The organism is Desulfotomaculum defluvii (assembly GCF_054657375.1).
Genome location: NZ_BAAHYV010000008.1, coordinates 1 through 56,579 on the forward strand (window position 1 = coordinate 1; position 56,579 = coordinate 56,579).

The 56,579-nt window shown below is 39.2% G+C and carries 65 protein-coding genes, 1 tRNA gene and 1 rRNA gene (1 of these 67 running past the window's edge); 36 read left to right on the forward strand and 31 right to left on the reverse strand.

Features of this window, described 5'->3' with window-relative positions; genetic code table 11:
* Positions 1–60: 60 nt before the first annotated feature.
* A 5S ribosomal RNA gene (gene rrf, locus ACYQ03_RS15220) occupies positions 61–177 on the forward strand.
* 189 nt (positions 178–366) lie between these two features.
* Positions 367–951, forward strand: coding sequence for a redoxin domain-containing protein (locus ACYQ03_RS15225; RefSeq protein WP_459910824.1), 585 nt, complete (start codon positions 367–369; stop codon positions 949–951).
* Positions 952–1,079: 128 nt separating this feature from the next.
* Here ACYQ03_RS15225 and ACYQ03_RS15230 read toward each other — a convergent pair whose 3' ends face one another.
* The 3 genes from ACYQ03_RS15230 to hcp all read right to left on the reverse strand — a co-directional run bounded on the left by ACYQ03_RS15230 (position 1,080) and on the right by hcp (position 3,948).
* Entirely contained in the window at positions 1,080–1,691 is a 612-nt protein-coding gene (locus ACYQ03_RS15230) for a DUF3298 and DUF4163 domain-containing protein (protein ID WP_459910825.1), read from the reverse strand.
* Positions 1,692–1,813: 122 nt separating this feature from the next.
* Positions 1,814–2,464, reverse strand: a complete 651-nt coding sequence (gene trhA / locus ACYQ03_RS15235; RefSeq protein WP_459910826.1) for a PAQR family membrane homeostasis protein TrhA — start codon at positions 2,462–2,464, stop codon at positions 1,814–1,816.
* A 176-nt stretch (positions 2,465–2,640) separates the two neighbouring features.
* Positions 2,641–3,948: a hydroxylamine reductase gene (hcp, locus tag ACYQ03_RS15240; RefSeq protein ID WP_459910827.1), complete on the reverse strand. Its 1,308-nt coding sequence runs from the start codon at positions 3,946–3,948 to the stop codon at positions 2,641–2,643.
* 544 nt (positions 3,949–4,492) lie between these two features.
* Here hcp and ACYQ03_RS15245 point away from each other — a divergent pair.
* Positions 4,493–5,926: an NAD(P)/FAD-dependent oxidoreductase gene (locus ACYQ03_RS15245; RefSeq protein WP_459910828.1), complete on the forward strand. Its 1,434-nt coding sequence runs from the start codon at positions 4,493–4,495 to the stop codon at positions 5,924–5,926.
* Between the two features lie 113 nt (positions 5,927–6,039).
* Positions 6,040–6,630, forward strand: a complete 591-nt coding sequence (locus ACYQ03_RS15250) for a YueI family protein (RefSeq protein ID WP_459910829.1) — start codon at positions 6,040–6,042, stop codon at positions 6,628–6,630.
* Positions 6,631–6,678: 48 nt separating this feature from the next.
* On the opposite strand, the gene ACYQ03_RS15255 is transcribed toward ACYQ03_RS15250, so the two are convergent.
* A complete protein-coding gene (locus tag ACYQ03_RS15255) occupies positions 6,679–8,082 on the reverse strand; it encodes an amino acid permease (RefSeq protein WP_459910830.1) in 1,404 nt (467 codons plus the stop codon).
* A 291-nt stretch (positions 8,083–8,373) separates the two neighbouring features.
* Between ACYQ03_RS15255 and ACYQ03_RS15260 the strand changes: the two genes are divergently transcribed.
* Complete coding sequence (locus tag ACYQ03_RS15260; RefSeq protein ID WP_459910831.1) at positions 8,374–9,156, forward strand: DUF169 domain-containing protein; 783 nt, start codon at positions 8,374–8,376, stop codon at positions 9,154–9,156.
* A gap of 37 nt (positions 9,157–9,193) precedes the next feature.
* On the opposite strand, the gene ACYQ03_RS15265 is transcribed toward ACYQ03_RS15260, so the two are convergent.
* The 3 genes from ACYQ03_RS15265 to ACYQ03_RS15275 form a co-directional block, all read right to left on the reverse strand.
* The gene (locus ACYQ03_RS15265) at positions 9,194–9,979 is read right to left on the reverse strand and encodes an undecaprenyl-diphosphate phosphatase (protein ID WP_459910832.1); all 786 of its coding nucleotides are present in this window, start codon (positions 9,977–9,979) and stop codon (positions 9,194–9,196) included.
* Positions 9,980–10,170: 191 nt separating this feature from the next.
* Positions 10,171–10,851, reverse strand: a complete 681-nt coding sequence (locus ACYQ03_RS15270) for a TerC family protein (protein WP_459910833.1) — start codon at positions 10,849–10,851, stop codon at positions 10,171–10,173.
* 235 nt (positions 10,852–11,086) lie between these two features.
* The gene (locus tag ACYQ03_RS15275) at positions 11,087–11,779 is read right to left on the reverse strand and encodes a heparan-alpha-glucosaminide N-acetyltransferase (RefSeq protein ID WP_459910834.1); all 693 of its coding nucleotides are present in this window, start codon (positions 11,777–11,779) and stop codon (positions 11,087–11,089) included.
* Positions 11,780–11,979: 200 nt separating this feature from the next.
* On the opposite strand from ACYQ03_RS15275, the gene ACYQ03_RS15280 reads away from it, so the two are divergent.
* Positions 11,980–12,135 carry a DUF1540 domain-containing protein gene (locus tag ACYQ03_RS15280; RefSeq protein ID WP_459910835.1) on the forward strand — a complete coding sequence of 52 codons (156 nt, stop codon included), beginning with the start codon at positions 11,980–11,982 and terminating at the stop codon, positions 12,133–12,135.
* 190 nt (positions 12,136–12,325) lie between these two features.
* Positions 12,326–13,522: an NAD(P)/FAD-dependent oxidoreductase gene (locus tag ACYQ03_RS15285; RefSeq protein WP_459910836.1), complete on the forward strand. Its 1,197-nt coding sequence runs from the start codon at positions 12,326–12,328 to the stop codon at positions 13,520–13,522.
* Between the two features lie 106 nt (positions 13,523–13,628).
* Here ACYQ03_RS15285 and ACYQ03_RS15290 read toward each other — a convergent pair whose 3' ends face one another.
* Together ACYQ03_RS15290 and ACYQ03_RS15295 are read right to left on the reverse strand one after the other, a co-directional pair.
* On the reverse strand, positions 13,629–13,958 hold the full coding sequence (locus ACYQ03_RS15290; RefSeq protein ID WP_459910837.1) for a PilZ domain-containing protein: 330 nt from the start codon (positions 13,956–13,958) through the stop codon (positions 13,629–13,631).
* A gap of 139 nt (positions 13,959–14,097) precedes the next feature.
* A complete protein-coding gene (locus ACYQ03_RS15295; RefSeq protein ID WP_459910838.1) occupies positions 14,098–15,060 on the reverse strand; it encodes a sigma-54 interaction domain-containing protein in 963 nt (320 codons plus the stop codon).
* Positions 15,061–15,330: 270 nt separating this feature from the next.
* On the opposite strand from ACYQ03_RS15295, the gene ACYQ03_RS15300 reads away from it, so the two are divergent.
* The 6 genes from ACYQ03_RS15300 (at position 15,331) to ACYQ03_RS15325 (ending at position 21,746) form a co-directional block, all read left to right on the forward strand.
* Entirely contained in the window at positions 15,331–16,671 is a 1,341-nt protein-coding gene (locus ACYQ03_RS15300; protein ID WP_459910839.1) for a glutamine synthetase family protein, read from the forward strand.
* 84 nt (positions 16,672–16,755) lie between these two features.
* Positions 16,756–17,655: an acetamidase/formamidase family protein gene (locus tag ACYQ03_RS15305; protein ID WP_459910840.1), complete on the forward strand. Its 900-nt coding sequence runs from the start codon at positions 16,756–16,758 to the stop codon at positions 17,653–17,655.
* 20 nt (positions 17,656–17,675) lie between these two features.
* On the forward strand, positions 17,676–19,058 hold the full coding sequence (locus ACYQ03_RS15310; protein WP_459910841.1) for an APC family permease: 1,383 nt from the start codon (positions 17,676–17,678) through the stop codon (positions 19,056–19,058).
* 269 nt (positions 19,059–19,327) lie between these two features.
* Positions 19,328–20,308, forward strand: a complete 981-nt coding sequence (locus ACYQ03_RS15315) for an ABC transporter substrate-binding protein (RefSeq protein WP_459910842.1) — start codon at positions 19,328–19,330, stop codon at positions 20,306–20,308.
* Positions 20,283–21,032, forward strand: a complete 750-nt coding sequence (locus ACYQ03_RS15320) for an ABC transporter permease (RefSeq protein WP_459910843.1) — start codon at positions 20,283–20,285, stop codon at positions 21,030–21,032. Before ACYQ03_RS15315 ends, ACYQ03_RS15320 begins: the two co-directional genes overlap by 26 nt.
* Complete coding sequence (locus ACYQ03_RS15325) at positions 21,033–21,746, forward strand: ABC transporter ATP-binding protein (RefSeq protein ID WP_459910844.1); 714 nt, start codon at positions 21,033–21,035, stop codon at positions 21,744–21,746. It abuts the gene before it with no gap.
* A gap of 8 nt (positions 21,747–21,754) precedes the next feature.
* Here the strand turns inward: ACYQ03_RS15325 and ACYQ03_RS15330 are convergent, their stop codons facing one another.
* Positions 21,755–21,940 carry an LAS seventeen-binding protein 3 gene (locus ACYQ03_RS15330; protein WP_459910845.1) on the reverse strand — a complete coding sequence of 62 codons (186 nt, stop codon included), beginning with the start codon at positions 21,938–21,940 and terminating at the stop codon, positions 21,755–21,757.
* Between the two features lie 195 nt (positions 21,941–22,135).
* Entirely contained in the window at positions 22,136–22,594 is a 459-nt protein-coding gene (locus ACYQ03_RS15335; RefSeq protein ID WP_459910846.1) for a hypothetical protein, read from the reverse strand.
* A gap of 178 nt (positions 22,595–22,772) precedes the next feature.
* Here ACYQ03_RS15335 and ACYQ03_RS15340 point away from each other — a divergent pair, with 178 nt between their 5' ends.
* The 3 genes from ACYQ03_RS15340 (at position 22,773) to ACYQ03_RS15350 (ending at position 26,953) form a co-directional block, all read left to right on the forward strand.
* On the forward strand, positions 22,773–23,687 hold the full coding sequence (locus tag ACYQ03_RS15340; protein ID WP_459910847.1) for a DMT family transporter: 915 nt from the start codon (positions 22,773–22,775) through the stop codon (positions 23,685–23,687).
* Positions 23,688–23,911: 224 nt separating this feature from the next.
* Positions 23,912–26,455, forward strand: a complete 2,544-nt coding sequence (glgP, locus tag ACYQ03_RS15345; RefSeq protein ID WP_459910848.1) for an alpha-glucan family phosphorylase — start codon at positions 23,912–23,914, stop codon at positions 26,453–26,455.
* A gap of 156 nt (positions 26,456–26,611) precedes the next feature.
* Entirely contained in the window at positions 26,612–26,953 is a 342-nt protein-coding gene (locus ACYQ03_RS15350) for a hypothetical protein (RefSeq protein WP_459910849.1), read from the forward strand.
* A gap of 45 nt (positions 26,954–26,998) precedes the next feature.
* Here ACYQ03_RS15350 and asd read toward each other — a convergent pair whose 3' ends face one another.
* Positions 26,999–27,781: an archaetidylserine decarboxylase gene (gene asd, locus ACYQ03_RS15355; protein ID WP_459910850.1), complete on the reverse strand. Its 783-nt coding sequence runs from the start codon at positions 27,779–27,781 to the stop codon at positions 26,999–27,001.
* Positions 27,782–27,938: 157 nt separating this feature from the next.
* Between asd and ACYQ03_RS15360 the strand changes: the two genes are divergently transcribed.
* Positions 27,939–28,403 (forward strand): MgtC/SapB family protein, encoded by a 465-nt coding sequence (locus ACYQ03_RS15360; protein ID WP_459910851.1) that lies wholly within the window; start codon positions 27,939–27,941, stop codon positions 28,401–28,403.
* A gap of 37 nt (positions 28,404–28,440) precedes the next feature.
* Here ACYQ03_RS15360 and ACYQ03_RS15365 read toward each other — a convergent pair whose 3' ends face one another.
* Together ACYQ03_RS15365 and ACYQ03_RS15370 are read right to left on the reverse strand one after the other, a co-directional pair.
* Complete coding sequence (locus ACYQ03_RS15365; protein WP_459910852.1) at positions 28,441–28,878, reverse strand: CBS domain-containing protein; 438 nt, start codon at positions 28,876–28,878, stop codon at positions 28,441–28,443.
* A 139-nt stretch (positions 28,879–29,017) separates the two neighbouring features.
* Positions 29,018–29,602: a carbonic anhydrase gene (locus ACYQ03_RS15370; RefSeq protein ID WP_459910853.1), complete on the reverse strand. Its 585-nt coding sequence runs from the start codon at positions 29,600–29,602 to the stop codon at positions 29,018–29,020.
* A 258-nt stretch (positions 29,603–29,860) separates the two neighbouring features.
* Here ACYQ03_RS15370 and ACYQ03_RS15375 point away from each other — a divergent pair, with 258 nt between their 5' ends.
* Positions 29,861–30,301: a YaaR family protein gene (locus ACYQ03_RS15375; RefSeq protein ID WP_459910854.1), complete on the forward strand. Its 441-nt coding sequence runs from the start codon at positions 29,861–29,863 to the stop codon at positions 30,299–30,301.
* 46 nt (positions 30,302–30,347) lie between these two features.
* Here the strand turns inward: ACYQ03_RS15375 and ACYQ03_RS15380 are convergent, their stop codons facing one another.
* Entirely contained in the window at positions 30,348–30,803 is a 456-nt protein-coding gene (locus tag ACYQ03_RS15380; RefSeq protein ID WP_459910855.1) for an RDD family protein, read from the reverse strand.
* Between the two features lie 373 nt (positions 30,804–31,176).
* Here ACYQ03_RS15380 and ACYQ03_RS15385 point away from each other — a divergent pair, with 373 nt between their 5' ends.
* The 4 genes from ACYQ03_RS15385 to ACYQ03_RS15400 all read left to right on the forward strand — a co-directional run bounded on the left by ACYQ03_RS15385 (position 31,177) and on the right by ACYQ03_RS15400 (position 33,241).
* On the forward strand, positions 31,177–31,539 hold the full coding sequence (locus ACYQ03_RS15385) for a hypothetical protein (protein WP_459910856.1): 363 nt from the start codon (positions 31,177–31,179) through the stop codon (positions 31,537–31,539).
* A 172-nt stretch (positions 31,540–31,711) separates the two neighbouring features.
* The gene (gene spoIIR / locus ACYQ03_RS15390) at positions 31,712–32,239 is read left to right on the forward strand and encodes a stage II sporulation protein R (RefSeq protein WP_459911417.1); all 528 of its coding nucleotides are present in this window, start codon (positions 31,712–31,714) and stop codon (positions 32,237–32,239) included.
* 186 nt (positions 32,240–32,425) lie between these two features.
* The gene (locus tag ACYQ03_RS15395) at positions 32,426–32,695 is read left to right on the forward strand and encodes a hypothetical protein (protein ID WP_459910857.1); all 270 of its coding nucleotides are present in this window, start codon (positions 32,426–32,428) and stop codon (positions 32,693–32,695) included.
* Positions 32,696–32,803: 108 nt separating this feature from the next.
* Positions 32,804–33,241 (forward strand): hypothetical protein, encoded by a 438-nt coding sequence (locus ACYQ03_RS15400; protein WP_459910858.1) that lies wholly within the window; start codon positions 32,804–32,806, stop codon positions 33,239–33,241.
* 43 nt (positions 33,242–33,284) lie between these two features.
* Here the strand turns inward: ACYQ03_RS15400 and ACYQ03_RS15405 are convergent, their stop codons facing one another.
* The 5 genes from ACYQ03_RS15405 to ACYQ03_RS15425 form a co-directional block, all read right to left on the reverse strand.
* A complete protein-coding gene (locus ACYQ03_RS15405) occupies positions 33,285–33,848 on the reverse strand; it encodes a ferritin-like domain-containing protein (protein ID WP_459910859.1) in 564 nt (187 codons plus the stop codon).
* 109 nt (positions 33,849–33,957) lie between these two features.
* Positions 33,958–34,033, reverse strand: a tRNA-Met gene (locus ACYQ03_RS15410).
* Positions 34,034–34,406: 373 nt separating this feature from the next.
* Entirely contained in the window at positions 34,407–35,552 is a 1,146-nt protein-coding gene (locus ACYQ03_RS15415) for a polysulfide reductase NrfD family protein (protein ID WP_459910860.1), read from the reverse strand.
* A gap of 27 nt (positions 35,553–35,579) precedes the next feature.
* Positions 35,580–36,365, reverse strand: coding sequence for a 4Fe-4S dicluster domain-containing protein (locus tag ACYQ03_RS15420; RefSeq protein WP_459910861.1), 786 nt, complete (start codon positions 36,363–36,365; stop codon positions 35,580–35,582).
* A 28-nt stretch (positions 36,366–36,393) separates the two neighbouring features.
* Positions 36,394–37,956 (reverse strand): [FeFe] hydrogenase, group A, encoded by a 1,563-nt coding sequence (locus ACYQ03_RS15425; protein ID WP_459910862.1) that lies wholly within the window; start codon positions 37,954–37,956, stop codon positions 36,394–36,396.
* 568 nt (positions 37,957–38,524) lie between these two features.
* Between ACYQ03_RS15425 and ACYQ03_RS15430 the strand changes: the two genes are divergently transcribed.
* The gene (locus tag ACYQ03_RS15430; protein WP_459910863.1) at positions 38,525–39,124 is read left to right on the forward strand and encodes a hypothetical protein; all 600 of its coding nucleotides are present in this window, start codon (positions 38,525–38,527) and stop codon (positions 39,122–39,124) included.
* Between the two features lie 36 nt (positions 39,125–39,160).
* A complete protein-coding gene (locus ACYQ03_RS15435; RefSeq protein WP_459910864.1) occupies positions 39,161–39,382 on the forward strand; it encodes a hypothetical protein in 222 nt (73 codons plus the stop codon).
* 17 nt (positions 39,383–39,399) lie between these two features.
* Here the strand turns inward: ACYQ03_RS15435 and ACYQ03_RS15440 are convergent, their stop codons facing one another.
* On the reverse strand, positions 39,400–39,648 hold the full coding sequence (locus ACYQ03_RS15440) for a YkvA family protein (RefSeq protein ID WP_459910865.1): 249 nt from the start codon (positions 39,646–39,648) through the stop codon (positions 39,400–39,402).
* A gap of 130 nt (positions 39,649–39,778) precedes the next feature.
* On the opposite strand from ACYQ03_RS15440, the gene ACYQ03_RS15445 reads away from it, so the two are divergent.
* Positions 39,779–40,045 carry a DUF2619 domain-containing protein gene (locus tag ACYQ03_RS15445; protein WP_459910866.1) on the forward strand — a complete coding sequence of 89 codons (267 nt, stop codon included), beginning with the start codon at positions 39,779–39,781 and terminating at the stop codon, positions 40,043–40,045.
* A gap of 49 nt (positions 40,046–40,094) precedes the next feature.
* Here ACYQ03_RS15445 and ACYQ03_RS15450 read toward each other — a convergent pair whose 3' ends face one another.
* Entirely contained in the window at positions 40,095–40,283 is a 189-nt protein-coding gene (locus ACYQ03_RS15450; protein WP_459910867.1) for a 4Fe-4S dicluster domain-containing protein, read from the reverse strand.
* A gap of 289 nt (positions 40,284–40,572) precedes the next feature.
* On the opposite strand from ACYQ03_RS15450, the gene ACYQ03_RS15455 reads away from it, so the two are divergent.
* Positions 40,573–42,066 carry a S1C family serine protease gene (locus ACYQ03_RS15455; RefSeq protein WP_459910868.1) on the forward strand — a complete coding sequence of 498 codons (1,494 nt, stop codon included), beginning with the start codon at positions 40,573–40,575 and terminating at the stop codon, positions 42,064–42,066.
* A gap of 192 nt (positions 42,067–42,258) precedes the next feature.
* Here ACYQ03_RS15455 and ACYQ03_RS15460 read toward each other — a convergent pair whose 3' ends face one another.
* The gene (locus tag ACYQ03_RS15460; RefSeq protein WP_459910869.1) at positions 42,259–42,513 is read right to left on the reverse strand and encodes an alpha/beta-type small acid-soluble spore protein; all 255 of its coding nucleotides are present in this window, start codon (positions 42,511–42,513) and stop codon (positions 42,259–42,261) included.
* 192 nt (positions 42,514–42,705) lie between these two features.
* Complete coding sequence (locus tag ACYQ03_RS15465) at positions 42,706–43,047, reverse strand: phage holin family protein (RefSeq protein ID WP_459910870.1); 342 nt, start codon at positions 43,045–43,047, stop codon at positions 42,706–42,708.
* 137 nt (positions 43,048–43,184) lie between these two features.
* On the opposite strand from ACYQ03_RS15465, the gene ACYQ03_RS15470 reads away from it, so the two are divergent.
* From ACYQ03_RS15470 to typA, 5 genes are all read left to right on the forward strand, one after another.
* Positions 43,185–43,379: a cap-binding protein gene (locus tag ACYQ03_RS15470; RefSeq protein ID WP_459910871.1), complete on the forward strand. Its 195-nt coding sequence runs from the start codon at positions 43,185–43,187 to the stop codon at positions 43,377–43,379.
* Positions 43,379–43,591, forward strand: a complete 213-nt coding sequence (locus ACYQ03_RS15475) for a hypothetical protein (RefSeq protein ID WP_459910872.1) — start codon at positions 43,379–43,381, stop codon at positions 43,589–43,591. The genes ACYQ03_RS15470 and ACYQ03_RS15475 overlap by 1 nt, the downstream gene beginning before the upstream one ends.
* Positions 43,592–43,611: 20 nt before the next feature.
* Positions 43,612–43,956: a hypothetical protein gene (locus ACYQ03_RS15480; protein WP_459910873.1), complete on the forward strand. Its 345-nt coding sequence runs from the start codon at positions 43,612–43,614 to the stop codon at positions 43,954–43,956.
* 86 nt (positions 43,957–44,042) lie between these two features.
* Positions 44,043–44,219 (forward strand): hypothetical protein, encoded by a 177-nt coding sequence (locus ACYQ03_RS15485; protein WP_459910874.1) that lies wholly within the window; start codon positions 44,043–44,045, stop codon positions 44,217–44,219.
* A 243-nt stretch (positions 44,220–44,462) separates the two neighbouring features.
* Complete coding sequence (typA, locus tag ACYQ03_RS15490) at positions 44,463–46,289, forward strand: translational GTPase TypA (RefSeq protein WP_459910875.1); 1,827 nt, start codon at positions 44,463–44,465, stop codon at positions 46,287–46,289.
* A 65-nt stretch (positions 46,290–46,354) separates the two neighbouring features.
* Here typA and ACYQ03_RS15495 read toward each other — a convergent pair whose 3' ends face one another.
* Positions 46,355–47,317, reverse strand: a complete 963-nt coding sequence (locus ACYQ03_RS15495; RefSeq protein ID WP_459910876.1) for a metal-dependent hydrolase — start codon at positions 47,315–47,317, stop codon at positions 46,355–46,357.
* Positions 47,318–47,582: 265 nt separating this feature from the next.
* Between ACYQ03_RS15495 and fni the strand changes: the two genes are divergently transcribed.
* From fni to ACYQ03_RS15510, 3 genes are all read left to right on the forward strand, one after another.
* Positions 47,583–48,638: a type 2 isopentenyl-diphosphate Delta-isomerase gene (fni, locus tag ACYQ03_RS15500; RefSeq protein WP_459910877.1), complete on the forward strand. Its 1,056-nt coding sequence runs from the start codon at positions 47,583–47,585 to the stop codon at positions 48,636–48,638.
* A 77-nt stretch (positions 48,639–48,715) separates the two neighbouring features.
* On the forward strand, positions 48,716–49,663 hold the full coding sequence (locus ACYQ03_RS15505) for a hypothetical protein (protein ID WP_459910878.1): 948 nt from the start codon (positions 48,716–48,718) through the stop codon (positions 49,661–49,663).
* Between the two features lie 268 nt (positions 49,664–49,931).
* Positions 49,932–50,231: a hypothetical protein gene (locus tag ACYQ03_RS15510; RefSeq protein WP_459910879.1), complete on the forward strand. Its 300-nt coding sequence runs from the start codon at positions 49,932–49,934 to the stop codon at positions 50,229–50,231.
* A 48-nt stretch (positions 50,232–50,279) separates the two neighbouring features.
* Here the strand turns inward: ACYQ03_RS15510 and ACYQ03_RS15515 are convergent, their stop codons facing one another.
* From ACYQ03_RS15515 to ACYQ03_RS15540, 6 genes are all read right to left on the reverse strand, one after another.
* The gene (locus tag ACYQ03_RS15515) at positions 50,280–50,756 is read right to left on the reverse strand and encodes a gamma carbonic anhydrase family protein (RefSeq protein WP_459910880.1); all 477 of its coding nucleotides are present in this window, start codon (positions 50,754–50,756) and stop codon (positions 50,280–50,282) included.
* A gap of 70 nt (positions 50,757–50,826) precedes the next feature.
* Positions 50,827–51,120 carry a hypothetical protein gene (locus ACYQ03_RS15520; protein ID WP_459910881.1) on the reverse strand — a complete coding sequence of 98 codons (294 nt, stop codon included), beginning with the start codon at positions 51,118–51,120 and terminating at the stop codon, positions 50,827–50,829.
* Positions 51,121–51,379: 259 nt separating this feature from the next.
* On the reverse strand, positions 51,380–51,622 hold the full coding sequence (locus ACYQ03_RS15525; protein ID WP_459910882.1) for a hypothetical protein: 243 nt from the start codon (positions 51,620–51,622) through the stop codon (positions 51,380–51,382).
* Positions 51,623–51,790: 168 nt separating this feature from the next.
* Positions 51,791–52,606 (reverse strand): hypothetical protein, encoded by an 816-nt coding sequence (locus ACYQ03_RS15530; RefSeq protein ID WP_459910883.1) that lies wholly within the window; start codon positions 52,604–52,606, stop codon positions 51,791–51,793.
* A gap of 77 nt (positions 52,607–52,683) precedes the next feature.
* On the reverse strand, positions 52,684–53,070 hold the full coding sequence (locus ACYQ03_RS15535) for a DUF1540 domain-containing protein (protein ID WP_459910884.1): 387 nt from the start codon (positions 53,068–53,070) through the stop codon (positions 52,684–52,686).
* 38 nt (positions 53,071–53,108) lie between these two features.
* The gene (locus ACYQ03_RS15540) at positions 53,109–54,689 is read right to left on the reverse strand and encodes an ABC transporter substrate-binding protein (RefSeq protein ID WP_459910885.1); all 1,581 of its coding nucleotides are present in this window, start codon (positions 54,687–54,689) and stop codon (positions 53,109–53,111) included.
* A gap of 108 nt (positions 54,690–54,797) precedes the next feature.
* Between ACYQ03_RS15540 and ACYQ03_RS15545 the strand changes: the two genes are divergently transcribed.
* Both ACYQ03_RS15545 and ACYQ03_RS15550 read left to right on the forward strand, forming a co-directional pair.
* Positions 54,798–55,655, forward strand: coding sequence for a TIM barrel protein (locus ACYQ03_RS15545; RefSeq protein WP_459910886.1), 858 nt, complete (start codon positions 54,798–54,800; stop codon positions 55,653–55,655).
* Between the two features lie 154 nt (positions 55,656–55,809).
* Positions 55,810–56,579, forward strand: partial view of a metallophosphoesterase family protein gene (locus tag ACYQ03_RS15550; RefSeq protein ID WP_459910887.1) — the 5' portion only. It continues 703 nt past the right edge of the window; only the first 770 of its 1,473 coding nucleotides appear in the window; its start codon is at positions 55,810–55,812; its stop codon lies beyond the right edge, outside the window.

Genomic DNA, 56,579 nt, shown 5'->3' on the forward strand with positions numbered 1-56,579 from the left:
CCATGGCGCAAGGCCCAAGGCTCATGGCCGACCTGAAGAATTACCCAATAGCATAAAGTTTCTGGTGACGATACCGGAGGAGGTACACCTGTTCCCATCCCGAACACAGCAGTTAAGCCCTCCAGGGCCAATGGTACTTGGGTCTCACGACCCTGGGAGAGTAGGTCGCCGCCAGAGTAATTTTTAAGAAACCACAGTGAGAAACCACTGTGGTTTTATTTTATTTAGATATTTTATGCGACAGCGGGGACGGTTCTCGCTGTCGCATAATTTGATGATAGTTTAAACCGATAAGCTAATAAGAATACATACAAAGCTAAAAACATGTAAATTATAAATTTATAAGAAAATGCTGGAGGTGTTGTCTTGATAGTTGGTAGTAGGGCTCCTAATTTTACCGTAAATGCTTACATCAAGGGAGAAGTTAAAAGTATCACTTTATCTGACTATCTGGGAAAATGGGTGGTATTAATTTTTTATTCTGGAGATTTTACTTTTACGTGACCTACTGAATTAGCTTGTGTAGCAGTTCGCTATGCTGAATTTCAAGAGTTAAATGCAGAGGTAATGGCGATTAATGTGGAGAGTGAATATGTTCATAAGGTTTGGAACGAGGTTGAGCTTAGTAAAATGGTAGATGGGGGTATTCCCTATCCAATGATAGCAGATACTTCTACCTCAATTGGTAAAAGTTATGATATCTATGATAGTAAAACTGGGAAGACCCTTAGGGGAACCTTTATTATAGATCCAGAGGGTATAATTCAAGTGTCTGAAATTTTGTATGGAGCCGTAGGAAGAAACCCTGAAGAGATTATAAGATTATTAAAAGCATATCAGCAGTACCAAAAGACCAATCATGCTATTCCCTGTAGTTGGCAAACGGGGGATAAAACCCTTAACTCTTCCTTAGCTACTTCTGGCCAAGTGTGGCAGGAGTGGAGACCATAGCTGGTGCTGGTGTTGGAATATATCTTTGGAATATATTGTGCTAAGTGTTGAATTATAAAAATGTTGAATTACTAAAACTTAATGGTAATTCAACATTTTATTTTACCTACTACCCTGCACCAAATATATTAAAGGCATAAAAGTATGCCGATGGGTCCATCTTCGCTGATTATATTTCTAATTCTGATGTACGGAATGACAAATTCAATAGTTCCTAAGTAGTGGGCAGTGTACTCAAGTTCCTGCCAGTATAGTACCAGAGAATCTTCCGTTAAATAATATTCATCATAGTCACTTACCCCTGGGAATGGAGTTAAGAGATTTATGTCCTTTTCTTTAATTTGTTGATCGATTATTCTATTTAGAGTTACCCTATAATGGCTATTAGATTTAAATAAGTCGTGTAACTGATAAATTTCGCCTGTCTCTAAATTAGCAGTAATGGATTTTTGCACATCTAAACCGTTAGCTGCCATATGACGGATGGTATAAAAATTAAATTTGATGCTTAAAATACCGTTTTTATTTACCTCCACCTCATACCTACCATAGATTTCTGCATAAACCTCGCAGCCCTCCTGTGGTATTTGTCTCTGGACTATTCTAGTTATAGCATCGTTAATTTTTTGTTGTGCAACTTGATTCTTTAGTCCTGAAACTTGTGGATAGATGATGTCTGTACATTGATTTTCTATTCTGTTATCCGTTATTATCGCCATGGTATTTTTATTACAAGTCATAGGGAACACTCCTTTTTTATAAGTAAGTTATGAAGAAACTATATACTTAGTTCCCCGACCGCAAATAAGTTCAAGCCATTCGCAGAGAAATTTAAAACCCACCTTTAGCAAGGTGGGTTAGACTATATATACATAATGTATTTGATCATTAACCAAAAGTGACTGAAACTACCAGCCATTACAAAAAGGTGAAATATCTCGTGAAAACCGAACCATCCGGGCACTAGGTTTGGTGGCCATTTTATACCATAAAAAACTGCTCCCACTGTATAAAAAATACCACCTAAGGACATCCAAACAATACCCTCGGTTGAAACGGTTTTTATTAAGGGCCAAAAGGCTATCACAATGAGCCAACCCATGATAACGTAAATTAGTGTTGAAAACCAGCGTGGAGCGTCCATCCATAGAATCTTGATAATAATACCTATAATGGCTAGTGCCCAAACCCCTACTAGCAGTGAGTATCCCCACCCACCACGCAAAGGAATCAAGCAAACCGGAGTATAGGTTCCAGCGATTAACACAAATATCATCATATGATCAATACGTCTTAAAAGAAGCACTCCCTTAGGGGATAGGGGTAATAAATGATACAAAGCACTGGCTGTATAGAGTAGGATTAGACTTGCTCCAAAAATAGAAAAGGCGATAATGTGCAAAGGTTTACCGTGCTGAACTGCATTATATACAAGCAGAATTAAAGCTATTACTGATAAAAATGCACCTGTTAAATGGCTCAAGCCACTAAAAGGATCCCTTAATTTACTCATCTCAACACCCCGGTAACATTATTATATAAAGATAATTTATCCAAATATTATCATATTCCTGCTGGAACTATTTATTCATAATTTTTGTTTAGTCATTATTTTTTTTAAATAAAAAAGGGGCTCTAGCTGAACTAAAGCCCCTTTAAGAAGGAGGTGTACCTATTTATAAGTTAATATTAAGCTAGCATTTTGGCTAAATCTGCTTGGGCATCGCCGCTAATTAGTTGCAGATTAAAGGTATTTTGCAGTACTTCTACAACCCCGGGAGTTAAAAACTCAGGTGCCTTGGGTCCAATATACATATTCTTTACGCCCAAGCTAAATAGGCCTAAGAGAATGGCTACAGCCTTTTGTTCAAACCAAGATAGAACAATGGTTAGGGGAAGATCATTAACACCGCAGTTAAAGGCTTCTGCTAAAGCCAGAGCGATCTTTACTGCAGAACCGGAGTTATTGCATTGACCCAGGTCTAGGAAACGGGGAATACCAGTGCCCTCAATGGTGCCGAAATCAATATCGTTAAATCTAAACTTACCACAGGAAGTGGTTAAGATGACGCAATCATTAGGTATGGTCAAAGCTAGTTCCCTGAAGTAGTCTCTACCCTTGGTAGGGGAATCACATCCTGCAATGACGAAGAAGCGTTTAATCTTACCAGCCTTTACAGCCTCGATAATCTGGGGAGCTAAGGGAAGTACGTTCAGATGGTGGAAACCTGTGGTCATGGTTTTTACATCTGTGGGTACACCTTCCGCCGGAGCACTGGGCAAGGACAAGGCCTTTTCAATTACTGGTGTGAAATCCAAACCTTCGATTTTCTTAACGCTTTCCAGACCAGTAACACCAAAGGAGAACATACGGTCACCGTAGGTGGCATCTTTACGAATGGGCATTACACAGTTGGTGGTGGCCAGGATAGCACCGGGGAAAGTTTCGAAGAGCTTCCTTTGATCATACCAGGCTTTCCCCACATTACCTTTTAGGTGTTTAAATTTGTTTAATTCAGGATAACCGTGGGCAGGGAGCATTTCGGAGTGGGTGTAAATATTAATGCCCTTGCCTTCGGATTGTTTTAATAGTTCTTTCAGGGCCAGTAGATCGTGGCCGGTAACTAAGATGCATTTTCCCTCTATTTTATCAGAGGTAACAGTAACAGGTGATGGTACACCAAGGTTATCCAGGTGAGCCTTGTCCAGCAAATCCATTACTTTGACAGTAGCAGTACCAACTTTAAGAGCCATGTTAATGGTTTCAGCAAGATTAAAGTTTACGTTGGTTAGAGTTGAATATAATGCTTCATGGGTGATGGCATTCACTTCGGGATCAGAGTAGCCAAGTTCCTTTGCGTGGGTAGCGTAAGCTGCAACACCCTTTAAACCAAAGATAATGGTATCCTGTAGGCTGGCGATATTCTCGTCTTTTCCACATACACCAATTTTAGTGCAACCGCCTTTAGGAGTTTGTTCACACTGGTAACAAAACATATTTTTATTCCTCCTTTTATTTGTCGGCGTTAGCCGTGTTTTTGCTTCTTTGTTATGGTCTAATCATACAGAATGTAAAGGAGGAATAATGTGACTGGAATCAATGATAAGGTGTGATATTGATCACGTTTTAAGCAATTTTATTAACTAAAGGAAAATGACTAAATTTGGCGAATTAAAGTAAAAAGGCAAATTCAATCAGGAGGTGAGAAAATGGAAGCTGGAATAATTATGTGTCTCTACATCCTTAGCATGCCCTTTGTTATTTTAGCGGTGGATCGGAATTAGTATTGCTTAACAAGCTTCAGAAATATATAAAGCAAGAAGAACCATGCAGAATCAAAATCTACATGGTTCTTCTTGCTTTATATATTCGATAGATATTACTAAGGCGTAGGTATTGTTAAGATGAATACACCAGAAAATATGGATAAATTTTATGTAATATTATGTTGACTACGTTTTCCATATAAAACATATTGAAAAATTATAGGCAATAATACATAATAAATCTGTTTGGGCAAAATGTAATGGAGGTGTAAGGATGAATCAATATGATGTGATTGTTATTGGAGCCGGTCCTGCAGGTATTTTTACCTGTTATGAATTAGCATATAAAGCCCCTAACCTTAAAGTTTTATTAGTGGAAAAAGGTAAGGATATTTATAAACGGGTTTGTCCCATACTGCAGAAGAAGATAGTTAAATGTCCACCACCTACAGAGAAAAAAGATTATGCCGGATGCAGACCAGCCTGTGCAATTACAAATGGTTTTGGGGGAGCAGGAGCTTATTCTGACGGAAAGTTTAATATAACCACTGAGTTTGGTGGGTGGATGACCGACTACATGGCACCTTCTGAGGTTTTGGATTTAATTAAGTATGTTGATAGCATTAATCTTAGGCATGGAGCTAAATCTTCTACTACCGATCCTGATACCCCTGCTGTAAAGGATATTGAAAAGAGGGGTCTGGGTGCTGGCCTTAAGCTGCTTCGGGCACAGGTACGCCATTTAGGAACTGAGCAGAATTTAGAGATACTGAAAAATATTTATGAATACCTTAAAAATCATATTGACATGAAGTACGAAACAGAGGTAGTAGACTTAATCCATGAACAAGTAGATGGAAAATCGTCTATTAAAGGTATTATTACAAAGAATAACGAAGAATTCCTGGCCAAGAAAATAGTTATTGTACCCGGGAGGGATGGCTCTGAGTGGTTGTCCACCGTGTTTAAGAAAATTGGCCTGGAAATGTTAAGTAACCAAGTGGATGTAGGTGTAAGAGTCGAAACCCTAAACGCTGTCATGGAAGAAATTAATGAACATCTCTATGAAGGTAAATTTATTTTCCGTACTTCAGTTGGTACCACTGTGAGAACCTTCTGCAGTAATCCTGCAGGTTATGTAGTTATAGAAAACCACAGTGGTGTAATGCTGGCCAATGGACATGCATATAAGGATAAGAGCTTAGGTAGTAACAACACCAACTTTGCACTGTTGGTGTCCCATAAATTTTCCTATCCTTTTAATAAGCCCATAGAATATGCCAAAGCCATATCAAGGCTAGCAAATGATTTATCTAACGGTAGTGTATTGGTGCAAAGGTATGGTGATCTAAAAAAAGGTTGGCGGTCAACTGAGAAACGAATAAAAGTAGGTTTTGTTGAACCTACATTAAAAGAGGCTGAACCTGGGGACTTAAGTTTAGCACTACCCTATAATACAATGAAAAGTATTATGGAAATGATTGAAGCACTGGACAAGGTAACACCTGGGATTGCCTCTGAACATACATTACTCTATGGAGTAGAAGCGAAGTTTTACTCTGCTCGCCCCATTCTGACAGCTAATTTTGAAACACAGATTGAAGGGTTGTATGCTGGTGGCGATGGTGCTGGTATTACCCGTGGATTAGCCCAAGCTGGTGCCTGTGGTGTTGCTATTGCCAGAGATATTATTGGAAAACTTGGTTAGATTAAATATGTTCTGGGTACTTATATCATATATAAGTACCCTTTTTTCTTCAGTGCTAAGGCTGATGGCTAGATTTAATTTTAAATCACATACGAAACAGGAGAGGAACCTTAATGAGTGAGGAAATCCATAAAGAAGTCATAAGTTCCTGGTTAAATAAGAATGAGATTGAAAAAACAATTTCAGCGGGTTTAAATGGTCCACCCGAAATAAAGAAGGCAGAGAAAAATAGATACCTTGGTCAGTTTAGGGAAAGGGTTATGAAAATGCTTACCAAGGGTCAGGTGTCCCAACCTGCCACCTACCCAGAAATAGCTGAGGCATTAAGGGATCCACGAAGTTTTAAGCTTATTATTAATGGAGATATACCTGATGTTTTTACAGTAAAATATCAAAAATTAACCAAGCAGTTAGGAAAAAGTTATTCCCTGGTAAATGACCCAGAGTTTACGGGTGAAACCGGACTAATTGTAGTAAGTAAAAAAGCTGTGGATGTTCCAGAAATAGATGTGCCAGATCGGGAGGTACGTTTAAAAGGCTTAGGCATACCACAGGAGCTAATTAACTTAGCCGGGAAAAAGCTTTGCCCAAGATGCTATGCTATGATAATTAAAGTGGCACCTGAGGAGGCTATCAATTATCAAGTTATATCCTGGTTTGATAGTTTAATGGGCGAACGGTGCCCTGCCAGTGGTTTACACTGAAGATACAAGGCCAGGGTATCCCTGGCCTTGTATCGGCTAAAAATTAATTTAAGTTAAGTTCTTATCAAATTCCTCTGTTTTAGCTAATACACTATGAGTCCGACCATAGGCAAAATAAACTATGACACCAACGGTCATCCAGATTAAGAAATTTCTCCAGGTATGGGCTGGTAAATTGCCCATGACGAAGGCACAGAAAATAAGAGCCAAGGGACCAATGATGAAAAGTGCCGGGCACTTAAAGGGCCGTTCCCAGTGAGGTTTTGTTTTGCGGAGTCGCATCACACCAATAATAGACATAAAAAAGGCAAACAGGGTACCAATACTACACATTTCAGCAACAAGATGAATGGGGGTAAACCCACTCAATAGAGCAACAGCTATGCCAACAATGAATGTTACAATATAAGGTGAACCAAATTTTGGATGAAGCCTGCATAAGGAACGTGGAATTAAGCCATCACGGGACATGGCAAAAAAAGACCGGGTTTGGGCGTACATCATAACCACGAGAACAGTTGTTAGGCCAGCTATGGCACCAGTTCCCACCAGTGCAGAGCCCAGGTTATAGCCTAGATTACGTAATACATAGGTGACTGGCTCAGCTGTATCTAATTGTGGATAGGGCGTAGTACCAGTCATTACTGCCGTCACAGTTATATACAATACTGTACATATAGACAGTGAAGCTAGGATGCCAATGGGCATATCATGTCCTGGGTTTTTGGCTTCCTCTGCGGAGGTGGCAATGGAGTCAATGCCAAGGTAGGCAAAGAAGATTACCGCGGCTCCTGTGGCTACACCTTGCCAGCCGAAGGGAAGAAAGGGATCCCAGTTGGCAGGGTTAACCTGTGGACCTGCCAGAAACAAGAAGATAAAGATAGCACCTAACTTGATAAAAACTAAAATTTTATTTAAATTGACACTTTCCCTAGTTCCTCTGACAAGTATCAACATCAAAAATAATGAGATTAATACAGCCGGTAAATTAACAATACCTCCATCGGAGGGAACCTTTGTTAGTGCTTCTGGGAGGTGTATTCCTCCAGAGGCTAAAATGCCAGTAAAATAAGCAGACCAACCGCCTGCCACTGCGCTGGCCCCCACTGTATATTCCAATACAAGACCCCAGCCAACCCAGAAGGCCAAAGCTTCACCCAGTGCTGTATAGGTATATGTATAAGCACTGCCGGCAACAGGGATCATGGCTGCCAGTTCTGAAAAGGCTAAAGAGACAAAGGCTACTGTTAAGCCTGCAAGAACAAAGGATAACATCAGGGCTGGTCCGGCATACTGAGCGGCTGCCACACCGGTTAAAACAAAAATACCAGTACCAATGATTACACCAATACCAATTAATGTAATATCAAAAGCACCTAATGACTTTATTAGACCATGTCTTTTGGACTCTTTGATCATTAATTCAACATCTTTAGTTCGGAATATACTCATAGGTGTGCTCCTTCAAATTTAGTAATTTAACGCAAGTCCCTTCACCAGGAGCTATCGTTCTTATAAAACCACCGTCATATCAGAATTATTATTATAAGAGGATTTGTTTTCTAATGGCCAGTGGCATCAAACATATATTTTAACACTGGCGATGTAGTTTGTAAATGTAAGTGGTCTAATCCTTTAGCATAGCTGGCTACAGTGTTCAAACTAAATACTTACACTAAAGTTTACTATTTTCATATAAACTATTACCAAGTAGAATAGAAGAAAAGGGAAAGAGGTGTTACCGTGCAAAGTAAGATTGCCAAGGCTATTGAGATGAAGTATGTTCCGGTTGGAATTTTACTAACTAATGAAAAACCAAAAGATGCCTTTCAGTTCAAGGAAGGCCGGTGGGGTTGTGTGGCAGCAATGATGGGTGCTGCAGCCCGGGGTAAAACCGTGGTTTTTGATAGGAAAACCTATGGATGTATTGGTGGAGGTACTGGGCTAGGGTTTGGCAACACTTATACTCAGTTTCCCGGAGGTATTGAATATTTTCTTTCCACAGGTAACAAGGATTTCTGTAATAGCGAAATAGGAAAAAATATTGTAAGAAATATGCCTGCACTGGAGCATGGGGAAGGATACATCAAAAACCCTGCATTGGCTAAAAAGTTCATTTATGAATCTCTCCCTATGACTGATGTACCCACTGAATATATTGTTTTTAAACCCTTGGATAACTTTGCAGAAGGTGAAATACCCAAAGTTGTAGTATTTTTAGTAAATCCAGATCAGCTATCGGCTCTGGTGGTACTGGCAAACTATGAAAGAGAGCATAACTTAAATGTGATTGCTCCCTTTGGAGCTGGTTGTCATAGTACTTGTATTATCCCATATAAAGAGGCTGAAGCAGAAAAGCCTCGGGCGGTAATAGGGATGTTTGATATTTCTGCAAGAAAGTGTGTGGATAAGGATATTCTTGCTTTTTCAGTACCCTATAAAATGTTTGAAGAGATGGAAGGTAATGTGGCGGGGAGTTTTTTAGAGAGACATGAGTGGCAAAGAGTATTGGAAAGAAATCGTTAATATATAAGAAAACCCCCATGCAGGGGGTTTTTCTAAATTAAAATTTACCAGTAAACTGTGCTATTAGGATACCAATACCCAAAATCCAAACGTAGATGGAAAATATCTTTAGTGATCCCCGTTGTAGAATGGCCAGCATCCACTTTACCGCAATATATCCAGAAATAGCAGCGGCAATTGTACCAACCAGAAGTGGGACAAATCCAATGGATTCAGCTTGGCCTCCTGCCAGTTTAGCTGCTTGCAGGACCACGGCACCTAGAATAGCCGGTAGGGATAGTAAAAAAGAAAAGCGGGCAGCTGCTTGCTTGTCAATACCCTGGAATAAAGAACCAGCAATGGTTAAACCAGAACGTGAGATTGCAGGTAGGATGGCTGCACCCTGTAGGGTACCAACCATAAAGGCATCCTTAAAGGAAATTTGATCAATACTTTTGGTTCCTTTTTTCTTCATATTATCCGCAATCCACAGAATAGCACCTGTTAGCAAAAATTCCCACCCTACAGTCACCCCTGTCTTAGAGATTTCTTCAAAGAAATCTTCAAAGGTAAGACCAATGATTGCTGTGGGTATGGTTCCGGCGATAATTAGCAAGCTTAATTTGCTAGTGGGCCTTTTAATCATATATACAATGTCGTCCCAGAAAACAACTACCACGGCTATCAAAGTTCCCAAATGCAGCATGGTGTCCAAAAACAAACCTGCCTCAGATAAACCTAGGAGTTTTCGTCCCAAGAGCAAGTGGCCCGTACTGCTAACAGGTAAAAATTCAGTTAGACCCTGAACAATACCCAATATAAGAGCTTTTAACGTTTCTACCATAAGTCACCCCTGATAAAAATATTTTTAATCAATATGCATATTATACCAGACAAAACTTTAAAAGGGTCCCTAAAAAACACTCAGATATATATTACATTGCTACAGAGAAAAACATGCATAGAAAATCCAAGCCGTGGTTTTAGCCACGGCTTGGATTTTATTATGAAGATTTTATTTGACGTGGAGTTCCTTTATTGACAAGTTACGGTTTTTTGTTTGCCCTTTCTTATCTTTCCTGCAACCAGAACTCCAGCCGTAATAGCAAACATCAGTCCGTACTCAAGAAAAACATTTATGGTCATGAATTCAGAAACCATGGGTTCATGTAAAATCATTTTAGCAGCAGTTAGCGCTATGACCCCAGAACCTAAATAAATGATAACAGGAAAACGTTCTATCAACTTTAATAGAATTGTGCTACCCCAAACCATAATGGGAACACTGATAAGAAGTCCAAGAATGACCAGTAGGAAGCTACCGTGGGCAGTTCCTGCTATGGCTAGGACATTGTCAATGCCCATAACGGCATCGGCAATAATGATAGTTCGAATTGCTTCCCAACGATTATCTACGGATTTAACTTGATCGTGGGATTTCTCGTCAGCTAATAGTTTATAGGCTATCCAGACTAACAAAACACCACCAATTAGCATTAATCCAGGTATCTTTAATAACCAGACAACGGCTAGGGTTGCCAATGCACGAATTACTATGGCACCAACTGTCCCCCAAACAATTACTTGTTTTTGATGTTCCTTAGGCACATTCCTTGCAGCCATGCCAACAACTATGGCATTGTCGCCGGCCAACACAAGATCAATAAGAACAATTGCTAATAAGGCTGATAAAAAGTCCAAAGTCAGAAATTCCATTATGCATCCTCCTTTTAAATATTTGCTAAAAAATAGAAAAACGATCTTCCCCAGATAGGTAAAGATCGTTTAAATAGAAAAAGACCTTTACCTATGGTAAAGGTCTTGCTAACAACTACGCGTTGCCAACAAAGCCGGGGTATAGACCCGAAATGACGACTTTGTTGTAAAAGCTACTCCCCTTTAGAGAACATTATTCTTATTACAACCATAATACAGCAAAAGGTCACCTCTGTCAATATTGGTAAAATAGATAAAGAAACAGCAAAAGGATCGGTTGATGGATGAGATAGATAATAAGAGAGTGTTGCCCCAAAAGGATAAAAGGACGTGTTATAGGAGAGTAGGGAAATCTACTGTTTTTATCACAGTACAACAGCTTACCCAGGGCAACACCGTACAAAAACAAACCCAAGTAAGGAATTAAGGGAAAGTAATCTACGGAAAAAAAATCTTGACTGGTAAGCCCCAATGGAGCCAATAAGTTCGTGGAAAGGGTTAAACTTTTAGTCAGAAATCGAGCACCGATGATCACTGTTCCTACGATAAGCAAAACCATCGGAGGCATTGATTGAAAAAAGGGATATAAAAGAATACTAATAGCCAAAAAATGTAAAATACCAAAGAAAATATTGGAACCGGGAACGGCTATTGAGGTAACGATGGTTAATAATATGGCGATAATCAGCAACCTTAACCCTCTTTTTTGGTTGCTTTGGCTTAATGAGGAGCTAACGCCAGCCAGTAGGATAAATAATGTTGAAGAGGCCTTGCCTATTAAATATATAAAACCTTGCTCATAATTTACTGGTTGCCCGTAGAATTCCTTTAAATCATACATCAAATGAAAGAATGACATGAAAATAATGGCTAATCCACGAAGAAAATCCAGTTCCCAAATACGGCCCTGAGGTTTATCAATAAGCATTTCTTCATTTCCACCTGTAAATTTTTTTTAATTATAGTGTTACATTAAAACAAACCTTTTACAAGTAAATTAATTTATGTTGTAAAATTCCATGACAGTAAATTTGTATATCAATGGAGTATTCACTAATATTTTGGGAGAATACAATTACAACTGTTGGTTTAAAATAATCTTGAGCAAAAACAGAGGGAGGGATTTGAATGCCCGGTGTAAGCAAATGCATGATTGAAGAATGTCAATACAATAGTAACCATGAGTGCCACGCCGAAAGCATTGAAGTAAAATCCAGCGGAGATATGAGTGTACAATCTTCGGATGGTACCTGCTGTGAAACCTTCGCACCTCGTTTAGGCTAGTTTTCCAAAAGACTCTTTCGCTTGTCGAAAGAGTCTTTTGAATATTTCTTCCAAGGGATTTTCACTAAACTTGAACCATTACATTTTTATTAAAATTTACGAAGGCATTTATTATATTTTGACCTTAAATTGATTTGACCTTATTATATAAGATAGATATACAGAACACGTAAAACTAGAGGGAGTAATTATGACAAAACGCAATATTGTTGTACTGGGTGCTGGGTATGGAGGGGTCCGAGTCTCCCAAGAATTAAGCAGATTATTATTAAACCATGAAGATTATCAAATTATCTTAGTTAATAAACATGATTACCATACTTTAATGACTCAACTTTATGAGCCTGCGGTGGGAACCAGGAGCTATCATGATGTAATTATCCCATTAAATGAAATTGTGGAAGGATCGAACATTACCCTGCAAACGGGTACAGTTTCAGATATAGATTTAAATAAGCGAATAGTTGTCATTGACGATGCTATAGAAATCCCCTTTCAGTACTTGGTCGTTGCCCTTGGTAGTATGCCGGAGTATTTTGGTATTAAAGGCCTAAAGGAAAACAGTATGAGCCTAACCAGTATTAATGATGCGCAGGTGATTCATAAACGCATAGATTTTTTGCTGGCTCAAAAAAGTAAAGTAAGTAATGAAGAACCGTTACATTTTGTGGTTGGAGGAGGTGGACTCACAGGAGTTGAGTTTACCGGAGAACTAGCTTCCTACCTAGACGAAAAAAGAGAAGAGTACAATCTTTTAGCTGAACAATATAAAATAACCATTATTGAGGGAGCTAAGCAACTACTTCCTGGAATGTCCGAGGAAACTGCGGTTTATGCTAAACAAACCTTAGAGGACCTAGGGGTAGACGTGATTATAGATGATTTAATTACCGAAGTTACACCGGAAAGGATATATTTAAAATCAAGTCCAGAGATAAAGTACTCCTTATTAATATGGGCTGGTGGCATTAGAGGGAATTCCGTTTTATCTAAGTCCGGCATTAAGACGGATAACCGGGGTAGGCTTGTAGTAAACTCTTACTTGCAGTATCTTGATGATCCTTATATCTATGCTGTGGGGGATAGTGCTCTAGTAATTGACCCCGAAACAGGCAAACCAGTCTTGCCTACGGCACAGGCGGCTATTCAAGCGGCTAGACGGGTTGCCCATAATATCTATGCTAATATAAAGGGGCAAGCCCTTAAAGTACATCATCCTGGCCTAATACTTCTTTGCATAACTGTAGGGAGGGGCAGAGGATTGGGGGAAAGTAAAAAATTTCGCATCAAGGGTGTTTCAGCAGCTTTACTGAAAAAATTTATTCCCCTAAAATATTTTTTTAGCATTGGAGGGTTAAAACTCTTAGGTCGTAGGGGAATGAAATGAATATTTAATATAAAATGAGTGCAAAAAGCCCCTGATTTTCTCAGGGGCTAGTTTTTTGCCTATTTATAAGTATGAGGTGATTTTGAATTAAGGGTTAGGGTTTTAACTAGAACTGTGAAATAGCTTCCATTAAAACAGATCTACCATCATCTTTATATAAGTATTCTTTGATTAAGGCAATCTCTTCTGTAGAGATATTTAAAAATAAGGATCCATAACGGTCATCCAACCGCCTTACCACACTAATGGGAACTGAAGCAAAGGGTAAATCAATGATGAAACATTCGCCCACTTTAAGTTCTTTTTCACAGCGAAAAGATAAGCCTGCATGACTAAAAGTCAATACTTTGATACCTTTAATTTTTTCATGATTCTGCATGGATTCCATTTCCACTGACCAGTTTACATTAACTCGCATAACCGTACGTCTTCTCATTTTCCCCACCTCATGATGTTAATTATTATGTTTATGGGTCACAAGCTTTTTAAGGCAATACTTATATAGTATAAATATAAAGAACTTTTAATGCAACAATTTTTTTTAGTTTTTAAAGTTCCAGACCTTGGTGTTTGCGTTATCCATGAGTTCTAATACCAAGCTTATGAATCTTCCGCATCAAGGTGCTATAATTGATCCCTAAGATATCTGCTGCCTGATGCGTATTGTAACTGGTTAGGGCTGCTAGAATGACCCTCCGCTCTGCTTCATCAACCACATCCTTTATGGGACGAATCTCTTCTTGTACCTGAACCTCCCTTAAATAAGTGGGCAGATCTTCGAGCCCGATAAAGTTACCTTCCACTGTAATTAACAGTGATTCAACCAAATTACGAAGTTCCCGAACATTACCCGGCCAATGATAATTTTTTAGAATAACCAGGGCTTCCTGGGAAAGGCTACGCTGTAGAGAGTACTCTTCTCCCAACTTTTTAAAGTAATAATGCAGCAAAGGTTCAATATCTTCATGACGCCTGCGTAATGGAGGAATGTTGATATGCACAATCTGTAAACGAAAGAAAAGGTCTCTGCGAAATTCCCCTTTTTGGACTAAATCCCATAAATCTACATTTGTACTGGAAATAACCCGAACGTCCACCGCCTTAGACCAAGTGCCACCTACCCGGCGTATTTCCCTTTCTTGTAGAGCTCGAAGTAATTTTGATTGTGCTTTAGGGGGAAGTTCACTGATTTCATCTAGCAAGATGGTACCATGATTGGCAGCTTCAAAGAGACCTTGGGCCCCTTCGCGTTTGGCACCGGTAAAGGCACCAGGCTCATAACCAAATAATTCTGATTCCAACAGGCTTTCGGGAATAGCACCGCAATTAACAGTGATAAAGGGCTGACTAGACCTAGGGCTAGTTCGATGTATATAAGACGCCAGTACCTCTTTACCTACGCCGGTTTCCCCTGTAATTAAAATGGTAGTAGGGTAAGGGGCCACTCGAGTGGCTAATCTTATTACAGATTGCATCTCCGAAGAGCTAGCAACGGCAAAGGGGATATTGGAATCTGAATAAGAATTATCATTTTGCATATGTTTCTCCTATCAAGTATGGTTTAAAAAAGTTTCATAATTGCGATTGCAATCTAATTTTTGCAACACTTATTAAGTTAAATAAATCAGGGTTAGTTCCATTATATAGGCAAATTTGCGAATAAACAACAAACCAATCTTAATAGTCAGAAAATTTACACCCAGGTATTATGGGCTTTTTGTGTCTATTACTGTCACTTTGTGCTGGCATGAAATTTGCTTAGTATAATTACAAGGGACAAAAGTAGTTTAAGCATGGATGTGGATAAAATGAGAGAAAATTTAATTCGGCATATACGACATCTTATTCAGGAAAATCGTATTCATACAGTTAGGATTACCCTTACGGATAATACTAATATTACCCGTTCTCGGTTTGTTCCAGCAAAGGCATTTTTGCAAACTATTACTGGACAGGGGATTAATTATCCATCGGCGTTGTTTTCGATGGATACTGCTGCTCAGTTGGTACAGGAAGCCGGTGGTGGTTACCAAGGCGGCTATCCCAGTTGGTTGTTGCAACCGGATCTCTCTACTTTTGTGGTTCTGCCTTGGGTTCCTGGTACTGCCCGTGTGATAGCTGATGTTGTTCAGCCAGATGGACAAGCTTTATTTATATCGCCTCGTCAAGTACTTAAAAATATTTTATCCCGGGTAGCTAATGCCGGTTATCAAGTAAAAGGGGCCTTTGAATTTGAGTTTTATTGTTATAACCAACAAAATGATGTTTTAGAATCATCCTGGCAGGGTTTAAATTGTCTTTCGGATGTAAAGCAAAGCCAAGTGGAAGAAATATTTACTGCAATTATTCAGGGCTTAGAAGGTATCGGGGCTGGACCGGAAGTGGCCAATACAGAATATGGTCCAGGGCAGTTTGAAATTACCAATTCACCCTTTGATGGGATGGCGGCAGCGGATATGGCTGTCTATTATCGATCCAGTATTAAAGAAATTTTAAGTCATAAGGGATATTCAGCTACTTTCATGGGTAAGCCCCGCAGTGATGCCAGTGGCAGTGGGGGTCACTTCCATTTTTCCCTATATGATAAAGAAGGAACGAATGTGTTTGAAGACGCTAGTACCACAGACAAACTATCTGACATCTGCCGTTGGGCCATAGGAGGCCAGATTCGCCATGCCAGGGCCATCAGTGGTTTAGTAAATAGCACCATCAACAGTTATAAAAGGCTACAGCCCTATTCCTTTGCACCGGTTAATGCCTCTTGGGGACATGAGCACCGCTGTACTATGATTCGCGTTCCATTTGCCCGGGGGGAGAATACAAGGTTGGAAAATAGGTTGCCCGCCGCGGATACCAACCCTTATTTAACCGCTGCGGCCATTCTAGCCGCTTCCCTGGATGGAATAATAAATAAAATTGAACCGCCGGCCTCCAGCGATGGTAAGAATCCCTATGAACAATCGGAATTAGAAAAACTTCCAATGTCTTTGCCCGAAGCTTTGGCAGAACTACAAAGGAACCCAGTCATTTGTAGTTACTTGGGCAGAGATTTTATTCAACACTATGTGACACTGCGTTTAGCCGAATGGCAGCGTTTTCAAAATCATATTAGTGATTGGGAAATAAAGGAGTACTTTGAGTTGTTCTAAGTTTGATATATCACTGGAAAGTTTCTTCAAAACGACCAGGGTTATATACAAGTTACCTAACTAAAATAAAAGGAGTGAATAACCATGAGGAGGATTTCTAGTAAGCACAGTCTTTACAGTATGGATAAGGCGAATTCTCCTGTGACCAGGGTTGAATTACCTATTCAACTTACCTTTGAAACCCTAGATTGTTTTGGTGGACAGGTAAAGGGTGCAGAAGATACCTTAGAAACTCTTGATTTTTCTAGGGTGAACCCCGCCACTGGTCCAGTTTATCTAGAAGGTGTGAAGCCCGGTGATGTTATTGCGGTACATGTTCGTGATATTCGAGTAAAGTCACCTGGAGTTATGATTGCTGCACCTGGAGCGGGAGTGTTGGGTGAATTGGTGACAAAGAGTGAAACACTAATGATTCCCATAGAAAAAGGTATAGCCAGATTTAAAGATCTGGAATTACCCCTAAATCCGATGATAGGTGTAATCGGTGTAGCACCAGCAGGGGAGCCAATTAGTTGTGGTACACCAGATTGTCACGGCGGTAATATGGACACGACACTGATTAAATCTGGTTCTACCCTGTATTTACCGGTTCAAATAGACGGTGCCTTGTTGGCAATGGGCGACCTCCACGCCGCCATGGGAGATGGAGAAATTATGGTTAGCGGTGTAGAGGTAGCTGGTGAAGTTGATGTAACTATCGAAATTGCCGTAGGTAAAAAACTTGCCAACCCGTTGGTTGTAACAGAAGATAAAGTGGCTACACTGGCATCTGCTGATACTTTGGATCAAGCTGTAGCTATTGCTACTCGGGAAATGGCACAACTCTTACAAGGGGAAGCAGGGCTCTCAATAAATGAGGCTGGTATGCTTATGAGTGCCTGCGGCAATGCAGAAATATCTCAAGTTGTGGACCCCTTAAAGACAGCGAGATTTGTCATGCCACGAGATATTTTGAAAAAATTAGGTGTGACCTATGCTTTTTAATTAGAATGGAGATGATTTGTATGGCAGAAATAAATAAAACAAGTACAGGTACTGTTGAGGAATTTGGCTATCAACAAGAGTTAAAAAGAGCCTTGACCTTTAAAGATTTGCTTTTCTATGGCATGGTTTTTATGGTCCCTATTGCCCCCTTTGGAATTTATGGCTATGTAACTGATGTTTCCAACGGTATGGCTCCTCTGGCCTATATAATTGGTATCATTGCTATGACATTTACTGCCCTTAGTTATGCTCGCATGTCCCAAGCATTTCCTATTTCCGGTTCTGTTTATTCTTATGCTTCCCGGGGAATTAATCCCTATGTTGGTTTTTTTGCTGGTTGGGCGATGCTTTTAGATTATATTTTAACACCGGCTCTGGTGTATGTTGTGGCTGGTTTTGCTTTGCAAGAGCTATTCCCAATTTTACCTTATTGGGGATATATCGTTTTGTTCATCATAATCAATACCATTGTAAACTTACGGGGCATTGAATTGACCGCAAAAACAAACATCGCCCTGTTGATTTTTGAAGTGTTTACTCTCATTGCTTTCTGTGTGGTAGCGATAATTGCCATAATAAAAGGGGTAGGCGCTGGTTCCTTTACCATTGATCCTATTTGGAAACCCGAAGGGTTTAGTATGGACATGGTGATGGCAGCTACTTCTCTGGCAGTTCTTAGTTTCTTAGGTTTTGACGCCATTAGTACTCTGGCAGAAGAGACGAAGGATCCCAAGCGTATGGTTGGTAAGGCTACTATCACTGCACTTATTTTGATCGGGAGTTTATTTGTTTTGCAAACCTATTTGGCGGGTCTAATTTGGCCTGATCACACCACCTTTGATAACCCTGATACTGCCTTTTATGTAGTAGCAGAAACTGCGGGTGGAGCTTGGTTAAAGATGCTATGTGCTCTAGCAACTGCAGTGGCCTGGGGTATAGGTGACGGTCTGGTGGCACAGGCAGCAATCTTGCGCTTACTTTATAGCATGTCCCGTGACAAAGTGATGCCTGCTGTTTTAGGGAAAATTCACCCCAAATATCAAACACCCTATGTTAGCACCTTGTTGGTAGCAGCTATTTCTATTTCTATCGGCCTTATAATTTCGTTAGATAAGTTGACATCCTTAGTAAACTTTGGTGCCCTTACTGGCTTCCTATTCCTACATCTTTCGGTTTTTATTCATTATGTAATTCGTAAGGGTCAGAGGGACCTAGTTTCCTTGTTTAAATATCTATTGTTGCCTGGCTGTGGTTTTGCTATTATCTTCTATGTTTGGTTGAGTCTACAAGCAGAAGCTAAAACTCTAGGTTTTATCTGGCTAGCCATTGGTTTATTATACTCTGCATACAAAACTAAAGGTTTTAAAGAGAAACCCCCAGCTTTCCGGAGTATGGGTCATTAAGAATTAACTAACAGTTATCTTAGGAACCTATTTCTGGTACGGAAGTAGGTTCTTGTTTCTTCACTAAGGCATTTCAACTAAATGGACTGGTGAAAAAGGCCATGAAACAAACAAAAAGGCTGGTTAAGACCAGTCTTTTTGTTATTAACGTCTCCGTTTTATCTTTGTTCAAGCAGGATATGGGGCTTAAATGTTTAATAAATTATGAAAGCAGATTGCTTCGCAGGGTAACGGACCCATGTGTATGTAAAACAAGTATAGAGGGTGAAATGATGAGAAAAAATATCTTGCTCTTGCTGTTGCTTTTTATGGTGACTTTAGTAACAGGGTGTGGTAGTGACAGTTCCAAGACCTCAACACAGGAAAACCTGCCTGATAAAATTATTATTCAAGCACCACCAGCTCCTCCCACGGCACCTCTTCTAAAAATGATTGATCGTAAACCCTTTGGAGAGAAGGTACAAATTGAATTTATTCCATATAAAACCGTAGAGGAAGCCACTGCCAGAGTGGTTAAGGGGGAGGCAGACTTGACCATTTTGCCGGTAAACACCGCCGCCAAACTCTATAATAAAGGTATTGATATTTCTTTGGATAATGTAACCACCTGGGGAATTCTTTACCTGGTGTCAACAGAAAACGGGATATCACAATGGCAGGATTTAAAGGGTAAAGAAGTTTATGTAGGTGCCCAAGGGGCGAGTCCTGATATTATAACCCGTTACCTTATGGAAAAGAATAACATTTCAAGTACTGATGTGACCATAAAGTATGGTAATTCACCTGAAATTGCTCAAATGCTTATTCAGGGCATGGTAAAAACTGCTGTGTTACCGGAACCAATGGTTACACAAGTTCTAAATAAAAATAAGTCAGTCCAAATTATTTTAGATTTCCAAAGGGAGTGGCAGCAGGCAGAAAATAACAGTAGCCTACCACAGACAGGAATGGTAGTACAAAATAAATTTGTTAAAGAGTACCCAACTGCACTAAATACAATAAGAAAAGCCTATAAAGAAGCGTTGGAGCAAACTGTCAATGATCCAGCCTCAGCGTCTTCCCTAGTGGAGGAAAAGCTAAATATACCGGGTCCCGTCTTTATAAAATCGATGGAAAGAACTAATTTGAAATTTGTTACGGCAGATAATGCTAAAACTGATGTAGGAAACTATTTGGACAAACTGTTGGACTTCTCACCTGATATGGTTGGGGGGAAACTGCCGGATGAAAACTTCTACCTGGCTAAGTAAGGGGTTACCCTTACTTAGCCTCCTCTTTTTATTGATCTCTTGGCAATGGGTAGCTAGTTTTTATAACCCAATATTGGTTCCTTCACCTATGGAGACAATACAAGCCCTATGGCATTTATATATAAGTGGTAAGCTCTGGGAGCACGTAAATAATACTATTCTGAGAGGATTTATGGGCTTCCTGCTTTCTGCTTGCATAGGTGTGCCCCTAGGTTTACTAATGGGCATAAATGGTATTATTCGTCGATTAGTTCAACCCTTTGTGGTTGTTATGCAGGTTATCCCCCTTATTTCTTGGCTGGTTCTGGCTATGATTTGGTTTGGTTCCGAGCGGGTACCTGTTTTTGTTGTAGTTATTACAACATTGCCCTTAGTAATGATTAATGTTGTACAAGGTGTTATAAATGTTGATCCACAATACACTGAGATGGCGAGGGTATTTAAGGTAAATAAGCGGAAAATATACTTTAAAATATACTTTCCTCAAGTGCTACCCTATCTTTTAGCAGGACTATCAGCGGCCTTGGGCACCACCTGGAAAGCCGTGGCAATGGCTGAATTTCTCAGTACCCAAAGGGGTATTGGCTCGGGTATGGCTGTGGCAAGAATAAATTTGGAAACTCCCGAAGTATTTGCCTGGACCCTTCTCTTGGTTTTGTTAGGACTTTCAACGGATTACGGTTTGCGGCTGCTACAAAAACGTTTGACATCCTGGAGGTACTAGATGGTTATATTAAAAGGGATCGAAAAATCATTTCAAGGAAAACAAGTGCTAAGGGATTTGTCTTTCGACCTTAAGGACAAACAGATTACATGTATATTAGGACCTTCAGGTTCGGGAAAAACCACTACCCTTCAGATTCTGGCTGGCCTGGTAGAAGCAGATAAAGGGGAAATCACGGGGCTTGGGGAAATGCAGGTTAGTTATGTTTTTCAAGAACCTCGCTTATTACCTTGGGAAACTGTAGAGGGCAATATACAATTTGTTCTAAAAGGCCAACTACCTAAGACTCAGGGGCTAAGTATTATCAACCACTATTTAGATTTAATGGGACTATCAGCCTACAGAGATAACTATCCCCACACCCTGAGTGGCGGCATGAAACAACGTCTGGCACTTTGCAGGGCCTTTGCCTTTCCACATCAATTATTATTGATGGATGAGCCCTTTAAGTCCCTAGATACACCACTTCGCTTATCCCTGATACAGGAGGTTGCAAAAATGTGGGGAGTTAAGCAAAATACTATTTTACTTGTGACTCATGATATTACAGAGGGTTTGTTGTTAGGACATAATTTGTTGGTTTATTCAGATAAACCTACATCGGTGCTTAAGGAATTTAGCATTGATTCCCCACCTTGTCAGCGGGAGTTAGCCAGTTATGAGCTGACAAGACTCTATGGTGAGATTACAAGGTTAATGACTAAAATAGCTTAGCCGATCTCTTACTCAGCAAGAGGGTTATGACCAGTACCACCGGATAAGTTGTCCTCAGTTAAATCGTAATGATCATATTCCGATTTTCCATCTAGATTTATACATGAGGCAGAACCAGTTGGTTCATGAACAAAGCATTCTCCTGTTGGGGTAGCTGCCTTATTTTCGGCGTTATCTGAATTGTTTAGAATCATATTAGGCCTCCTAATAAAAGTTATAAATAATATGCGGATAATAAAACTGTATTATACCTTTTGAGCATAAATGTAGCATTAATATACCTATGTTAGAATAATTAAGGCTATTGTACCCTTTAAGTTATAAAGGACAAAAAGGGTACAATAGCCAATAAGTAGGGGAGCGGGAGTATAAGGTCTATAATTAATAAGCTACTTTTTAAGGGGAGAATTATTTCTTATTGCAAAAACGAAGATTGGGAATAAAAAGGGGAAGATAAAGCTAAGTATAGTCATAATAAGTGCGCTTTTGCTGTATTGATTAAATAAATTATAGGTAATGATAATATAAAATATAAAGTAAGCAATTCCAGCAATAACATTGATAAATGGCAATAAAGTCAACAGTGAATACACTAGGGGGGCTGCCAGCAGCACCCATTGTAGGTGCCGAATGACAAAGCCGCATACCCTTACTTCGCCAATAATTTTACCCATGGTATAGTACTGAACATAAGGAATAAAAGCTAACCAACAATACTCTAGTCCTTGGCGCTTTGCTAATTGGTAAAGCCCGTAGCTGAACATCAAATATAAAGAGATTGCTACAAGCAGAACAGCCACCAGCACTAAGCCGCTAACGGCAAAGAAGCTCAATAAACCGGAATCCATAGATACACTCCTTTTCTGTTTTACACACTCCCTCTCCAAATGAAATACTTATAGACCTTTTGTTTCCAGAATATGTTTAAGGTATTGAATACGTCCCAATAAAAATGTATGATTATTAAATAAATTCTAGATTTGCCGGGGAATACCCCGGTTTTCTATATAAAAGCGGGTGAAGAATTTGAGTTCTTTTTATCAAGGGGTTGCGTTAATACTCCTATCGGCCACTGGTTTTGCCTTTATTCCCATTTTTGCTATTTATGCTTATGAAGGTGGTGCCAATGTAACATCTTTACTTTTCTTTCGTTTTTTAATAGCAGCTTTATGCTTTTTTACATATTTAATAATGAAAGAGAAGAAAATTTCTGTTCGTAAGGAGAATATCAAATATTTAGTATTGCTTGGGGGAGTCTTTTATACATTACAATCAAGTTTATATTTTTCTGCGGTAAAATATATCCCTATCTCTCTGGCTGTATTAATTTTTTATGCCTACCCGGTATTTGTAGCAATCATATCTTCATTAGTTGATAAGGAAAAATTATCGAAGCAGATCGTTTATTCAATTGGACTATCTTTTTTAGGATTAGCAATGGTTTTAGGAACTTCCTTTGGCAGCGTAAATCTGTATGGTATATTGCTGGCCCTGGGTGCAGGGGTGTCATACACTGGCTATCTTATCTTAGGTAATAGGGTTATGAAAGACTCCCCAGCCCTGGAGACCAGTGCCTTTATCTGTCTTTTTGCAGCCATATCTCTGGCTGTCATGGGCTTTTCCAGTGGAAATTTGACCCTTCAGCTTACTACCCAAGCTTGGTTGGCTACAGTTGGAGTTTCCCTTTGCTGCACAGTTCTTGCTATCTTTACTCTTTTCCGTGGTATGGAGCTAATTGGCTCTACCCGGACAGCTATACTTAGTATGGTAGAGCCGTTAATTACCATTTTGCTTTCTGCTATTTTGTTTGGTGAACGGATGACTTGGCTGCAAGTTTTAGGGGGGTTAACGGTTTTGGGTGGTGCTTTACTGGTAGTACTGTCTAAAGAAAAGAAAAATGAGAAAACCAGCATTGAGAAGAGGGCAAAGGAAGTAGGCTAATAAGTGAGAATGGGCGTAACGCCCATTTTTTTATGCTTAAAAAGGGGTTCTATTTGCATAGAATTTACAATTATGAAAATATTTTTCTCTAACATCTAAAAATAATTAGCCAAATGTGCTAAACTTTCTGGCAACATCATAGAATGATACGTGTATTTATTTTTCTTGGTAGATCAGACATATAAATTTTATCCGATCTACATTTTCCAATGAGGAGGGGTGGAATGTATTCCTTTAGAACCGTGTCAGTGATTCCAGAATTGCCTGAGAACATTAACCGTCTAAGTGAATTAGCTCGAAACCTTTGGTTTAGCTGGCATCCACAGGCTGAGCAACTCTATAGTAAATTGGATACAATCCTATGGGAAAAGGTTAACCATAACCCAGTAAAATTCTTACTAAATGTCGACACTCTAAGGTTGTTTGAGGCTGCGAAGGAAGCCGAGTATTGTAACCTTTATCAAAGGGTAATGAGAGATTTTGACAACTATATGCAAGGAGATACATGGTTTAAGAAGAATTATCCTGAGCATAATAACCAACTAGTTGCTTATTTTTCAGCTGAGTTTGGAATTCACGAGTCGAACCCTGTATATAGCGGGGGTTTGGGTTTACTGGCAGGGGACCATAGTAAATCTGCTAGTGACCTAGGACTTCCCTTTGTAGGGGTAGGTATTCTTTATAAACAAGGTTATTTTTGTCAGCGTATAAATAGGGAGGGCTGGCAGGAGGCACATTACTCCTTTATGGATTTTAACGAAATGACAGTTACCCCGGCCATCCATCCAGAGGGCGGCGAGGTCATAATAACGGTTCGCCTGCCAGGTCGAGATGTTTTCATCAAGGTATGGCAATTGCAAGTGGGAAGGGTTGTCCTATACTTTTTAGATAGTGATTTAACCCAAAATAGTCGAGATGATAGACTATTGACCTCCAAATTGTACGGTGGTGGGCAGGATACCCGTATTTGCCAGGAAATTATCTTGGGAATTGGTGGGGTCAAGGCGCTGAGGCAACTAGGTATAGCCCCCACGGCTTGGCATATAAACGAAGGGCATGCAGCTTTTATTATTTTAGAACGAATGCGAGAGTTAATCCAGAATAACATTCCCTTTGTCACTGCAAAGGAGGCAGTTCGGACCAGTACAATATTTACTACCCATACACCTGTACCAGCAGGGCATGATGTTTTTGATGCAGGTATGATTGATAGTTATTTAGGTTATTTGTATGAAGAATTAAAGTTAGATCGGGAAAGTTTCCTGGGGTTGGGTTGGGACACCAGCCGACAGGGCTTTAATATGACAATGTTAGCCCTGCACCATGCTGCCTATACCAATGGGGTAAGCAAACTTCATGGTGAAGTAAGCAAAAAAATGTTTTCTCATCTTTATCTAGGTATTCCATTGGAGGAGATTCCCATTCAAGCTGTGACTAATGGCGTTCATACAGAGACTTGGGTGGCACCAGAGATAAGGGCTCTATTTGAAAATTATATTGGCTCTGAATGGGCGCAAAGTATTTCGGAAGCATCACAATGGCAAAGGGTCTATGATATCCCCGATCAAGAATTATGGTCTGTGCATCAAGTTCTTAAGAGTAGAATGATTAAATTTGTGCAAAACAATATCTATCGTCGAATGGAACGAAACTTTCAACCCCTGGAGTTAATTCGTGAATGTGCAGGTTATTTAAGTAAAGATATCTTAACCATAGGGTTTGCTAGGCGGTTTGCCACTTATAAAAGGGCCTATCTGTTATTTAAGAATAAGGAACGATTAGCTAGATTAGTTAATCATCAGGAACGACCAGTACAACTTATTTTTGCCGGTAAAGCACACCCAGCTGATGGCCCCGGTCAAGAATTGATCAAAATGATTAATGATATTTCTGCCGAGGAACAGTTCAGGGGCAAGATTGTTTTTGTAGAAGACTATGACATTAACGTGTCTCGGCACTTGCTGCAAGGTGTGGATGTTTGGTTAAACACCCCCCGCAGGCCCCATGAAGCAAGTGGAACCAGTGGTCAAAAAGCTGCTGTCAATGGTATTATTAACTGTAGTGTACTGGATGGTTGGTGGCCAGAGGCCTACAATGGAGAAAATGGTTTTGCCATTGGGACAGATAAGGATTATCAAGATGATGATGAACAGGATCAAGAAGATGCAAGTTCGCTGTTTGATTTGTTAGAGCAGGTTATCATACCCTATTATTACCGAAGGGTTGATGGTATGCCACGAGAGTGGCTGAGGCATATGAAGGATTCCTTGGCAACTATTCCCTGGCAATTTAGCACTGAGCGAATGGTAAAGGAATATACTCAAAGATTTTATCTCAAAGCAGCTATTAGAGGGCTGGCCTTTGAAGCTAATCAATGTCAAATGGCTGATCATGTGCATAAGTTTAAAAATAATTTGACCAACAACTGGCATCAGATTTCTTTTAGGTCAGTTCAAGTCGATCAACCCCAGGCTTTATTAGCGGGAAATGAAATCAGTGTAAAAGCTGAAGTATATCTAGGATCAAACAAACCTGAAGATATAATTGTAGAAGTAGTATACGGCAAAGTAAGTGATCATGGTTTGGAAGCTACTTCTTTAATACCCATGAATATTAAGCAGACAGTTAGTGAAAATACCTATCTCTACGAAACAAAGATTGTTTTAAAGATGGGAACCTCAGGTTATACAGTTAGAATAAGACCAAAGAATGACTTTTTCGCCCAGATTTACGAATTGCCCCTAGTAAAGTGGGCAGAAAACTTTTAACCCTAAAATAAAAGAAGCCGAACTCGGCTTCTTTTATTTTAGATGACTTATGGTTATATTGAAAATATATAATTTAAGGTAGTCATGGGACAAACAATATATTAAAATAGAAAAGATGCAGCTTAGTCTGTAATTGTATTTAGAAGGGGTTATGACATGGAAAAGTATTTTGAAAAAATGAAAGAGTACCTAGGTATGGAGACCGAAATATCCTACGAGGAATTTGAAGCATACTACAAAGATGTTATTGCATTTTTAAACAATGATTATCTTAACCTAGAAAAAGATGACACCATTAAGGGACGTTTTATCCTAACAATTCTCATGTCAAACAGTGAAGACCGCGGTAAGAGGTACAAAAATCTATCTAAAAAATATAAAAAAATATATGAAAAAAGCCAGTTATGGGCTGAAGCTTTAACACTTAGACTTCTGAAAATGGGTATGACCAAGGATCAGATTATTCAAGCTGAACAAGAACTTAATGATTCGATTTAATACAAAAAGACGGGGGAAAGTTTCCCTCGTCTTTTGAGTTGTTAGCTATTTCTGTAATATTGAACCAATGGGTTGACCCATCTTAATTTCCATATCGGCCGCTAAATGTTTACTTGGTAAGAAAGAATCCCTTTGAAAAATCAGGATAATAGTAGAACCAAATTCAAAACGACCAATTTCCATGCCCTTTTGAATTTCCTGACCAATAGAGAAGTTTGAAACAATCTTCCCTACACCTAGAGCTCCTACCTTAATTAGGGCAAATTTAGACCCCTGTGAAGTCTGGAATAGGGTGCAGGTTCGTCTATTCTTTACAAACAAATCTTTAATAGTCGTTATTCCTAAATTATTTACTGGAAAAACCCTTCCTGGAATGTACTTATGTTTAATGACTTTGGCTGCAAAGGGCATATGAATACGGTGGTAATTTTTAGGACTAAGATATATGTTTAGGTAATAACCATCTTCAAAATCTTCCAAACCTTGATAGGATAATAACTCAGGAATAGAATAAGAATTATTTTTTGCCAGAACAATTTTGTTCTCTTTGGCAACACCCAGATCAACAATTTTACCGTCCACCGGACTAGCCACCACATCCTGACCAGATGCAATGGGCCGTAAAGTGGGGCAAATATCTCTTACAAAGAAGTCCGTAAGACTTTTGTATTCTCTAGGGTGCTGTATCTCTGAGCGGTTTATCTTATAAAATCTTATATAAGGTTTTATTAAAAATTTGCTAAATCGGCTGCGTAATGCAATATTGAAAGCTTTGCCAAAACTTTGACGGGAAATGGAGTGTACAGCAACTTTTTTTAATAGCTTCACGATATCCAGTCCTTTTTTGTTTTATTAAAATTTTTAAAACAATATAAATTATAACACCTTCTTGATAATATACTCCAGTATAATTTTGCAATACTAAAATAATTACTTTTTTCAATACAAATGATTAAAATATAATAATGATATTAGGAGTGATTGAATGGATTTGATGGAATACGAAATATATTTAAGAGTGTTAATGTCCCTGTTAGCAGGGATATTAATAGGCATTGAAAGAACCCTATATAATAAACCTGCTGGTATTCGAACCTTTTCGCTGGTATGTTTAGGTTCTACTTTAATTACCTTGGTTTCAGTTTATGGTGCTGAGAAATTAGGTTATACCGCCAGTTCTGATGATCCATTTCGTATAGCTGCGCAAATTGTAAGTGGGATTGGTTTTTTAGGGGCTGGGGTGATTTGGAATAGCAATAAAGGTGGTATGAAACATGGGGTTACGACAGCTGCAGAGCTTTGGGTTACTTCTGCAGTTGGTATGGCTTTGGGAGTTGGTATGTACGACCTGGCGCTGCTGGTGGTTGTCTGCATTTATATAGCCATCTTCGCTGGAAGAAAATTAGATGATTATGTTGACAAAAGAAAATACCAAGATGATCTTGAATGAAAACTCCTCTACCTGAGAGGAGTTTTCATTTCTTACTTTATAAGGAAGTGGGGGATGAGGGTTCAGAAATCTGTGATAAGGCTTGGCCAGCTTCATTTTGATAAATATTTTGGGTAGCAAGGTCACCTAGGGCAACGATACCGGTTAATGAACCATTTTCTACCACAGGAAGGCGTCTAATCTGACGTTCAGCCATTAGATTTGCTGCCTCATGAACGTCCATTTCTGGTCTACCGGTCACAACATTAGGAGTCATAACACTTTGGACAGTAGTAGCGGAAGGAGACTGTCCTTGAGATACTGCCCTTAAGGCAATATCACGATCGGTTACAATTCCTACGCAGTTCCCATTTTCTACAACAGGAACAGACCCGACATTTTGTTGACTCATAATTTGAGCTGCTTCTTGTACAGTTTGTTGTGGGCTCACAGTAGCAATATTTTGTGTCATAATTTGGCTTAATTTTTGAGCCATCTTGTTACCTCCTCAGAAAATCTTTTTTTGGGGTCCATGCTTAGAATTCCTTTTCTGACAAAGGATCATCCGAAAAAAGACTTGTTAAAAAATAAAAAACAGGGTAAATATACCCTGTTACATAAAACAAAAATTTAATTTAGGCGGTTTGGTCAATGGATTGATGGTTTTCCTGATCATCTTTTATTAAATATAGACGGTTGTTTTCTAGTTTGTACATCATTGGGGCAACGATAACTTTAGGGTATCTTTGGCGAAGCCTTTTAGCTTCAGTCAGAACAAAATCTAATTCATTACCAATTTCATACATAGGGGCAAAATGATTAAAATGATCTTGTGCGGCTGTTCTGTTCCAGCCTACCTCAACCAAACCATCAACAAATTTCTGTTCTTTGGCTTTCAAATTAGCCATACCACAGTTATCATGACCGATTAATGCAATGGCCCTCACTCCACCTACACCAATGGCATAGGATACTTTAAATTCAGAGGCACGAAGATTTCCTCCGCCCGTGCGAAGAACATAGGCAAATTTTTCCGGAACATTAAGGCGCTTGCGATTGTCCATACACATACCTATTAAGATTTCTGCATGATCATATCTTTTATCAGATATAAAAAAGTGCTTGTTAAAATTATGATATTCAATTAAATCGCCAATGGGAGTATTTTGATATTGGGGAAAGATGTCTTCCCTTGTGTTAATTGTAACAATCTGGGCCATTTGTCACCCCTCCTCTTTCAGCCTTTCTTATAACTTACCAGAAAAAATTAAAAATTACAATTGTTTTTTTGTCATCACAATGTTCTTATGTTCTATAAACCAAATGATTTTTATATTTTATGACAATATCTTTATATTTTTTAGCAAGTAGAATACAATTCGCCAATATTTTTACTACATTTTTTCCTTCGCATTAGAAAGGGAAATGCTTAATTATTAACGAAATTAAGTACGAAGTTTATGTTTTGGGGGTAAAACGTGAAAATATTAGCAATTACCGGAAATAAACAAAATGATCATAATAGATTTGCTGCTGGACCCCTAGAAGCAACTAGGGCTAAACAGACATTTTCTAAGGTGCTGGAAAATGAAGAAAAGGATTATGCCCAGCGGCAGATCCAAGAAATGTTGGAGAAGGTCAAGATGGCTGGAGAAAAATTAAAATCTGCTGCCACTGAGGAGAATATAAAACAATATAAAGATAGTATTAAGGACTACCTAACCTTTGTATTGAAAAATTATCATAAATTACGGCACGACCGTAGTATAAATTACAGCACAATCTATACCCGGGTTGAGATTGTTAATAAGGAAGTAGAAGAACTCACCATTAGACTTCTGGGAGAAGAAAAGAATAATATTGATGTAGTGGCCGAAGTTGATCGGATTACTGGACTAATAATAGATGTATTTATGTAGATTATAGCCATTAGCTATTGTGAAGGCTAATAGCTAATGGCTATTATTAATTTACCTCGGTTTTAATTTCACTGCTGGCCTGGGTCTTGATCACGGTTGTTTGAGCCAAAAAGTCATGGATGCCCCTACCATACATTAAAACCAGTACCATTGTTGTTAACATCCAAAACATCCAGGCTGTTTGAATAACAGGATAGGTTAACAAGTAAACTGGAAAAAGGGTAAAAGAAAACTCTCGGAGCAGATAATGACCCAGATGTAAATTTTGCCCTTTGTAGGAACCAATTCTAATTTTCATGATTCGTTTACCCACCGTTTGGCCATCCCAGAGTAGGTTTAAGATAACTATGGTGATTAAAAGGGTAGCACCTCCGATAGCTTCTATTGTCCTTTGGTTATTTTGGGTGCCAAACCATAAATATATGGGTGCAGTTATGACAACTTTATCAATAACTCTGGCAACTAGTCGTTCGAAGGGGCTGGCGTAGGTATTCGTGTCCATTAAGTCATCTCCTCCTTAATATTTAGCGGTAAATTTGTTACAAAAGTAACAAAACTAATTAATGAATGCAAGCTTTTTGTCACGGATAAGATTATCAGAAGGTTTTGTCCTAACGGTTATGAAAACCTCCTTTGTGGCATGCTTCAAAATAATACAGGGAAAATAAGTTTCGTGGTGAAATATTACAAGATAAAATTAGTTAGGGGGTAAAACAGCTTGAAATGTATTTATGAGGACGTTCCATGCAAATGTAATACTTCCTGCCAGGATGAATGCGATGGCTGTTACTGTCAAAAGTGTCCCATCAAAAATAAGCCGCCGCACTATTAATGGTTAAAATAAAAGCTGTTATTTGGGTTAAAGGAGGGTATAAATGGAAAGGGAAGCCCCTAAAGTAAAATTAGAGACCATTATAAAGCTATGTACAGAGGGAATTGAGATGCTCTCCCAAAATAAGGTTGAGGAAACCATGAATGGTCTAATGCATACATTGGAAATGGCCCGACAAATGATGGCGGTTCATACAAGCAGAGGAGAAGTATGGGTCAAAGCCAAGGTAAAACTAGGTGATATTTTCCCGGATACCAGGGGTAAACTAATTCGGAATGATGAAATGGGGATGTTGGTACAATGGGAGGTACCCGGAAGCCAACGTCCCTTAGTGGATCTATTTCTAAGAAATCAATTTGAAGAATACATTGAGTTAGAGGATACCTGTGACAAGCACCAACATTAAATCACCTAGTTTTTAATATATTAAGGACCAAGAATTTATGTCAGATTATGTATAAAATCGCAATAAAACTCACATACTCTTAGTAGTTAATTAGTGTATGTGAGGTGTATTGTTGGTGAACAATTCTAGAAGATTAGTATATATTACTTTAACCCTTGTGTTCTTAGTACTCATGTCATTTTGGTCTTACCGTACTTATGTGCAACATGAGTTTGCCAGTGAATTAATTCGATTTCATGTAATAGCTCATAGTGATAATTTTGAAGATCAGACACTGAAACTACACGTAAGAGATGTAGTTGTAGATGAAATGAAAAAAAGATTTAGTACTGCTAACAACCGTAAAGAGGCTGAAGAAATTGTCGCAACAAGCATGGAAGAGATAAAGAGACTGGCCCAGGATCAGATTCAACGGGAGGGGAAGGATTACCCGGTGGAAGTTGTTATGGGAGACTTCTATTTTCCTACCAAAAGTTACGGTAACTTGACTTTACCAGCGGGGGACTATCATGCTGTAAGGGTTGTAATTGGTGAAGGAAACGGGAAAAATTGGTGGTGTGTACTATTCCCACCCCTTTGTTTTGTAGACAGTGTACAGACCCTAGAGAAGAATGAAGTAGCCAGAGGCCTTAAGGTATTTGAGAAAGAAGATGTGGAATTTCGTCTAAAATGTATAGACGTACTAAAAATATTTAGTTAGATTTGTATTGGGCCCTGTGCTTTGTATATTTAAACTGTACCCTAAAGATTAAATTTGTAGTAAAATATAACCATATGTAAAGCTACGGAGAAAATTTATAACTAAAGGGATAAGGGAGTTGGAAGCTCGGTAATGCAGTGCCGTGGCTACCCCAATAATTATTAAATTAAATGGAGGTATTTTCCTATGCAACACCCGACCAATACAAGAATTATCTTTGCAGAAAACCCAGAAGAAGCTAAACAAAAGTATCTAGCATTGAATATTAAAACTAAAGACCCTAACCCGGGGGTAGAAGTATTAAAACCCCAAGAGGATGAAGATTTTGACATTAATTCTGATATAAACTTAATCGGAGAAGTATCTGTGGGTCCTTCCATAATGGAAGAAATCCGGCAAGATCCTCAAAGGGCTTATGTAGTATATTTCTTAGAAGATCCTCAGAACTTTGCATAATCACTTAAATTTAAATGGCCCTGTCTTAAGAGACGGGGTCATTTTTTCCTTTACTATATTGAGAAGGGATTGAGGAAGATTAACAATCAATCCGTTGAAGGTAAAACAGTGAGTCAGCTTGAAAAGGAACTACGAGTAAAGAAAAGTCTCGCAATAGATTGGAAGTTAACGGCGGGGGGCATTTTTTTTGTTATTTATCTTTGCATGTGTTGGTTTCTTTTTAGGCAGACAGAGGAAGTAAATCGTTTAGTTCAAGAGAATATAAACCTAAAAAAACAACTTCAAGAACAACAGCAACTGTTGGAATCAAAAAGCACAGTACTTCCAACAGTTGCTGTATCAACCCCGGTACAAAAACACTTAGGCAATGAGCTTCTATCATACCAAATACAAAAGGGAGATAATTTTGCCACCATTTCTATGAAGTTTTATAAAACTGAAGCCTATGCTAAGCAATTAGCCAAACTAAACGATATTCCTATGCCCTTGCAAATTGGTCAACCAGTGATGGTTCCCCGGCAACCATTAAAAACCTGGCAGAAATAGTGCAGATGTCCCTAGAGCTGAAGGTTTACAGCTAGAATTATAGCTACTTAATGCCTGGACAATACTTCTGCCCATAGCTGATAAAGAGTTGGAGGTGGTGTTGTTCGTCCATGATGATCCTTTCTAACAATTCCTTAATATAAGGGTCATCGATGAGTTGTTGATGCAGCCGATAAGTTTGAATTGCTGTTTTTTCTGCAGCAATATCTGCAGCTAGTCTATCACATATGCTTTGACCATAATAGACATAGGAGGCATTCCAATATACCACTTGATTATTGGTAAGTGTACGGTATTCTGGGTTTACCCCTAGTAATTTAATGGTTTCTGCAAGTAGTTCTAGGTGATACATTTCAATAATGGAGATACATTCCTCTAGTTGAGCTATATCTTGATATTTATCTTCAAAGGTTAAATAGTGGTAAAGATATTGGTTAATTGCCGTCATTTCACTGACAACCCCTGCATAATCCTCTAGAAGAAGCATGGCATAAAAATGATTTGGACGAACCACACGGGGTTCTGGATATGGATTAGGTAATGCACACCAGCGGTTTATATGCTCCTCTGTGGTGGTTATGGATTGTTGTTTTTGATCATCGGACATCTATACCCCTCCTTTGTTCCAATATATCGAGAGAAGAAGACGCCTATGATAGGTAATAATTGTAAGATCTAAAACAAAAAACTCTGCCACAAGGCAGAGTTTTTTTACTTGGTTGCGGGAGAGGGACTTGAACCCTCGACCTTCGGGTTATGAGCCCGACGAGCTACCAACTGCTCTATCCCGCGACAGCTTATTTATTATATCATTGAATATTTGTAGCGTCAAGCAAGCAAAATAATACTTATGAAGTAGCTAAATTGCACCATTATGCAGACATAACTGAGTTGTCCTGTTTTATAACATTGTTAGTTATTGAAACAAGACTTAGGAAGTAACTGTAATTAAATAATACATAATTCGCTATTTTATGCCTAATATTGACAATTTAGCAGTTGAATTATTGGCATATATCTTGCTTTAAAAAGAGAATAGAGAAAAGAAAACTCGACTGTGAGTCGAGTTAAAGAGAAAAACAATGCAGGCACTTTTTAAAATTATTAAAAGAAGGGCGGAGGTCTCTACGAGTCCTGCGCCCTTCTTTCCAGCAAATATCAGGTGTTAGGCAGTATGACCGTGGTGATTATCATGTTCAAGTATTTTGAAGTTTTCGACGATAAAGCAGTAAGCTAATACACCCATGGCCACTAAACCTGCACTAACAATGAATTCCCAGATAGAAGGAATATAAGACACACCGGTGGAACGCATCATACCAATGATAACAACGTTCATGCGATTCAGGACGACACCGCAACTTACCAGTAAGCCAAAGGTAAAAAGGCCTTTACGTGTGGCACTAAATCCGCTAAAACAAATAATAATTGGTACAATGATGCCAAAAATTATTTCAATCAAAAACATATTGGCTTCAAAGGTACCTGAGAACATTAAACCAAATACACCACGACTGACCAAATCATAGATTTTCAGGATCAGGTAGACAATCATAACATAACCTGAAATTCTAATTAATTTGCGTAGAACAGGAATAGGAACCCAGTGATCGTAAGCCTTTCCGGCTAGGGTGGTTTCCACACAAATCATTGCAGGCCCGACAAAGAAAGAGGACAGCAAGAAGAAAAAGAAGATAATGGGTGACCACCACAGAGGATAAAGCTTATCAACCATTAGTAAGTACAAACCACCCAGAGAAGATTGGTGCAGAGTGGGGAAAATAATACCGATAATCATTAAAACAGGCAAAGCTTTCTTGAAAATGTTGTGAAACTGGGTACCGATGCGCTCAGTGGCAATTTCACCAAATTCCAAGATTTGTACTGTAGTATAACAGGATACACACCAGAAAACTTCAAACAGTACCGAAGAGTGACCCCAGGATACAAAGGGACGCCAAAAGTTAAACCATTGGCCGATGTCTAGGAACAGACCAGCCATTACCAACAAATAACCAAGCAAAGAAGTTAGCATAGCACTACGGGCGATAGGGTGGAAATAATCCTTATGTAGAACGTGTACGATAAGGGCAGTACCATAACCACCACCAGCCAAAGCAACACCACAGAGAACGTCAAAGCCGATCCAGAGTCCCCAGGGCCATTCGTCTGTCAGGTTTGTAACCATACCTAGACCAGTTACCAAACGAAATATAATTGCGCCAACGGCAACAGCCGATAAAAGCATTAGTAATACGCGTGTTGGAGTAATTCTAAAACTCCACCTTTGGGCTTGGGCGTGAGACGCCATGTATATCCCCCCAGTTCTCAGAAGTAATTAACCCTTAATGTTTTTGTTGTTTTCCTTTGCAATTTGTTTACGTCTCTTCGTATAGTGATATAAGCCGGTTAAAATAACACCCCAGGTAATACCTACAAAGGGAGTGGCATGCATATATGCTGCGGTGTAGCTAGGCAATGAACGTTTGGTAATATTTGTTTTAAAGCCCAACTGTTCAAAGGGTACGTCAGAGATGTAAATCCACTCAGTACCTCCCACTTCTTCTTCACCGTATATGTGTTTTTCGTACTTGGCATCCTTAGCGATAGTAGCCTTGGCTTCTTTTAAAAGGGCTTCCCGATCACCGAATTTAAATACACCGGCAGGACAAACTGATACACAGGCAGGTGCTTCGCCCTTTGCTACCTTGGTATTACACATCATACATTTGGTAACAAGTGGGAAGGATTTTTCCCATTCGTACTTAGGTATATTGAAGGGACATGCAACCATACAATAGCGACAACCAACACAGAGGTGTGGGTAATAAATTACTGGACCTTCCTTTGTTTTTTGGAATGCTTTGGCAAAACAAGCAGAGGCACAGGCAGGCTCCTTGCAGTGGAAACATTGCTGCTTTATAAAGCGCCAGACAGGTTCGCCCTGTTTATTTTGTACTTCTTTAAATTGAACCACGGTCCAGTTTTTATCGGTTAGTTTTGCAGTGGGTCCCATGGTGGGGTGCTTTTCATCCCACTTGTTGTCGTTCCATAGCTTACAGGCAACGGTACAACTGCCGCAGCCTACACATTTAGTCAGGTCTACCAATACGCCTTTTGACATGGCTCTTCACCTCCCGGAATATGTAAGATTAAGCGTTGTTCTTTTTCACAGTCAGTTGCTTACCTCGGTCGGTATAGTGGGTGTGGAGTAATTCATGGGCCAGGTGACTGTTCGGGTTTTCAAGAAATTTTTCATAAAGAGCCAGAACTTCTTGGTTTTCGTAGCTCTTCCTCTTGGCATAAATATGGGCGTCTGCGTTGTATAGACTATTAATACGAGCTTGACGAACCTGATCTGAGGGTGGTAAGGAAGTTCGAGGCTGACCACCACCGCTGATACAACCGCCAGGGCAACACATAAACTCAATAAAATGCCAAGGAGCTTGTTTTTTGCGGACAGCTTCCAATATTGGCCGTGCATTACTCAGGCCATGCACAACGGCTACTTTTACAGTTCCCACCCCTGGAATATCCACTGCTGCCTCTTTACAGCCCTGCAAGCCACGGATCGGTGTTAGATTAAGTAAAGCTTCAGGTGGGTCTTGTTTGGTGATAAGAAAGTATGCAGAGCGTATGGCTGCTTCCATAACACCGCCGGTGGCACCAAAGATTAGGCCTGCACCAGTACCTTCGCCCATTAAGGTATCATATTTTTCATCCTGCAGAGAATTCAAATCTATACCTTTGGCTTTAAGCAGACGGGCCAGCTCACGGGTTGTTAGAACAACATCTACATCCCTTAGTTCTTGTTTACCAGCATGTTTTCCGGCACTATTCATTTCAGGACGGGATGACTCAAATTTTTTGGCAGTACAGGGCATAATCGACACGGAAAAAATATTCTCCGGTTTAATTCCCTTCTCCTTGGCATAATAGGTTTTAATCAGTGCACCTAGCATTTGTTGAGGGGATTTACAAGTTGACATATGTGGTAAGAGATCTGGGTAGTAATATTCACAGAACTTAACCCAGCCAGGGCTACAGGAAGTAAACTGGGGCAAAGGTTCGTGGAGGTCTCCAGAGATTCTCTTAATTAATTCAGTTCCTTCTTCAAAAATAGTTAAATCTGCTGAGAAGTTGGTATCAAAGACAGCATCAAAACCAAGTTTCTTCAATGCGGCAACTTGTTTTCCCTCTACGAAGGTTCCGGGTGCCATGCCAAATTCTTCTCCAAGACCAACTCGAGTTGCTGGGGCTGTTTGAACAACCACGTGGATATCTTTGTTTTGGAGAGCTGCCACAACCTTATCAATGTCGTCACGCTCGGTGATAGCTGCAGTGGGGCACCATAAAGTACACTGTCCGCAGTTAACGCAGGTAATGTCATTTTTGATGGGGAGCTCATAGTAACCATAAACAGTTTGAACTCTTTGGCAGACTTCGACACATTGTCCACAAAGGACACATTTCTTATCGTCCCTTATAATGGAAGGGTTACTAGGATCGATAGGAATACGGCCCTTTACCTGAGTAGGAAAGGAACTGGCAACCTGGTACTGTTGAGGCATCCAACCCTTACCTCCTGCGGGGTCTGTACTACAACCGGCAATGGTTGCAGTAATTCCAGTCAGACCAATTCCCCCCATCATCCTGAGGAAGCCCCTTCTGGTGACTTGCACTTGCTTCTCTTTAACCTCTTGTTGCTTCTGCATAGGTTTTCCCCCTTTGCTATAAGTCTTTTTGCTTAGCAGCCGAACAACTCTGCTCGTAATATGTTTACTTAAAGAATTGTCGGCTAAAAGGCCGAATTCGACAAAATGCAGCATGAACCACGTAAAGTAATATTTGTCACAAAATTTAAAAAACCTCTTTTTTGCAAAAATATTTATATGAAAAATTAATTTTACATCTATTACGATAATTAATAGAAAGAAAAGTACAAATATTATAAAATGTCAAACTTTCTTGACAATATTTCTTGCACTTTTATTAGCTGCAGTATGTATCTGCTAAAAAACGTATTTATTTAGATAGAGAAAACTCTGCAATAATTATGGTATCATCTTAAATAAGTGAAGAAATGGCTAAAACAAAGTGAAATAAATCACAATAACGTCAACCATTCTTTAATAATTGTTTTAGAAAGTTCATAAAAAGTAAATAATAGTAATCTTGAGAGCTTAACTACTGAGAATTTACTATTGGTGGAAGGAATTTTAACATTAAGCAGTGAATTTTACTAATAGTGCATTAGGAGTTCATCTAGCAGGCAAGGGGGGATTGAACATTATCCCGGAAGAGGTTAAAAGTAAAAGATACGGAGAATTCTACATTTTTTATATTAAGGATGTTAAAGTATTACGCATAAAATGTGAACTGGGTCCCCCAGAGATTATAGCAAGCTTAGAGGATAATCGTTCAGTAAGCTCTTTGGGTCAAAAGCGCATCAGAGAATTTTTTGATGGCACTGGCTTTGAAAAGGGTAATGTAGCCAATTGTCAGGTTTACTACTATAAGGAAGGGAAAAAACTCTTTAACGAGTTACCTGAATCAGAACAAAAGCAATTCTTTGATTATTGCATGGAAACAGCTCTACAGGGTGTATTGGGAGAATTAAACGAAATTGTTAGTTATTTCAGTGGTTTAGAAAAACAGTTTAACCAATCCATTGAAGAAGGTGCTGAAATCTTTACTTCCAAGGAATTTGAGGAAAAATATGATATCCGTGAGATGATTACTGAGGTATCCAACGAACCGGCCCGGATTTATAAAAGCAAGCCAAATCCTAAGGTTGTTCAATGGGCGGAGATATTAATACATAATCTACTAAGGGATATTTTTAGTTTAGGATATGCCATTGGAAAAGAAGATATAGAATAAAGCATGGCTATAGTGGAATAGGGAGAAGGGTGTTTTATGGCACAAAGAGAAAAAGTAAAAGGGAAAGTTATCCCATTCACGCCTCGAACAAAGCCAAAACTAAAGAAGCTAAACTACGTAGACCCTGCCCTGAAACAGCTAAAGAAAGAAAGGGGCAAAAAAAGAAGAGATTACGATTCCCGTAGTAAGGTAATTCAATATGTCAGTATTTTTATAGTCATTTGCTTCATCGTGTACTCGTTAAAGTATTTATTATAAGAAAATCACTCCGTGAATTACGGAGTGTTCTTGTTTTTAATGAATTGCCTATGAAATTTAGCAATGTCAAAAATGCGCTTAATACCCCAGAACATGATCACGATATCATCGGCTTTTCCTGTTAGGGGTATAAAGTCAGGCACGAAATCAATTGGGCTAATGAAATAAAGTAAACAGATAACAGTCTCGTATTTAAAACGTTTAGGAACAGCAGGATTTAAAAATGCCTGGATAAAAAAATAAATTTTCTTTAAGTAATTATCCATAAATACCGCTCCTTTGATGTTATTGTATTAGTCTTCTTTGTGAAACCTACAAATACCTGTACCATTTGGGACATTTTTTTACCCTTGAGGAAGCACAATAGAAATAGATTATCTACCGGAGGTAAAAAAATTGGAGGCTGGGATTGCTGCAAAAATAATGGTTTATTTAAGGTTTTCCTTAGCTATTATTTCCCTGATTGCAGTTTATTTAATGTTTAAATATCCTACAGTAGAAGCCGGACTGAGAATTAATGCTGTGCTGGCTGTAACCAATCCACTCATTTTATTATTAATTAACCTAGTGGGAGTGACAGGACTGGCAGGAAAACTACCATTAATGAAGCTTGTCATGATTATAATGGGGGCTGCACTTATTATTATAGGTACTTCCAAATAGAAAAACAGGGGACGTCCTAACCAGACGTCCCCTGTTTTATCTTGTATTCTTATAGTTCCATAATGGAAAAGCATTCATTAGGGCAGATACCGATGCAGGTTTCACAGCCCATGCACTCTACAGCATCACCGATGATTTCGCATTTATCATCTTCCATACCTAAGAGTTTTGCAGGGCAAGCATCAACGCAAGCGGCGCAACCAACACAGTTGTCTTGATTAATAGATACCATGTACATTAGCAATTCCTCCCTATTAGAAACATTGCTTAAATTTATTGTCGCATTTTGGACATCACTAATTATAAATGAATTAACTAACCAATTCAACTATTGATTTATTGTTATAAGAGTATTAATAAACCTGGCATGGAAAATATTACAAACCAGTTCCTCTAAAGTAAATTAACTATTTACCTCAATATAGCATAAATTTTTATATAGCTTTAAATTACAGGTGTTGCTCGGTAAAGGGGGGATTTGAGCTTGGTTCTTGGTTATTTTTAAGAAAAGAGGGTGATGAGTAAGGTTGTTTGCCAAACGATATTTAATTATCTTATTGGCCGTATTACTGGTGTTAACCAATGCAGGTTGCGTAGCCGCGGACACTTCAGATACGACCAAAATGGCAAAAATTGCAGAACCGGCTGTGGTTATGGTTCAGGCAACTTTTGAAGCGAATGTTGAGGTTGCCTACCCCTATTTAGATGAGAATAAACTAAATTACACACTAAATAATATTATTGAGCAAGTCATGCAAGGGATAATTCCGGCTGACGAGTCGGCTATGTGGAAAGCTTTAGCTGATGAAATGAATGCAAAACCCCTAGAATTTCTTCAAAAAAGTGGTCAAAAGGAAGTAATTCAAAATGGTTATCGAGCTGTGGGAAGCGGTTTTATTATTACTCCAGATGGCTATATAGTAACTAATGCCCACGTTGTGGCACCTGATGAAGAATTATTAAAACAACAATTGAGCGGACCTATCCTGGAAGAATCGGTTAAAAGTTTTATGGGAGAGATCGGGGAAGGTGTTGACAACATCCCAACTGATACTCGGGACTATGTACTGCAAGCAATCACTAATATGGTGATTACTTATTATTTAGAAAACATTAAAGTATTAGATCTTACAAAAACCTATAACATTGGCATGGGGGTACAAATACCTGGTGAACCATTATTTCAAAAGGGTTTAAAGGCAGAAGTAGTCCAGGCAGGGGGAGCCGTTCCCAAAAAAGATGTAGCAGTTCTGAAAATGGAAGGACAAAATAACTTACCCACCGTGCCTATCGGCGATTCTAACCTCTTGAGCACCGGAAACAAAATATATGTCATGGGGTATCCTGGCGTGGCAACTTTCCATCCGTTATTATCTGAATCCAGTCAGGCTCAGCCAAGCTTAACTGAGGGGATTATCAGTGCCCAGAAGACAATGGAAGGTGGCTGGTCAATTTTTCAAACAAATGCCGATATGACCCATGGTAATTCTGGTGGACCGGTATTTAATGAAAAGGGTGAAGTTATTGGTCTGGCTACCTTTGGCTCAGTGGATGCAGCCACTGGTCAAGAAATTGCTGGTATGAATTTTGTGGTTCCAATTTCAGTGGTGAAGGAATTCTTGGATCGTGGCAATATAAAACCCAGTGAAAGCTTAGTCACCAAGACTTATAAGGAAGCCATTAATTTATACTATAAGGAACATTATAAGAAGGCCCTAAAAAAATTCCAAGAGGTAGCTGCCCTGTGTCCGGGTCATGCATATGTTCAAACCTTTGTGGCAGACAGTACAAAGGCTATCAGTGAGGGGAGGGATAAATCCACTCCTGAATGGATATTGTTTGGTGTGCCTGTGGCCGCAGTTTTAATTGCTGTAGTTGTTGTGGTAATACGTAAGAAGAAGTTTGTTCAGTCAACGGCAGAAAATAAGCGTGTAGCGGGAGATGGTGAAGCAGAAGCTACAACTGAAGCTGGGCCAACAAATGAAGAATCGGAAAAGCCCCTTGAAAAACCAGGAGAATAAGCAAAAAAGCTTGGCTTAGGCCAGGCTTTTACTTGTTCTAATCAATTTTTCAAGAAAATCTATATATTTCCTTTCATTGTTTTTGAAAAATTTATCATAATAAAGAAACAACGGGAGAGTTTAAACTCTCCCGTTGCGGTGAGGGCTCAACCGACACCTTTGTTGGTTTATGCCGGTTTCCCTGCCGTGGTGTTATTGTTGAGGTTTTTCAAGTGGAGCAGAGTTAACAACTTGGGCAATGTTGCCGCTACGTAGAGCTTGCTCAGCGAAAGCAACCATTTTCTTAGTCATGTTACCACCAACATAACCGTTAACACGGCTGGGTAGGGAACCTTTATCGATTTGTTGATAGTTGGAGAGACCTAATTCGCTAGCAATTTCAAATTTCATTTGATCAAGAGCACTACCAGCACCGGGAGTTACAGATTCGTTAGTATTGTTAGCCATTTTTGAAACCCTCCTTAAAAATTTTTTTTTATTTGTGGGTCTATCTTTATTATGGTCAAAGAGGGTTTTTAAATACGAGATAATATTTGTCATTAATTATAGGATCAGGTAGTACTGCCATTTTGAAAAATAGTTTCTAAATATTATGTTTTTGTATAAAATTAGTTTAGTCTTAGAGTGACTTGATTCATATTAACGGTCGTTAAAGATTGCATTTAAGATCCAACTTGTGAATGATGTAAGAATAGCCCCTAAAAAAGCACCACTAAAACTACTGATCTCAAACCCCGGAACAAACAAGGCAACCAAGCCAAAGGTGATTGCATTGATCACTAGGATAAAGAAACCCAAAGTCAAAAAACTGATTGGTAAGGTGAGGATTACTAAAATAGGACGAATGAAGGTATTTACAATGCCCATTAAAATAGCTGCCAGAACAGCCGATGTAAAACCGACTATGTGGATACTGTCAATAAAATAATCAACTACTAACAGTGCCGCACTGTTTAATAGCAGCGTTATTATCCAACTCATTTTTTGCACCTCCAGTTTAATCATATGTTCAAGTTGATACTGTGTCAATGTTAATAAAAACTTGAAGGATAATCCTAATTTAAATAGAAACAATAAACTTTAAGATATTGTCAATTTTGGGAAGGGGGCATTGATACTTGGCTTCTTTGCAGGAGCAACTAAAACAGTGGGAAAAAAACACGATTATTTATCTTCACTATATTAAGGGTATGTCTACCAGTGAATACAATAATGGTTTTGCTGATGGACTAGAAATGGCTATAAATTCTTTCCAAGAATATTTAAAGGACTGTCCTGATTATGAGATTACTGAGCAGGAGGTAACAGAATAATGAATATTAATGTATATTCTGTAGTAAAGTTGTTAAATGGTCAAGTTGATGAAATCTCAACTTTTGATAACGAAGAGGCAGCATTACAGTATGCTGAACAAACAGTGACCAATGAGCCCTATGATATTGTCTCTATCTTACGTACCATTCTAAATAATCCTAGCGTTCAATTAACCATAAAAGAATTCAGAAAGGGTTGTGGAAGTATCTGAGTTTTAAAGGGGGAGAAGGCATGGATTTAGCCAGCAGTATTACTGATGACATGGAAACCCGAGGTCAACTGGAGTTTACGATGGCGGAAGAAGATTTTTTAAATAAAGAGATAAAGGAATATACACTTTTCTATAAGATTGTTGGAGAGTCAAGAATCAAGTTATTTAGGAACAATCGGATGGAGCTTGTTTTTGTGCGTCTAAATGATGACTGGATGCGCCAAGGGAAAATAGATGTTAGCGGTACCTCTTTACCTTTGGAAATTAAACTATGCTGGGATAATGAGACGGTGGATGAGTTAGCTATTAAGCAAGTAAAGCAGGATGAATACCAGATCAATATATGTATACAAATAGATAATTAATTTTTTACAAATATAAGGTTCCTTTGCAGGATTTTGGAATTACATGACGAAAGATGTAGAGGATAATTATAGGGAGTGTGTGGTTAATGAAGAAAGTTATTATTCCTCTACTGGGTGCTCTGTATCTAGGCTTTTCCACCCTTGGCAACAAAGTGTTTCGCTTACTTTATGATGATGACAAGAAATACGGTGTATCCATTGAAATGTGCCGTCCCTGGGAACGTAGGCAAAGTAGTATTCAATATCAGAATCGATTCCGTTAAGGACTCCTGTTCTGAAATTTTTACATTGAGAGTTTAATTCGTTAAAAGCATAAGAAAAATTATGGTCGGAGCCATACTTTTTTAAATAGCCACCAAAGCAGCCTGAGGGCTGCTTCTCTTTTTAATATAAATTTTATCGAAAAAGGAGAGAAAAGTAAATTTTTTACATATTCAATTTAACAAAGGTGTTATATAATTAATCTTTGGGAAAAATTATTACGTAGACCCTTTGAGGAGGAAGTTATGAATATACAGGAGATCAGAAATATTGCTATTATTGCCCACGTAGACCACGGGAAAACTACGATGGTTGATGGGATGTTAAAACAAAGTGGTATTTTTCGGGAAAACCAAGTAGTTCAAGAACGGGTTATGGATTCCAACGATTTGGAAAAGGAACGAGGCATTACCATCCTCGCCAAAAATACCTCGGTACGCTATCAAGGCTATAAAATAAATATTGTGGATACACCTGGTCACTCAGATTTCGGCGGTGAAGTGGAAAGGGTATTAAAAATGGTAGATGGCGTACTTCTGTTGGTAGACGCTTCCGAAGGTCCCTTACCCCAAACGCGGTTTGTATTACGTAAAGCCCTGGAACTAAATTTAGTTCCAGTGGTTGTAATTAATAAAATTGACCGACCCGATGCCAGGATTAATGAAGTTGTAGATGAGATATATGAACTGTTTTTTGAACTAGGAGCCAATGATGAACAGTTAGAATTTCCAGTTGTTTATGCCATTGCCCGGGAGGGCAAAGCAACTATGGACCTTGACCAACCTGGAACAGATTTAAAGCCTTTATTTGAGACCATCATAAAACATTTTCCAGCCCCTAAAGGGGAGCCTGAAGCACCCCTGCAGATATTGGTGAATAATACCGAATATGATACTTATGTGGGTCGTATTGCCATCGGAAGAATATCCCAAGGTAGTATTTCTGGTGGGCAAACTGTCGCAGTAATTGATCATGATGGTAACATCAGAAACAACCGTATTGGACGTGTGTATGTTTTTGAAGGCCTTGAGCGGGTAGAAGTACCTCAAGCTGGCTGTGGGGAAATAGTGGTGGTCTCCGGTTTGGAAGATGTTAAAATTGGTGAGACAATTGCAGACAAAGACAACCCAGTAGCCATACCGCCCATTAAAGTAGATGAACCGACTCTAGAAATGACCTTTATGGTTAACGATAGTCCCTTTGCTGGTCAGGAAGGGGAGCACATAACTTCCCGTAAGTTACGAGCTAGACTTTATAAGGAAATGGAAAAGAATGTAAGCTTACGGGTTTTAGATACAGATTCTCCAGATGTCTGGAAAGTAGCTGGTCGCGGTGAGCTGCATCTGTCCATCCTAATTGAAACCATGCGGCGGGAAGGTTACGAACTACAGGTTTCTAAACCAGAGGTTATTTACAAACGTGGTAATAACGGAGAGCTGCTGGAACCAATGGAAATGTTGTTGGTGGATATTCCAGAAGATAAAATGGGACCAGTTATGGAGATGCTGGGCAACCGTAAGGGTGAAATGATTAACATGGGTCCCAATGGTCCTGGACAGCTGCGGTTGGAATTTAAGGTACCCGCAAGGGGTTTGATCGGCTTCCGCTCCCAGCTTCTATCTGAAACCAGAGGTCTAGCCATTATGAACCATACCTATCACGGTTATGAACCCTATAAAGGGGAAATTCGCCGCCGTTATCAGGGTGTGTTAATTGCTTTTGAAACAGGTGATACTACTTTTTATGGTCTGAACTCCGTACAAGATAGGGGGACACTGTTTGTGGTCCCTGGTACCAAGGTTTATGAAGGAATGGTAGTGGGAGAACATGTTAGGGAACAAGATATCGAAGTGAATATCTGTAAGAAGAAACAATTAACCAACCACCGCTCCAGTACTGCTGAAGCCACAGTAAAATTAGAAGAAGCTAGAATTATGAGTTTGGAAGAGTCCCTAGAGTATTTAAGTGATGACGAGTTGCTGGAGGTTACACCTAAGAGCTTAAGAATACGCAAAAAGTTTTTAGACAAGAATGAAAGGGTACGGGCAAAGAAGATTGCCCAACAAGCCTAGAAAAGAGGGTGACTCAGTCCTTAAGGACCTTTGAGTCACCCCCTTTCTTATGTCTGTGTTTAAAGCTAATCTTCATATGTATATTTTCTTCCTAAACCACTGCCTAACAATTTCAAGTTTTTATCAAATCGTACATAGGCTGTAAAGGGATGATGATTTTGGTAACGATATCTTAAATCACTCCAACTGACAAGATAGCCGGTGCCGGTTTCTTTTACTGTTGCTAGTGGGTGGCGGGCAAATTTGATAAAGACCCGTCCCACAGGGGTTTTGGCCCCAGCATCAACCACTGGACCTGTGTCATTTAGATATTGGTGTTCCTCGGTAACTTTTCTTTCTAGGATATTTAAATGCCCCACGATAATAGGCTTGCTTTTATCATAGGGGTCCAGTATATAGCCCCACTGATTCAGTCCAAACCCCGGTAGTACGCTGATCGATCGATATTTTTCCATATCATATTTACCGTTAACCATTAATAATCCCTTTTGATGAATACCAGTGCGCAACAAAATATATAGACCAATAACAACAAACATGGTGGTGAAGATCTTTACTGGAGATAGGCTGGATCTTTTACCAGTCACAATAGCAAGGGCACATACTAATAATATAAAGGGATCAATAATCATCAAAATATCCCAGCCCAATCGCTTATCTGATAGAGGCCAAAGGAATTGGGTGCCATAGCTGGTAAGAAGATCCAAAAAGATATGCAGTAGGGTAGAAGTAAAGGCCACTACTAGTATCAATGGCTTGGACAAGCGAGGGAAAAATAAACGCAATATTACCATAATCAAAAGAGGAATAATAAATAAAGCGGGAAAAGAATGAGAAAAGCCCCGGTGTACTTCTAGGTATGCCAATTCGCTTTTTAGGCGATAGATAATATCTAAATCTGGTATTTGAGAGCCAGCTACTGCTGCCCAGAATATGGCCTTCTGAGTATCTTTCTCTTTCAAGGTGGGAATGTTTTGCCCAAGGGCTGCTACACCGAGACTAGTAAGTAGGTGGGTTGCTGTATCCATATTTTCCTCCATGTTTAGTTGCGTTTTATATATTTTAGCCAAATACGGAGAAAATTGTCAAATTATTAAACCTGGAGGAGGGAATACATGGAACTGGGGGAATATATATTAGCTGTTAGTTATTAGCCCTTTGCCATTAGTCAAATTGGCCTGCATGCCGCTAATAGCTAAGTGCTAATGGCAAATTACTTCCTGAGCTGCTGGTTGACAGTCAAGATTTTAATTCGGATTTATTTCAGGCAATATAAAATTAGGGGGCAGAGAATTGCGGTTAAACCGAAAATTGGAACACATTGAATTTTCCTTGCAGCAAAAGTCCATAGAGGGAGCCAATGGTTTTAATGATATAACGCTTGTACATAATTCTTTACCTCAGTTAAACTGGGAGGAAATTGATACAAGATGTAAATTTTTGGGGAAAAATTTATCGGTTCCCCTGTTAATCAACGCCATGACAGGTGGACATAAGGAATTGGAAGGTATAAACGGTGACTTAGCAAAAGTTGCAGCGACAACTGGAGTAGCCCTAGCTGTAGGCTCCCAACGGGCTGCACTGGAGGATACCTCTACTCAGTATAGTTTCTCGGTGGTTCGGGAAATGAATCCCCAGGGTGTTGTATTGGCCAATTTAGGGGCGGATTGTACACTGGAAGAAGCCCGAGCAGCTATTAAGATGATTAAGGCCGATGGACTTCAGTTGCACTTAAATGCACCTCAAGAACTGGCAATGGCGGAAGGGGACCGAAAATTTAAGGGGATTCTAGAGAACATCCATATGCTAAACCGTGACCTGGAAGTGCCAGTTATTGTTAAGGAAGTAGGATTTGGTATGTGTCGTGAGAGTATCCGTCGCATCGCCGGGGTAGGGGTAAGTTATATAGATGTAGGTGGCTCCGGGGGGACGAATTTTATGGCCATTGAAGAGGCTAGGTGTGGTAAAGAGACTGAATTTAGCTGGGGTATTCCAACGGCTATCAGTTCTTTGGAAGGTCTATCCCTGGAAAAGAAAGATCTAAATCTCATAGCCTCTGGAGGGATAAGGCATGCACTAGATATTATCAAAGCTCTAGCTATGGGCTGTCCTCTGGTGGGGATGGCACGGCCATTCCTAAAGGTGTTGGTTGAAGGTTCTTATGATCAATTAAACACATACCTAGCGGATTTAATATCGGATATCCATCGACTTATGCTGATGCTAGGGGCTCGGACAATTAAAGATTTACAAAGAGTGCCCTTAATTATAAGTGGGAATACCTATCACTGGTTATGTCGCAGGGGAATTTACGTTGATCATTATGCCAGGAGAGAAGGAATTTTTTAAGTAAATTTTTAATTATTTGGCATAAAAATACTGTCCCCCCATATTATTTGGTAGATGAAACCTTGGGGGACGGGCCAGTGAAAAATGCTGTTTTTATTATTTTAAAACCAAAACAATTACTAAGATTGTTTATCGTACTGGCGTGCCTATTAACATTAGGCAATGTAATCTGGGAAGCCCTAAAACCACCGGAAGTAACTCCCCTTCCTCACAGTGTACCGCCGGAAATTGAACGGGGTGAGTTTTTAACGTGGGAAGAAGTTGATCAAATATTTTACCGTTATGCCAACGCCACTGTCATTGATGTAGATACAGGGTTAAGTTTTCGAGTACAGCGACGGGGCGGAACTTATCATGCGGATGTGCAACCTTTAACGGCCAAGGATACGGCGATTATGCATGTCATCTACAATGGACAGTGGAGTTGGAAACGCAAAGCCATTGTTCTGGAGGTGGCAGATCGCCGTATTGCTGCGTCAATGAATGGTATGCCCCACGGTTCCGGAGCCATAAGGGGGAACAATTTTAGGGGGCATTTCTGTATCCACTTCCGTGACAGCAAAGTACACCAATCTGGAAAAGAAAATCTGGCTCATCAAATGATGATCTGGAAGGCAGCGGGAAGGTTTAAACAGATGGTAACAGCCATGAGTCCAGATGAAGTGATCGAAGTATTAATCAATACCATCGACCAGCAGGACCTTAACCTTGCCTTAAAAACTATCCATAAACCTGGAGTAATGGATAATGATCAATTGAAAAATATTATTTCCCAAATTGATCAGATCAAGGTGCAAAGAATTCGTTCTGAAGGGGGAAATCCAGAAACTTTCTGGGTTTACCTAACCATTCGTTATCGGGAGAGTAAAGCTAATGTCGAAAAAAGGATTGAATTACAGGTGGTGGATGAGGGGGAAACTGGTTATAGGGTAATTAGGCAAGGCTTAGATCAATTATTAAACCGGGAGGTCTATGTAGAGATTACTGATACACGAAGCTTTGAGGAGTATGACAGTTGTGATTAATTGGTTTTGCACAGGTTATAAGAGATTGTAATTTTTTCCTTGTTTTTGCTATAAGTTAATAGCAATAGTAAAAACCGTTAATATTAAACATATTTTGTTTGTTTATATGCATCATCATGGAAGCTTTGGAATTATTTTCATATAAAAGTGAACAGTTGTGGAGAATATGGAATAAAGGCAGCATTTCTACCACCATTTGCATAAAGGTCAAAAAACATCATTGTTGAATACACATAAGGTAAGCAAGTCATGAAAGGAGACTATTTAAGTGCGATCTTACCTTTATCCTGCCTTTACTCTGGAATCTGAAGATTTTGAGAGGGTTCTGCCCTCTGCCATTAAATTCTCACAAACCTACGATGTTCCCTGCCGGATTTTAAAAGAAGGGGACTTATACCTACTTAGCTTTGAAGATAAGGCAGTTTCCAGGGGTATTGTTTATGGACACCAGCACGAAAAAGAACTGGATAGTAAATTCCATAAATACACTATCTGTGATGTTTTTTACCTATCCAAAGAGGAATTTGATAAGGGCAAAGGATTGATCCTTGATGAAAGCGGAGAGTAATTTAAAGGACCAGGTAATACCTGGTCCTTTAATATTTCCTATTGAAGATTACTCTGATAATTTGGAAGCCATTTCATGATAATGCTGGGCGGACTGGGTTATTTTGTTTTTTTCTTCTTCAGTTAGTTTGCGAATGATTCTGGCGGGTGAGCCAACCGCTAAGGACCCAGGTGGAATTTCTTGGCCCTCCTTTACCAGTGTACCAGCTCCAATTATGCTTCCTTCTCCTATGCTGGAACCATTAAGTATAATGGACCCCATGCCTATTATGCAATTATCTTCTATGGCGCAACCGTGTAGGATGGCACCGTGTCCTACGGTAACATTTTCTCCAACGTGAACGGGAAAACCTTTATCCTGATGAATTATGCAGCAATCTTGAATATTAGTTTTTCTACCGATAAAGACGCTGTCAGCATCTCCCCGAATCACTGCATTGTACCATATGCTCGCCTGCTCTTGAATGTTAACATTCCCAAATATCTTTGCTCCTGGTGCAATAAAAACAGAAGGATCTACTGACATATCCTAAACCTGCCTTTCTATAGATTTTAGGAATTACCAATAAGCCCAACCACAATGGTTGGGCTTATTATTATAATTGAATATAAATGCTGTTTTCATCTTCACTGTAAGTAGCAGGAAATTTTCCTTTATTATCAATACCGAAATATTGTAAAAACCCCTTAGCACCAATACGGGTTTTATTTAGTATAAGGCCACTGTCGGGAGAGGAAGCGGTAATACGAATAACTTTTGTATCTCTATCGTATGCTAATTCAATGTGATCAACATTCAATTTTGCTGCTAGGTTACGATTCAAGGTAATGTGATTTTTTGATACTGATACGTAATTCTCGGAACGGGGGTAGTATACTTCAAATGCCATTATGGTATCCTCCTGATAGTTTTTTTGTTGATTATACTTTTATTAACAAAAAATGTCAATCGGAAGATTGTCACCTTTTGTGGATTATAGAGGTTATCTTATTGTAGATATTTGTAAATATATTCGCTTAGTATATGCCTAGCTAATATTGTTAAATGATTAAAGGGTATTATTAGGACTAAAGTCGGTGTTGAAAGGGGTAGAAAATATTAGTAATTAACATAAGATAACCCTGCGAATGTGCAGGGTTGTACTATAGCTAGGAGATTTTTTGAATTGGATCCACAATTACTTTACGACGTGAGACTTGTTCATCTGCATAGTCACTGGCAATCATATATAAGCCTACCCAGAGTTCGTGCTCATTTGTTTTTCCATCAAGTTCCTTAGCCACATCTTTAAATTTCTTTTCCACTCTGTCTTTGAAACCGGAAAATTCGGCTAGCATGTCCACTATGTCCCGTTGATTATAAGCAGCTCCTTCTTTTAAAGTCTTAGCCAATATTTACACCCCCTGCAAAAAGGTACCATAATTTGTATATTTATTATACTTCCCATAAGTAAGTTCTGTTAAGGGGGATAAATTGTCTAATTAAACCTTTGTTTGTAAAATATGGTAAATAAAAATCTGACCCTAAAGGGGTCAGATTTTTATTATATCAATTTGACATTACTGTTGTCCAAATGGGCTACCAAACGAACCAAGTTGGCCACTGAGATAACTAGCCTGGCGATTGCTGTATCCGTAGGTGCCTAAATTTTGAAAGTTTTGGCCGGGTTGCTGTTGACCAGATTGGTTGTATTGAGCATAGGGTTGACTCATTTGACTGTTTTGATTGAACTGCTGGCTTTGACCAGAACTAGTATATTGGCCTAAATTGCTAACATTATTAAGAGCCTGGGGGTTCATAGAGGCATTGATAAAGCTGTTACTGCTTTGACCAAAGCTACCGAATTGCTGACCTTGTTGTTGACCTTGCTGTTGACCAAACTGGTTGTATTGAGCAAATGGTTGGCTTTGTTGGGATTGAGTGAATTGTTGGCCATATTGTTGTGGAGTTTGATTATATTGAGCAAAGGGCTGGCCCTGATTGTTTTGGTTGAACTGTTGACCAGAACTGGTATACTGCATTAGATTATTAACAGAATTTAATGCCTGGGGGTTTACTGTAGAACTGATGAAGCTATTATTGCTACCAAATCCTCCATATTGTTGACCCTGCCGATTGATATTTGATTGTTGCATTTGCTGAGGTATTTGTTGAGATGCATTGGTTATTTGAGCTAGGTCCTGGTTCATATGCTGCAGAGTTTGACTGAGGCGCTGCAGTTGCTGTGTAGCAGTGGACTCATGTTGGGATAATTGTTGAAGCTGTTGGGAATTCTGTTGTTCCATTTGCTGCATTTGGTTACACATTTGTTGGATTTGACTAATATCACTACGTAGATGGTTTACACGATCTTGCAGTTGCTGCATACTTTGCATGGAATAACCTCCTAGAAAATTTTTGGTTTTACCTAGATATATTTTTTTCCAAATCTAAAATCATATACACCATTCTGTTATTTTCTTTTAAAAGATGCACAATTGGTATCCTGACATTCGTTTGCATTTTTTCCGGTTATCTGAATTATTTCTGCATCACATAAATTGCCTCGGTCCCAGTACTTGCAACTCTCCACTATACAAACAACCCCTGGGGTTATCTGTTGTCCATCTTTAAAGGGTCCACTGGCAATACCGCCCCAGTTAACATTATCCATTGACCCAAGGTAACTAGTAATGCCGTTTCTTTTATAAAAGGTCTTACATTCGGTCTGGGCATCCCTTTGAGCCATTTTCCCCTCTTCTTCATAGAGAATATCGATATTTGCGGCACCACATAGATTGCCGGGCAACCAATGTGTGCAAGAGTTTACCTCGCAAAGAACCTTTGGGCTTTTATGCATGATCTTTTCACCTCTTATTTTTGAGTAGTCTGCCCAGTTTAATTTTGAATATAAGCATTATAAAATTTTGGAATACCGAAGTTTGTAATTTCTACATTTTTTAAATTTTTGGCCATAGCAATTCTGTCTTGTCCGTAATTCAGAAAGACCATTGGAGTATCCTGAAGCATAACCTGTTGGGCATGATAATATAATCTTGTTCTAATTTTCTCGTCTTGCTCTAATTGAGCCGCACTAATTAAACGGTCTACCTCACTGTTTTTATAATAAGTAAAGTTTGTCTTACCATTTTCCTTGGATGATAGCAGGGTATAGAGGAAATTATCTGGGTCTAAATTATCGCTAACCCAACCAAATAAAAAGGCATCACCTTGCTGTTTATGGAGGGCCGACTTAAATTCATGCCAGGGATATACCTTAATCTTCACGCGGATACCAGCGGAGGACAGTTGGTTTTTGATAAGATTGGCTAATTCAGTTCCTCCCAGTAGATTATAGGGCCGAGATGTATTATAGGTAATTAGTGTTATGTCCAGTCCATTTGGGTAACCATACTGTTTTAGTAGAGTTTTTGCCTTTTCGGAATCACCAAAATAGGGTTTTAAACTTTCATTGTAACCTGCTATTCCTGGAGGTAAGATGCTATTGGCAACAAATGACTTGGGACCGAACATTCGCGTGGTCAATTCCTTGGTATCAATGGCCATACAAAGGGCCCGGCGTACCTTATCGTTGTTAAAGGGGGGACGATCGTTGTACATACCAAGATAACCTAAGGAAGCTGCAGTTTGACTGAAAATATCCATTTTCTCCAACGGTTCAATATCTTTTAGGGGCAAGTCTGAAAGATCAACCATTTGTACATCCCCCTTTTTAAGGGCATCGGCTCTTTGTTGGGGTGATTGGGGAAGAAAGGCTATTGATCTGATAAGGGGTTTTTTACCCCAGTATTTTTCGTTGGCTAAAAGGATCGGAGCACCGTCACGCCAATCGGCGAGCATAAAAGGACCTGTGCCTGCAAAATTTTGCTTGTTATTCTTAGGGACAGTCCTAAGAGATTTTGGGCTGACAACAGGTGCTGACCAGGGCATGGCAAGGTTTCTTAGAAAGGGTGAGTAAGGAGTTTTTAAAGTGAACTTTATTGTATGGTCATCTATTACTTTCACTGACTTAACCATGCCAAAGGTAAAACCTCCATAGGACATCGTATCCTTTTTTCGTGGGGGCAATTGTCTCTCGATATTGATTTTAACAGCCTCGGCATTAAAGGGTGTGCCATCATGGAAACTAACATTTTTTCTTAAATAAAAAGTCCAATTACAGCCATCTTTAGATACCTCCCAGTTGGTGGCAAGGCATGGTTCAACATCACTGCTGCCAGACTTATAACGGACCAATCCTTCAAAAATATTTGACAATACCTTTGCTTCAGACATATTATTGGCTTCAGCAGGATCTAAACTTTTTAAAGGTTCAGCCACGGCGTAGGTTATATCAATTTCTTGAGGTATTTCTTTTTTGAATACAGTAGAGATCTGCTCTTTATCATAATTCATAACAACCGAAAAGAAACTTAAAAATAAAAATAAAAAGGCTAGCTGGTAAAGTTTATTTCTCATTTTTCAACCCCCATTATAAAAGGCTTTTAATGTATATTTCTTCCCATATATGTAAAATCCTTCCAAGCAAGAAGAATTACTAGCTAATCCTGGCAAAGGAGAGAAAAAATGACTGCCAAATTTGGGTCTGCCGGTGCACCGGATTCTTTTTACTCCCAAGGGTATAAAAGTTCTTTGGACATGCCGGCCTGGTTGTCAAAACAAGGCTTAAATGCCTATGAGTATCAGTGCAGTCGGGGTGTCAAAATTAAGGAGCCAATGGCGAAGGAATTAGGAGAAAAGGCTCGACAGTTTGGGGTTACCCTTTCTATTCATGCACCCTATTACATCAACTTAAGTACAGAGGAACCTGAGAAAAAGATAAAAACGAAAGGGTATATTTTGGATTCGCTGCGGGTGGCTAGGTGGATGGGAGCCCAAAGGGTTATATTTCATCCCGGGGGAGGTCCCGGAACTGATAGACTAGCCACATTTAAACGTTCAAAGATACTTTTTAAGGAAATTTTACAGGAAGCTGCAGCAGAGGGACTGCAGGATATTTTCCTGGCCCCAGAAACAATGGGTAAAATTAATCAAATGGGCTCCCTTGAAGAAGTTTTAGAATTATGCACTCTGGGAGAGCAAGTGATACCCTGTGTGGATTTTGGGCATTTAAATGCCGTTAGCCAAGGAAGTCTAAAAAATAAAGAAGACTATGCCAGAATATTAGATCAGATTGAAAAAGCTCTGGGTCAGGAAGTGGTACATCAACTTCATGTTCACTTTAGTATAATTGAATTTACTAAGGCGGGGGAAAAGAAACACTGGACCCTACAGGAAAGCCACCTTTACGGCCCCGACTTTGCTCCATTGGCAGAACTAATAAAAGAACGCCAGATGGAACCGGTGATTATTTGTGAATCTGCCGGTACCCAGGCTGAAGATGCACTTGTTTTCAAAAGTATATATGAGGAGATTATGAAGTAAGGCTTGCCTAAGGGTAAGCCTTTTTGATTTATTCTTTCATTTTATCGATATAATCTTGTGATAAGGGGAAAGATATTATTGTTTTTTACACTTCCGGATATTTTCTTGTTAAGCCTAATTTGAAGTATTTTTAATTAAACCCAGAGGGTGCACTATGAGAGTTAAAATAAAAAGATATTCATTTATTATCATAACAGCAATTTTGTTATCCCTCTTTACTTTGCATGTTTTTGGTAACCACACCTTTTGTTTTGAGGGTTTAGAATTCAATGTACGTACAACCTTGGCCTATCAAGGGTCAACTCAAATTGAGGTGCCGCCTTTGGGTTTAGTTAGGGCCTATACACACAACACACCGTTAAAGATTACGGTACGTTTAACTAGCTTAAACTTAGATAAAATTCAAAGCCTAATGCAAAATAAAGTTGATCAGAAAGAAATATCTGAAAGGCTGGAACAAAATCTAAGAAAAGAAGCCCGACGTTTTGTAGGAAGATTAATCATTATGGCTGGAGCCGCAGGATTAGTGGGAGCTATATTTTTGCGTTCTCGAAAAGCAAATGAATACTTCTTGGGAGTGCTTGTTGCTACGGTACTGGTTAGTCTTTTGCTTTTTTCAACCTATAAAAATTTTGATGCCAATAGATTCTCAAATCCCGAATATGAGGGGGCATTAAAGGCTGCTCCTTGGATGATTGGAGTTGTAGAAGAAGCCATTGCCCAAATAGATACTATGAGTAATAAACTGCAATTGGTGGCAGAGAATTTTTACTTGCTCTATCAACAAGTTGATAACCTATATCCCATTACCCAGTCAAATAACACTACTAAGGTTCTTCATGTATCAGATCTTCATAATAATCCTGCTGGTATAGAAGTTGTTCGGAGAATGGCAGAATTATTTGAAGTAGATTTTATTATCGA

Coding starts and splice junctions, on each gene's coding strand:
- ACYQ03_RS15230 (WP_459910825.1), bottom strand. CDS start 1,691: ATGACTTGTAATAAAAATACCATGGCGATAATAACGGATAACAGAATA.
- trhA (WP_459910826.1), bottom strand. CDS start 2,464: ATGAGTAAATTAAGGGATCCTTTTAGTGGCTTGAGCCATTTAACAGGT.
- hcp (WP_459910827.1), bottom strand. CDS start 3,948: ATGTTTTGTTACCAGTGTGAACAAACTCCTAAAGGCGGTTGCACTAAA.
- ACYQ03_RS15245 (WP_459910828.1), top strand. CDS start 4,493: ATGAATCAATATGATGTGATTGTTATTGGAGCCGGTCCTGCAGGTATT.
- ACYQ03_RS15250 (WP_459910829.1), top strand. CDS start 6,040: ATGAGTGAGGAAATCCATAAAGAAGTCATAAGTTCCTGGTTAAATAAG.
- ACYQ03_RS15255 (WP_459910830.1), bottom strand. CDS start 8,082: ATGAGTATATTCCGAACTAAAGATGTTGAATTAATGATCAAAGAGTCC.
- ACYQ03_RS15265 (WP_459910832.1), bottom strand. CDS start 9,979: ATGGTAGAAACGTTAAAAGCTCTTATATTGGGTATTGTTCAGGGTCTA.
- ACYQ03_RS15270 (WP_459910833.1), bottom strand. CDS start 10,851: ATGGAATTTCTGACTTTGGACTTTTTATCAGCCTTATTAGCAATTGTT.
- ACYQ03_RS15275 (WP_459910834.1), bottom strand. CDS start 11,779: ATGCTTATTGATAAACCTCAGGGCCGTATTTGGGAACTGGATTTTCTT.
- ACYQ03_RS15280 (WP_459910835.1), top strand. CDS start 11,980: ATGCCCGGTGTAAGCAAATGCATGATTGAAGAATGTCAATACAATAGT.
- ACYQ03_RS15285 (WP_459910836.1), top strand. CDS start 12,326: ATGACAAAACGCAATATTGTTGTACTGGGTGCTGGGTATGGAGGGGTC.
- ACYQ03_RS15290 (WP_459910837.1), bottom strand. CDS start 13,958: ATGAGAAGACGTACGGTTATGCGAGTTAATGTAAACTGGTCAGTGGAA.
- ACYQ03_RS15295 (WP_459910838.1), bottom strand. CDS start 15,060: ATGCAAAATGATAATTCTTATTCAGATTCCAATATCCCCTTTGCCGTT.
- ACYQ03_RS15300 (WP_459910839.1), top strand. CDS start 15,331: ATGAGAGAAAATTTAATTCGGCATATACGACATCTTATTCAGGAAAAT.
- ACYQ03_RS15305 (WP_459910840.1), top strand. CDS start 16,756: ATGAGGAGGATTTCTAGTAAGCACAGTCTTTACAGTATGGATAAGGCG.
- ACYQ03_RS15310 (WP_459910841.1), top strand. CDS start 17,676: ATGGCAGAAATAAATAAAACAAGTACAGGTACTGTTGAGGAATTTGGC.
- ACYQ03_RS15315 (WP_459910842.1), top strand. CDS start 19,328: ATGATGAGAAAAAATATCTTGCTCTTGCTGTTGCTTTTTATGGTGACT.
- ACYQ03_RS15320 (WP_459910843.1), top strand. CDS start 20,283: ATGAAAACTTCTACCTGGCTAAGTAAGGGGTTACCCTTACTTAGCCTC.
- ACYQ03_RS15325 (WP_459910844.1), top strand. CDS start 21,033: ATGGTTATATTAAAAGGGATCGAAAAATCATTTCAAGGAAAACAAGTG.
- ACYQ03_RS15330 (WP_459910845.1), bottom strand. CDS start 21,940: ATGATTCTAAACAATTCAGATAACGCCGAAAATAAGGCAGCTACCCCA.
- ACYQ03_RS15335 (WP_459910846.1), bottom strand. CDS start 22,594: ATGGATTCCGGTTTATTGAGCTTCTTTGCCGTTAGCGGCTTAGTGCTG.
- glgP (WP_459910848.1), top strand. CDS start 23,912: ATGTATTCCTTTAGAACCGTGTCAGTGATTCCAGAATTGCCTGAGAAC.
- ACYQ03_RS15350 (WP_459910849.1), top strand. CDS start 26,612: ATGGAAAAGTATTTTGAAAAAATGAAAGAGTACCTAGGTATGGAGACC.
- ACYQ03_RS15360 (WP_459910851.1), top strand. CDS start 27,939: ATGGATTTGATGGAATACGAAATATATTTAAGAGTGTTAATGTCCCTG.
- ACYQ03_RS15365 (WP_459910852.1), bottom strand. CDS start 28,878: ATGGCTCAAAAATTAAGCCAAATTATGACACAAAATATTGCTACTGTG.
- ACYQ03_RS15370 (WP_459910853.1), bottom strand. CDS start 29,602: ATGGCCCAGATTGTTACAATTAACACAAGGGAAGACATCTTTCCCCAA.
- ACYQ03_RS15380 (WP_459910855.1), bottom strand. CDS start 30,803: ATGGACACGAATACCTACGCCAGCCCCTTCGAACGACTAGTTGCCAGA.
- ACYQ03_RS15385 (WP_459910856.1), top strand. CDS start 31,177: ATGGAAAGGGAAGCCCCTAAAGTAAAATTAGAGACCATTATAAAGCTA.
- spoIIR (WP_459911417.1), top strand. CDS start 31,712: ATGTCATTTTGGTCTTACCGTACTTATGTGCAACATGAGTTTGCCAGT.
- ACYQ03_RS15395 (WP_459910857.1), top strand. CDS start 32,426: ATGCAACACCCGACCAATACAAGAATTATCTTTGCAGAAAACCCAGAA.
- ACYQ03_RS15405 (WP_459910859.1), bottom strand. CDS start 33,848: ATGTCCGATGATCAAAAACAACAATCCATAACCACCACAGAGGAGCAT.
- ACYQ03_RS15415 (WP_459910860.1), bottom strand. CDS start 35,552: ATGGCGTCTCACGCCCAAGCCCAAAGGTGGAGTTTTAGAATTACTCCA.
- ACYQ03_RS15420 (WP_459910861.1), bottom strand. CDS start 36,365: ATGTCAAAAGGCGTATTGGTAGACCTGACTAAATGTGTAGGCTGCGGC.
- ACYQ03_RS15425 (WP_459910862.1), bottom strand. CDS start 37,956: ATGCAGAAGCAACAAGAGGTTAAAGAGAAGCAAGTGCAAGTCACCAGA.
- ACYQ03_RS15435 (WP_459910864.1), top strand. CDS start 39,161: ATGGCACAAAGAGAAAAAGTAAAAGGGAAAGTTATCCCATTCACGCCT.
- ACYQ03_RS15440 (WP_459910865.1), bottom strand. CDS start 39,648: ATGGATAATTACTTAAAGAAAATTTATTTTTTTATCCAGGCATTTTTA.
- ACYQ03_RS15450 (WP_459910867.1), bottom strand. CDS start 40,283: ATGTACATGGTATCTATTAATCAAGACAACTGTGTTGGTTGCGCCGCT.
- ACYQ03_RS15460 (WP_459910869.1), bottom strand. CDS start 42,513: ATGGCTAACAATACTAACGAATCTGTAACTCCCGGTGCTGGTAGTGCT.
- ACYQ03_RS15465 (WP_459910870.1), bottom strand. CDS start 43,047: ATGAGTTGGATAATAACGCTGCTATTAAACAGTGCGGCACTGTTAGTA.
- ACYQ03_RS15475 (WP_459910872.1), top strand. CDS start 43,379: ATGAATATTAATGTATATTCTGTAGTAAAGTTGTTAAATGGTCAAGTT.
- ACYQ03_RS15480 (WP_459910873.1), top strand. CDS start 43,612: ATGGATTTAGCCAGCAGTATTACTGATGACATGGAAACCCGAGGTCAA.
- ACYQ03_RS15485 (WP_459910874.1), top strand. CDS start 44,043: ATGAAGAAAGTTATTATTCCTCTACTGGGTGCTCTGTATCTAGGCTTT.
- typA (WP_459910875.1), top strand. CDS start 44,463: ATGAATATACAGGAGATCAGAAATATTGCTATTATTGCCCACGTAGAC.
- ACYQ03_RS15495 (WP_459910876.1), bottom strand. CDS start 47,317: ATGGATACAGCAACCCACCTACTTACTAGTCTCGGTGTAGCAGCCCTT.
- ACYQ03_RS15515 (WP_459910880.1), bottom strand. CDS start 50,756: ATGTCAGTAGATCCTTCTGTTTTTATTGCACCAGGAGCAAAGATATTT.
- ACYQ03_RS15520 (WP_459910881.1), bottom strand. CDS start 51,120: ATGGCATTTGAAGTATACTACCCCCGTTCCGAGAATTACGTATCAGTA.
- ACYQ03_RS15530 (WP_459910883.1), bottom strand. CDS start 52,606: ATGCAAAGTATGCAGCAACTGCAAGATCGTGTAAACCATCTACGTAGT.
- ACYQ03_RS15535 (WP_459910884.1), bottom strand. CDS start 53,070: ATGCATAAAAGCCCAAAGGTTCTTTGCGAGGTAAACTCTTGCACACAT.
- ACYQ03_RS15540 (WP_459910885.1), bottom strand. CDS start 54,689: ATGAGAAATAAACTTTACCAGCTAGCCTTTTTATTTTTATTTTTAAGT.
- ACYQ03_RS15545 (WP_459910886.1), top strand. CDS start 54,798: ATGACTGCCAAATTTGGGTCTGCCGGTGCACCGGATTCTTTTTACTCC.